The organism is Massilia soli, assembly GCF_016809835.1.
Taxonomy (GTDB): Bacteria; Pseudomonadota; Gammaproteobacteria; order Burkholderiales; family Burkholderiaceae_D; genus Telluria_A; species Telluria_A soli.
This window is the reverse complement of sequence record NZ_JAFBIL020000004.1, coordinates 395,591-451,739: the sequence shown is the minus strand read 5'-3', so window position 1 is coordinate 451,739 and position 56,149 is coordinate 395,591. Positions and strand designations below refer to the sequence as shown.

The window sequence follows — 56,149 nt, the reverse complement described above, 5'->3', positions numbered from 1 at the left end:
TCGAGCATTTCCTGGGTATTCTCGCCGATCAACAGCTTGTGCAGCGCCTGCAGGTTCGGCAGGCCGTCGAGCATCAGGATGCGGTCGATCAGCTTGTCCGCATGCTTCATCTCGCCGATCGACTCGTCGTACTCCTTCTTGCCGAGCTTCTCGAAACCCCAGTGGCGGTACATGCGCGCGTGCAGGAAGTACTGATTCACGGCGGTCAGCTCATTGGTGAGCTGCGCGTTGAGCAGACGGATGATGTTTGGATCGCCCTTCATGGGATGCTTTCGAAAGTGGTAGGGATCCCACCATCATAGCAAACCGACAGGTTCCGGGCAAAAGACGTGTGATCAGCCGAGCTGGAAGTTGAGCGGGACAATGACGAACACGGCCACCGGGCGGCCATCTTCGAGGTGGGGTTTGAACAGCGCGCGCAGGGCGGCCTGGCGGCCCGCCTCGTCGAGGCGCGAGGAACCGGACGAATGCTGCACCAGCACCTGGTCGGGCCTGCCTTTTTCGTCGACCAGCACGCGCAGCACCACCTTGCCCTGTTCGCCCATGCGGCGCGACTGCGACGGATATACCGGCTGCGGCGCCTGGATATATTCGACGCCGGTCGAAATCGTTTTCGGGCCTGCCGGCGGAGCCGGCGCCGGCGCCACGGCAACGGCCACGCGGGTCGGTTCGGCAGCGGGCGCCACTGGCTGCGGCGCCGCTTGCGGCAGGCTGATGGCGTCCGGGTTGCGCGCCACTTCAATGGTTGGCACCACCGGCATGACCGGCGGCGGCAGCTGCGCCGGCGTGACGACTTTGGGCGCGGCGGGAGGTGTCGGGGCAGGCGGCTCAGGCTCGAAGGCCACGAAGGTCACGTCGACCACCCGGGGCAGTGCGGCATCGGCGACGCGGGCCAGCAGGCCGCTGGAAACGAGGTAGAACAGCAGGGCGTGGACCGCGACAACCACGGCGACCGGGCCGAACCTGGCGCGCAGCCTTCCGATGAGCGGCGCTGCGCCGCTGAAGTCGGGGCCGGCCGGCCAGGCGATGGCGTTCATCGGAAGCTCACGCGGCCTGGGTGGCGCGGAACGACAGTTCGGTAATGCGGGTGGTGCTTTCGACGTGTGCGTTGAGCACTTCTTCAGCATAGCCTTCGCACTTGCCGCAGCAAGTGGCGACGCCGAGGGTCTCACGCAGCTCGGCCATGGACGACAGGCCAAGGTCGACCGCCTGGCGGATTTCGCGGTCGGAGATGTTGTTGCAGACGCAGACGATCATGAATGTACCCAGTCCTGTATGAAGAAGTCGACAATATTGCCGTTTTCTCTAATGCGAATCATTCGCATTACGGTTCGTATTCTACTGCGTTTTGAAATGCATGCAAGCGATTTGTTGGGAAACGGTCGGCGCGCCAGCCGTTTTTTGATGTAGACAGGCCTGCAAATGGTAATAATTCGCATTTAGGTTTATGATGTCGCTGTACGACACGCCGTTCGGGCCCGAGATGGCCGACAACCTGAAAGCAGCGACATGACACTTGCACCTACCCTGACCACCCTCGACGCCCTTATGGCCGGGCAGAGCGGCACCGTCATCCACCTCGTGCCGAGCGAACGCCGCGAAGGCGAGGACGGCATCGACGTGTCGCGCCGCCTGATGGAGCTGGGTTTCGTCCCGGGCGAGCGGATCCGGATGCTCAAGCGCCTGCCGGGCGGCGACCCGGTCGCGGTCCGGGTTGGCGAGTCGACCTTCGCACTGCGCCGCTTTGAAGCCGCGCTGGTCTCGATCCAGCCGGAGTAAGCGATGGGAGCAGTTGATACACCGGTGCGGGCAGTACCGCTGATCGCCCTGCTGGGCAACCCGAACTGCGGCAAGACCGCCTTGTTCAACCGCCTCACCGGCGCGCGCCAGAAGGTCGCCAATTACGCCGGCGTGACCATCGAACGCAAGGAAGGCAGCTTCACCTCGCCCGCCGGGCGCGCCTTCCGCGTGCTCGACCTGCCGGGCGCCTATAGCCTGTCGGCCACCACGCCCGACGAAGCGATCACCCGCGATGTCGTGGCCGGCCTGCGCGAAGGCGAACAAGCGCCTGACGCGATCGTCTGTGTCGTCAACGCCACCAACCTGCGCCTGAACCTGCGCCTGGTCCTCGAGATCAAGCGCCTCGGCATGCCGATGGTGCTGGCGCTGAACATGGTCGACATGGCCAAAAAGCGCGGCATCGCGATCGACACGGCAAAGCTCGAGCGCGAGCTCGGCATGCCGGTCGTCGAAACGGTCGCGGTCCACGCGGGTGGCGAACAGGCGCTGCTGCAAGCGCTCGACCGCATGCCGGAACAGGCGCACGTCGCCGCGCTGCCGCTGTCGGCCATCGACGCAGTCTCGGTCGAAGACACCCAGCGCGAAGTGCGCCGCATCCTCGGCGCCACCACCAGCTATGCCAACGACACCGGCAACCTGAGCGAAAAAATCGACAACGTCGTGCTGCACCCGTTTATCGGCCCGGTGCTGCTGGCCGTGATCATGTTCCTGGTGTTCCAGGCCGTGTTCAGCTGGGCCGCGGTTCCGATGGAGATGATCACCGGCGGCGTCGAGGCGCTCGGCCAGATGGCGACGGCGAACATGTCCGAAGGCCCGCTGCGCAGCCTGCTGGTCGAAGGCATCTTCGGCGGCGTCGGCAGCGTGCTGGTGTTCCTGCCGCAGATCCTGATCCTGTTCTTCTTTATCCTGGTGCTGGAAGACTGCGGCTACCTGCCGCGCGCGGCGTTTTTGCTGGACCGCGTGATGGGCGGCGTCGGCCTGTCGGGCCGCGCCTTCATCCCGCTGCTGTCCAGCTTTGCCTGCGCGATCCCGGGCGTGATGGCCGCGCGCACGATCCAGAACCCACGCGACCGCCTGGTGACGATCATGATCGCGCCGCTGATGACATGCTCGGCGCGCCTGCCGGTGTACGCACTGGTGATCGCCGCGTTCATCCCGAACCGCGAAGTGGCCGGCTTCATGAATCTGCAAGGGCTGGTGCTGTTCGCGCTGTACTTCGCCGGCATCGTCGGCGCGATGGCCGTGGCCTGGATCTTCAAGCGCATCCTGGGCGGCAGCCGCCACAACCCGCTGATGCTGGAGCTGCCAAGCTACCACTGGCCGCACCTGCGGAACCTGGCGATCAGCCTGTGGGAACGCGCCAAGATCTTCCTGACCCGCGTCGGCACGCTGATCCTGACCCTGATGATCCTGATCTGGTTCCTGTCGACCTTCCCGGGCGCTCCGGAAGGCGCGACCCAGCCGCCTATCTATTACAGCGTAGCCGGCATGCTGGGCCGCGCGCTGGCGGTGGTGTTCGAGCCGATCGGCTTCGGCTGGCAGATCTGCATCGCGCTGGTGCCGGGCATGGCCGCGCGCGAAGTCGCCGTCGGTGCGCTGGGCACCGTGTACGCGCTGTCGCAAACCGGCGACGAGCTGGCCACCACGCTGACGCCGCTGATCGCGCAGTCGTGGAGCCTGGCGACCGCGCTGTCGCTGCTGGCCTGGTACGTGTTCGCGCCGCAGTGCCTGTCGACGCTGACGGTCGTCAAGCGCGAGACCAACAGCATGCGCTGGCCTTTGATCATGGCCGGCTACATGTTCGCGCTGGCTTACGCCGCGTCGTTCATCACCTACCGCACGGCGCTGGCGCTGGGAGGCTGACGTGCTGGAATACGTCATCGTCGGGTTGATCGTTGCGGCCGCCGCGTTTTACACGGTGCGCAAATACATGCCGGCTGCGTGGCGAAAAAGGCTCTCCTACCGCGTCGGCGGCAGCGAGTCGACCCTCGGCCGCATGCTCAACCCGGACCCGGGCTGCGGCAGCGGCTGCAATACCTGCAAGGCCTGCGCCGACCCTGTTCCGGCGCCAGACGACGCCAGGCGCGTCATCAAGATCCACAGGCCCTAGGCCAGTCCCAGCTTTTCGATCAGCCTGCGCGCGTCGAACGGCGCGCGCACCTTGATGTCGTTGTCGAAGTAGCAGAACACGTCGCGGCTTTTGCGCGCCGGCGGCGCTTTCGACGACACCAGGTGCGCGTCCGCAGGCTGCGAGCCGCCGGACCACGCCCGTATCCGCGCCGCCCAGCGCTCCAGCGCTTCCTCGGTGTAGCCGCTCGCGTACAGCTCCTTGTCGCCGTGCAGGCGCAGGTACATGAAGTCGGCGGTCACGTCTTCGATGTAAGGCCACTTGCCGGCGGTATCGGCCACCACCACCGCCACCTTGTACTTGCGCAGCAGCGCGATGAAGGCTTCGTCGATGAAGCTCTCGTGGCGGACCTCGATTGCGTGGCGCAGCTTGCGCTTCTTGTCCACGTCCAGCGCCACCTTGCCCTTCATGCGCGGTTCGTAGCGGCTGGCCAGTTCCAGGCCCTCATCGGTATCATGCGGCAGAATGCTGAGGAAGTGCTCCATCGGCTCGGGATCGAATTTGAAGTTGGGCGGGAACTGCCACAGGAAGGGGCCGAGCTTTTCATGCAGGTTGAAAACACCCGACGCCAGTACATTCGCCACCGGGCCGTCGATATCCTTCAGCCGCAACATGTGCGTGATGAAGCGGTTGCCCTTGACGCTGAACATGAAGCCGGGGGGCGTCGCCTGGTACCAGGCGGCGTAGCTTTCAGGACGCTGCAGCGAGTAGAACGAGCCGTTGATCTCGATGGTCGGCAGCGCGCGCGAGGCGAATTCGAGCTCGCGCGCCTGCACGAGGTCTTCCGGATAGAAGACCCCGCGCCACGGCTCATATCGCCAGCCAGAAATTCCGATGCGGATCGCGCCCATGTCCGCCAGCATAGGCGCGGCGCATGCGCGGCGCCGTTCGCTGACGAACCATCCGCGTCATTGCGCGTCGCGGCTGTAGGCGCGTGATACTTTCCCGTCGGAATTGATCAGCAGGTGCCAGTCGCGCTGGCCGTGCTCGTGCTGCACGCGGTACACATCGAATCCATTGCCGTCGACAGCAAGGAATGCCACCGCCCTGGCCCGGCCGTAAGCGGCGAGTTCCTTCGACGTGTGCGCAAACATGCGCTGCGCCTGCTTGGCGAGCTGGGGAGTCATCTCGTCGGTCCTGAGCTTCCCGGCAACAGCAAGGTCGATATTGCGCTTCAACAAGGCTTCGCCGTCCGGCCGCCTTGGCGCGGTGCGCACGATATTCTGGTTGATCTTCATCGATGCCGCGGCAATGCCGTCCTGCTCCAGTTTGGGCGCCGCGTATTGTGCGCCCAGCGAATGAAGCACCAGTCCGGTCACTGCGCCGCGCGCGTCGCGCTCGAAGGCCAGCTGCGCGTCGATATCGCGCGAGAAGAAGGCGTCCTGGCGCTCGGCATACTGTTCGATTGGCGGGTTGCCGGTCATTTGCGTCCACAGGCGCCGGCCGTCGCGCCTGACTTCCATCAGGATGAATTCGTCGACCTGGTAGGTGCCTTCGTAATCGACCAGCCGCGAGGCCGGCAGGTCGACCTGCTGGCGCGGCGCGAGCGATGCGACGCTGGCGGCCGGCGGCGCCACCTGGGCCGCGATCGCCGCCATCGACAGGGCGACCCCGCCCAGCACCACGCCCACGGCGCGGCCTTTGCGGCCCGGCGCGCGCAGCATCAGGCGGATGCGCTGCTCCAGCAGGGAACGCGATTCGGCCATTGCCGCCGCCGCGCCAAGATAGCCCGACTGGCGCTGGCCCACATCGACCAGTACTTCGCCATAGGCGCGCACGTCATGCCCGCCAAGCAGCACGCGGGCGTCGCAATCGACTTCGATGGCGTGGCGCAGGCGCCGCACCATCCACCACAGCGGCAGGTTCCATGGCATCAAGGCCAGCACGGCGATCGCGAACGCAAGCAGCTGCGGGTCGCGCGCGTCGACGTGGGATTTTTCATGGGCGATGACCAGCGACTGCTGAAGTGGCGACGCCTGCAACAGCCACTCGGGAACGACGATGCGCGGCCGTACCAGGCCGACCACGGCTGGCCCGGCGTCCGGCGCCACCAGCACAATGGCGCCGGCCACCGCGCGCTGCGCCCAGCGCCGCTTGCGCAGCTGCAGGGCGATGGCGCCGGCCGCCAGCGCGATTACGATCGCCAATGAAGCGGCGGCCCAGGCGCGCTGCAGCAGGTCGTCAATCCGCATGCCGCCATCGATGCCAGCCATTGGCGTGGCAATCCAGGTCGACGGCGACAGGGCGGGCAGTGTCGCTTCGCGCAGCGCGACCGGCGCGCTCGCGGCGCCCGGGGCAAGGCTCGCGGGAACCTGGATCGACACTGTCGAAATCGCCAATGGCAGCAGCGGCGCGGCGACTATCGCCAGTGCCCAGATCCAGCGCGTGGATACGCGGCGCAGTCGCGCCGACCCTTCGGCCGCAAGCGCGGCGCCAGCCAGCAGCAGCGTCACCATCACGGTGTAGGCAAGCCAGGCGATCATGGTTTGTCCTTGGCGCTGTCGGCCAGCAGCTTGCGCATGCGGGCGATTTCGTCGGCGCCGAGCTTGCGGTCCGAAACAAGGTGGGCGAACAGCAGTTCGGCCGAGCCCTTGAACAGCTTGCTGGTCAGGTGGGCGAGGGCGCTCTTGCGCGCTTCCTGCTGCGCGATCGCCGCAAAGTAGCGGTGGCCGCGGCCTTCCTCGGTGTGGCCGACGTAGCCCTTGGCCTCCAAGGTACGCAGCACCGTCAGCACGGTCGTATACGCCAGCTCGTCGGCAAGCTGCGCGCGCACCTCGGCCACCACGGACGGCCCCGAATCCCACAGCACCTGCATCACGCCGGCCTCGCGGTCGGTAAAGGTAATGTCCATCGCCACTCCTTCTACTATAAGTTTAGTAGATCGTATTCGCGGTGTCTGGCTTTGTCAACTATAAGTCTAGTAGCAGAGCGGTTCGCGTGCCTGGCGTACTGCCATTACAATGGGCGTATTCGCCAACATGGGGCAGCACAGCATGATCATCGTCCACCACCTGAACAACTCGCGCTCGCAGCGCATCCTCTGGCTGCTGGAAGAACTCGGCCTCCAATACGAGATCAAGAAATACCAGCGCGATCGCAAGACCATGATGGCGCCGCCCGAGCTGCGCGCGGTGCACCCGCTGGGCAAGTCGCCGGTGGTCACCGATGGCGATATCGTGGTGGCTGAATCGGGCGCCATCATCGAATACATGCTCGAGCGCCAGGGCGGCAGCCAGCTGGTACCGGCGCCGGGCAGCGCCGACAAGCTGCGCTACAACTACTTCCTGCATTACGCCGAAGGCTCGGCGATGCCGCCGCTGCTGATGAAGCTCGTGTTCGACCGCATCGAAACGGCGCCGATGCCGTTCTTCGTCAAGCCGGTCGCGCGCTCGATCGCCCAGAAGGTGAAGGGCAGTTTCATCCTGCCGCAGATCCAGCAGCACCTCGCCTTCCTCGAAGCCGAACTTGGCAAGAGCACCTGGTTCGCCGGCGAAGAATTTACCGCTGCCGACATCCAGCTCAGCTTCGTGATCGAAGCGGCGGCGTCGCGCGGCGGCCTCGATGCCAGGTATCCGAAGCTGAACGACTACCTGCAGCGCATCCACGCGCGTCCGGCCTACCAGCGCGCGCTCGAGCGCGGCGGACCTTTCACGATCGCGAAGTAAGGCGCGATGGGCAAGCTGCTTGCGATCGACGGGCTCAATATCGTCCGGCGGGTCTACGAAGCCAGTCCCGAACCGGACTCGCGGGAAAAGGCCGACATCGCGCTTCGCCACGCGCTGTCGTCGTTCCGCAACCTGCTCAATGCGCACGAACCGACGCACGTCCTGGCGGCGTTTGATTTTGGCGGCGCCACCTGGCGCCACGCGCTGTATCCGCGCTACCGCGAAAACCGGGAGCCGATGCCGTCGTGCCTGCGCGAAGCGCTGCCGGGCTTCCACGACAAACTGGCGCAGGCCGGCCTGCACGTGTTGATGCTGCCCGATGTCGAGGCCGACGACGTGATCGGCACCGGCGTGCTGCGCTGGCTGGAGGAAGGCCGCGGCGACGCCATCATCGCCACCACCGACAAGGACCTGCACGGGCTGATCGCGCAAGGCGCCCTGGTATGGGACCACTTCAAGGGCGAGTGGCACGACGACGCCTGGGTGCGCAACAAATTCGGCGTCGCGCCGGAACTGCTGGCAGACCTGCTGGCGCTGATGGGCGACGTGACCGACGGCGTACCGGGCGTATCGAAGGTCGGCATGAAAACCGCCGCCAAGCTGCTCAACGCCTACGGCAACCTGGATGCCGTGATGGCTGGCGCGGGCATACTCAAGACGCCGCTCGGCGAGCGCCTGCGCGCCGAGCGCGAGATACTGTATTTGTCGCGCCAGCTGGTGCAGCTCAAGACCGATGTGCGCCTCGGTGTCAGCTGGAAGATGCTGGCCTACCAAACATTCTAGGAACAAGGACGAGACGACATGCTGAAGGCAGTCATTGTGGACTCAAGCGCGATCTCGCGTGGCTTGCTCAATACCGTGCTTACCGACGGCAGCTATGAAGTTGTCGGGCATACGCACACCAGCACGCAGGGGTACGCGCTGCTGCAGAAACATCATCCACATATTTTTTGCATCGCTCTCGAGCAGATGGAAGACGGGAACAACATCGTCGAGCAGGTCAGGGCTTCCATGCCGAAGACGATGATCTTCCTGGTGTCCGGCGCGCTCGATGCTGGAACGATTCAGTCCGCACTGGCGCGCGGCGTTCACGGGTTTATCGTCAAGCCGTTCAAGGCGGACGCGGTGCTGAAGACGATCCGCAGCACCGTGATCGCGATCGTGAAAAAGAACAGCCAGCCATAGCGACTCGAAGACCTGCCGAGCCAAGTGAGGTCTCTATCGAGCGGCGAAAGTGCCCCATGCGACGGCAATTGATCTGCGGCAACGATGGCAGGGGCGGCGCCGCTTAGGATTGGGCTGTCGAGACCAACGAGGATAACGTGATGGGCAAAAGAGCGCTTGCCACCGTCGCAGCTGTTCCACTCCTAGTGCTTGGCTACTGCAACTTGCCGGAAAATTCGTGCTCCGCTAGCTGGCGTGACGTCGAAGGCAAGGACTTGGTCGCTCCTATTGACGCTTGCCGGCACGAGCCTGAGACGCGCACGGTTGGTGGTCAGGCATTTTCCCGCATCGGCGACTATGTCTACCGCGTGGACAGGTGGGAGAGGCGCCAACCCGGCGGGCCGGTGTGCATGATCGGCGTCGCCTGCTTTCCCCTGTACGAAAGGCCTCGCAATGAAACGCATTTGCTGCTGGTCAGGCTCGAAGGTCCGGTGGATCTTGCGCGATTACGCTCCTACCTTGACGACCGCATTCTCAGCGACGGCAGCGCAGTATTCGACTCCCTGCAGCGGGTCCCCCCGCTTAGCCCAACGCTGAATCTAGCGAAGCTACGCGCCGCCTTGCCAGGGGCGTTGGAGCCCCTACATGTGACAGACGGCAGGTGGGTGATTTACGGTGGCCGAATACTGCACGGCGCAGACCCATCGACGCTCGAAGCGGTCCTGATCGCATTCATCGCGCCGAACGATCACGCCCGAGCCCTTCGTCCCATAGTACGTGACCGGCACGCCGTGTTCTACGGCAGCCAGCGGATCGATGGAGCTGACCCGGTGACGTTCATGCTTTTTCACTATGCCAGCGACCGCCTGCACCCTGGCGGTAACCTGCCTGACACCGGCTGGATCGGTCTTGACGGTAGGAACGGCTGGTACCTGTCGGATAACGCCGCCGAGCCGCTCGGACTTAGCACGCAACGTCACCGCGCCTTGCTCCGGGAATTGGCGCAGTTGCGGCGCCAGAATCAGCTCGAACCCCTTGGCCCGGCGGCGGTAGACTGACGCTACGGGCGCGAGCTGTCAATTATTCCGCCGCCCAGGCACACATCGCCGTCGTACAGCACCGCCGACTGCCCCGGCGTCACCGCCCATTGCGGATCGGTGAAGTTGAGCGCAAACCTGTCCAGCCCATGCGGCAGCACCTGGCAAGCCACATCGGCCTGGCGATAGCGCGTCTTTGCCGACAACATGCGTGCCGAAGGCGGTTCGCCCGCGATCCAGCTGGCCTGCGCGGTTTCCAGCGACGCCGACAGCAGCCATGGATGGTCATGCCCCTGCACGATCCACAGCGTATTGGTCTCGATGTCCTTGCGCGCGACGAACCACGGCTCGCTGGTGCCGTCGTCGTTTTTGTATTTCTTCATGCCGCCCACGCCGATGCCCTTGCGCTGGCCCAGCGTGTAGAACGACAGCCCCACGTGCTCGCCCACCACGGTGCCGTCGTCGGTCTTCATCGGGCCCGGCTTGTACGACAGGTAGCGGTTCAGGAAGTCGCGGAACGGGCGCTCGCCGATGAAGCAGATGCCGGTCGAGTCCTTCTTGGCCGCGTTCGGCAAGGCCAGGCGCTCGGCGATCTTGCGCACTTCGGTCTTCGGGATTTCGCCCAGCGGGAACAGGGTCTTCGACAACTGCGCCTGGTTCAGGCGGTGCAGGAAGTAGCTCTGGTCCTTGGTCGCGTCGACCGCCTTGAGCAGCTCGAAGCGCCCGGCGTTTTCGCGCACGCGCGCGTAGTGCCCGGTCGCGATCAGGTCGGCGCCCAGGTGCATCGCGTGGTCGAGGAAGGCCTTGAACTTGATCTCGGCGTTGCACAGCACGTCCGGATTCGGCGTGCGTCCGGCCTGGTACTCGCGCAGGAACTCGGCGAACACGCGATCCTTGTATTCGGCGGCGAAGTTGACGGCTTCGATGTCGATGCCGACCACGTCGGCCACGCTGGCCGCATCGATCCAGTCCTGGCGCGACGAGCAGAACTCGGAGTCGTCGTCGTCTTCCCAGTTTTTCATGAACAGGCCGATAACTTCATAGCCCTGTTCCTTCAGCATCCACGCCGCGACCGAGGAGTCGACTCCGCCCGACATGCCGATCACGACTTTTTTCTTGCTCATTTCAGGTGACGTCCGTTTTTAGTGAAAGCCCGCCCTCGAATACCGAGGAGTGGGTGTGCAGCAGGTCCAGCGAGGTGCGCTTGCCGGCCAGGTAATCGTCGACGCAAGTGAGCACGATCGGGCTGCGGTGGCGTTCCTGGCAGGCCGCGATTTCGTCGCGCGTCATCCACATGGTACGCAAAATGCCGTGGTCGAGCGGCTGGTCGTACTCCTTGCCCGCGGTGCCGCAGAAGGTAAAACGCAGGTAGGTCACGTCGGTGCCGCGCCGCTTGGAGCTGTAGCGCGACATGTACATGCCCACCAGCGCGCTCGGGAAGAACTCGTGCGCAGTCTCCTCCATCACCTCGCGGGTGACCGCCTGCTCCAGCGTCTCGAGCGGGTCGAGATGGCCGGCAGGCTGGTTGAGACGCACGCCTTCACTGGTCTCTTCTTCAATCAGCAAAAAACGGCCGTCGCGCTCAATGATCGCGGCGACGGTAACTGACGGTCTCCAGGTGTGTGGCATGTGCGCCCCTCAAATTTGAAGCCGACATTCTACCTTGGCGCCGGATCAGTTGCTCATGCGCACCCGAGATATGCGATTTGCATGGGGAGGCGGGTTGATCTGATACAAGTTTTGGATGGATTGTGCTGGCTGCGAACCACGTGCTGCAGGAAAATCGCGGATTGCCCTTTGATCAAGATTGCGACATTGAGTAATGACAATTTCCGTGTACTATCTTATCAATCAATTCATACCAAGGAGGCATTCATGAGGATAGGCATACCCGCTGAAACGCGGGCTGGGGAAACCCGTGTCGCTGCAACTCCCGAGACGGTGAAGAAGCTCGCGGCCAGCCATCAGGTCGTGGTCCAGTCTGGCGCCGGCGTGGCCGCTTCCGTGATCGATGACGCCTACCTGGCTGCCGGCGCCGCCATCGGCACGGCAGCGGATGCTTTCGGCTGCGACGTGGTCCTCAAGGTGCGCGCACCGGACGCCGAAGAACGCGCGCTGATGACGCCGGGCGCGGTCCTGATCGGCATGCTCAATCCTTTCGACGCCGACAACATCGCCGCAATGGCCGCCTCCAACCTCACCGCCTTCTCGCTCGAAGCGGTCCCGCGCATCACGCGCGCCCAGTCGATGGACGTGCTGTCCTCGCAAGCCAATATCGCCGGCTACAAGGCGGTGATGGTCGCCGCGAATACTTACCAGCGCTTCATGCCAATGCTGATGACCGCCGCGGGCACCGTGAAAGCGGCGCGCGTGCTGATCATGGGCGTCGGCGTGGCCGGCCTGCAGGCGATTGCCACCGCCAAGCGCCTCGGCGCCGTGATCGAGGCGTCGGACGTGCGCCCGCCGGTCAAGGAGCAGGTCGAGTCGCTGGGCGCCAAGTTCATCGACGTGCCGTTCCTGACCGACGAAGAAAAGGAAATCGCCAAAGGCGCCGGCGGCTACGCGCGCGCCATGCCGGCCGACTGGATGCGCCGCCAGGCCGAACTGGTGCACGAGCGCGCCAAGCTGGCCGACATCATCATCACCACCGCGCTGATCCCGGGGCGCCCGGCGCCGGTGCTCATCTCCGAAGAAACCGTCAAGGCCATGAAGCCTGGCTCGGTGATCGTCGACCTTGCGGTGTCGCAGGGCGGCAACTGCCCGCTGTCGGAGCTGAACAAGACCGTCGTCAAGCATGGCGTGTCGATCGTCGGCGAGCCTGATCTGGCCACGCTGGTCGCGGCCGACGCGTCCGCGCTGTATGCGCGCAATGTGCTCGATTTCCTCAAGCTGGTGATAGACAAGGACCAGAACCTGGTCATCGACCGCGAAGACGAAATCCTGAAAGCCACGCTGGTGTGCGCCGGCGGCGACGTGCTGCGTAAATAACAAGTACAGGAGCATTCCATGGAAATCAGCCACACCATCATCAACCTGATCATCTTCGTGCTGGCCATCTACGTCGGCTACCACGTCGTCTGGACCGTGACGCCGGCGCTGCATACGCCGCTGATGGCGGTCACCAACGCGATCTCCGCGATCATCATCGTCGGCGCCATGCTGGCCGCCGCCCTCACCGAAGGCATGCTGGGGCAGGTGGCCGGCACGGTCGCGGTGGCGCTGGCCGCCGTCAATGTGTTCGGCGGCTTCCTGGTCACCCAGCGCATGCTCGAGATGTTCAAGAAAAAAGAGCCGAAGGCCAAAGCGGGAGACAAGGCATGAACTTCATCAGCATGAACCTGGTGACGCTGCTGTACCTGGTGGCGTCGGTCTGCTTCATCCAGGCGCTCAAGGGCCTGTCCTCGCCGTCCTCCGCGCGCGCCGGTAACGCCTTCGGCATGGCCGGCATGGCGATTGCCACCGTCACCACCGTGGCGCTGATCCTCAAGCTCAAGACCGAAATGGCCACCGGCGCGATGGGCTACGGCCTGGTGATCGCTGGCCTGGTGGTGGGCGGCGGCATCGGCGCGTTCGCGGCCAAAAAGGTCGAGATGACCAAGATGCCGGAACTGGTGGCGGCGATGCACTCGCTGATCGGCCTGGCCGCTGTCTGCATCGCGGTGGCCGTGGTGTCGGAGCCGTGGGTGTTCCAGATCACCCAGCGCGGGGTCGCACTGCCCTTCGGTAACCGCCTCGAGCTGTTCATCGGTACCTTCGTTGGCGCCGTCACCTTCTCCGGATCGGTGATCGCGTTCGGCAAGCTGTCGGGCAAATACAAGTTCCGCCTGTTCCAGGGCGCGCCGGTCAGCTTCCCGGGCCAGCACATGTTCAACCTCGTCATCGCCATCGCGATCGTCGTGCTGGGCCTGATGTTCTGCTTCTCCGAATCGGCCGAACCTGCGTGGACGCCGTTCGTCATCATGGCGATCCTGTCGTTCGTCCTTGGTGTGCTGATCATCATTCCGATCGGCGGGGCCGACATGCCGGTGGTGGTGTCGATGCTGAACAGCTATTCCGGCTGGGCGGCGGCGGGCATCGGCTTCTCGCTCAATAACTCGATGCTGATCATCGCCGGTTCGCTGGTGGGCTCGTCGGGCGCGATCCTCTCTTACATCATGTGCAAGGCGATGAACCGCTCGTTCTTCAACGTGATCCTGGGCGGCTTCGGCGGCGAGGCTGCCGAAACCGGCGGCGCGGCGCAGGAACAGCGCCCGGTCAAATCAGGTTCGGCTGACGACGCCGCCTTCATCATGAGCAACGCGGAATCGGTCATCATCGTGCCGGGCTACGGCCTGGCGGTGGCGCGCGCGCAGCATGCGCTGAAAGAGCTGGTCGAGAAGCTGACCCACCAGGGCGTGTCGGTGAAGTATGCGATCCACCCGGTGGCGGGACGCATGCCGGGCCACATGAACGTGCTGCTGGCCGAAGCCGAGGTGCCGTACGACCAGGTGTTCGAAATGGAGGACATCAACGGCGAATTCGGCCAGACCGACGTGGTGCTGGTGCTGGGTGCAAACGACGTGGTGAACCCGGCCGCCAAGGATCCGAAGTCGCCGATCGCCGGCATGCCGATTCTCGAGGCGTACAAGGCCAAGAGCATCATCGTCAACAAGCGTTCGATGGCGTCCGGCTACGCGGGCCTCGACAACGACCTGTTCTACCAGCCAAACACGATGATGGTGTTCGGCGATGCGAAGAAGGTGCTCGAATCGATGGTCAAGGCAGTCGAATAACGCTAGATCGATTCAACCCGATTGCGCCCGCCATTCTTGGCGTTGTACAGCGCGCAATCGGCGGTGGCGAGGCCGTCGTCCAGCTGTTCGGCTGGCGATATCTGCGTCAGGCCGATGCTGATGGTCGCGTGCACCAGGCGGCCGTCGTCGGTCTCGATCGGGCTGGCAGCCACTGACTCGCGGATGCGCTGCGCGATGCCAACCGCCGCATCTGCATGGGTGTCTGGGAACAGCAGGCCGAATTCCTCTCCACCGATGCGCGCGACGAAGTCGGACGCGCGCGCGGCCTCGGTCATGCGCTGTGCGACCGCGCGCAATACCGTGTCGCCGGCCGGGTGGCCGTTCTCGTCGTTGATTTTCTTGAAGTGATCAATGTCGGCGATGCCGACGACCACCGGTGCGCCGCTGCGCCGCGCCCGTACCAGCATATGGTCGCCTTCCGCCGCGAAGGCGCGCCGGTTGGCGATGCCGGTGAGCGGGTCGGTCATCGCTTCCTGTTCCAGTCGCGCCAGCAGCGCGGCGTTCTGGGCTTCCATTGTGCGGCGCGGGCGCAGATCCTCGATGAAGGCGCCGAAGTAGCGCCGGCCTTCATGCTGGCCGATGTCGATCGCCTTCATTTCAATCGGTATCACAATACCGTTGCGGTCACGGATGGCGAACTCGCGCACCTTGCCCAGCACTGCCGACGGGGCCTCGCCGCGCGTAAAGGTGCGCACGAAACCGGTATGGCAGCTGGCCATCGCTCCCGGCAGCAGCGCGTCCAGCGATTTTCCCACCAGCTCCTCGCCGCTGTAGCCTGACAGGTTCTGCATCGACTGGTTGGCGTAGCGGACGATGCAGTCTTCGTCGATGATCAGCACGGCGTCGAGCGATTCGTCGACCAGTGAGCACATCAGGGACGAAGGCAAGGCGGGTTGCATTGTGCGCCTAGCGGTGGCCGAACATCATGGTTTCGGCCAGCAGCGTGCGCGCCGGCCGGACGGTGTCGATCACGCCCAGGCCGAGGCCGAGCAGTGCCTGCGCCGGGCCCCGGTTGGCGAATGCCCGCGCCATGGTATCGGTGAGGCCAACCACCAGGCTTCGGTCGCCTTTGCGTTCGACCGCGAAGCGTGCCAGCGCAGCCGGTGTCGAGTCGCGCGCCAGCATGCGCGCCAGCACCGCGGCGTCGCGCAGGCCCAGGTTCAGGCCCTGGCCAGCCACTGGGTGCAAGGTCTGCGCGGCGTTGCCGATGGCAACCGTGCGCGCTGTAGAAGGTGCGTCGGCATTCAGGCCGAGCGGGTAACAGACGCGGCGCGTGGCACCGACAAAGCGCCCGAGCCGCGTACCGAACTCCTGGCCCAGCTGGGACAAAAATTCCGCATCGTCAAATGCCAGCAGCGCTTCCGCGCGCTGCGGACTGACGCACCATACAAGCGCGTACTGCTGGCCGTCGACGCCGTCTTGCGGCAGCAACGCCAGCGGACCTTCGGCGGTGAAGCGCTCGTAAGCGCGATGCGCGATCGGCGCGTTGGTGCTGACGCGCGCGATCACGGCGGTCTGGCCGTAGTCGCGCTGGCGCGCGCGCGCTTCCTGCGCGCCGAACACGCCGCCTTCGGCCTGCACGGCCAGCGCGGCGCCGACCTCGCGGCCATCGTCGAGGCGCAGCACGACACCGGCATCGTTCTCGTCAATGCCTGACACCCGCGCAGGGCGGGTAATTGCGATGCCGAGGCTTTCGCACAGCGCCGCCAGCACGCCGGCCAGGTCGCCGTAGCGCGCCACGTAGCCGAGCGCCGGTACCTGATGGTCGTCACGATCGATCATGCTGCGGCCGAAGTGGCCGCGCCGCGACACATGGATTTCGTGGATCGGCGTCGCGGGCAACGGCCAGGCGCCGATCGCCTCGAGCAGCTGGCGGCTGCCGTACGACAGCGCGATCGAGCGTGGATCTGCCAGCGCCAGCGCGAGCGGCTTGGCGTCGAGCAGGCCGACTGTGTGCGGCGCCATGCCGCGCTTGACCAGCAGGGCGGCCAGTGCCATGCCGACCGGGCCTGCGCCGCAGATCGCGACATCGAACTTGGTGTCTGTTGCTTCAATCATCCGTGTTGCATCACTTTTTCGATATCGGCCACCAGCTTGGGGGCGGCGGCGCTGAGGATCTTGTAGCCGGCATCGGTAACGACCACGTCGTCTTCGATGCGGATGCCGATGTTCCAGAACTGCTCCGGTACGCCCGGCGCCGGGCGCACGTAGATGCCCGGCTCCACCGTCAGCGCCATCCCTGGCTGCAGCATGCGCGATGGCCGCTCGTCCTGCGTCACGTCGCGGTAAGCGCCCGCATCGTGGACGTCGAGCCCCAGCCAGTGTCCGGTGCCGTGCATGTAGAACTGCGCGAAGGCGCGTTCGCCGATCACCTCGTCGGCGTTGCCGAATTTTGCCTTGTCGAGCAGGCCGAAGTCCAGCATGCCCTGCGCCAGCACCTTGAGCGCGGCGTCATGGATTGCGCTGTAGCGCTGCCCCGGCACAATCGCGGCCAGCGCGGCCGATTGCGCCGCCAGCACCAGTTCATAGAGCTGCTTTTGCGGTTCGCTGAAGCGCCCGTTGACGGGCCAGGTACGCGTGATGTCCGATGCATAGCTGTCGAATTCGCAACCGGCGTCGATCAGCACCAGGTCGCCGTCGCGCGCCTGCGCGTTGTTGGCGCCGTAGTGCAGGACGCAGGCGTTGGCGCCGGAGGCCACGATCGACGGGTAGGCAGGCGACTGCGCGCCGCTGCGGCGAAACTCGTGCAGCAGTTCGGCTTCGATTTCGTATTCGAACATGCCGGGGCGGGCGATGCGCATCGCGCGCTCGTGTGCGCGGCCGGAGATGTCGGCGGCGCGCTGCATCAGCGCCTGTTCGTGGTCGTCCTTGAACAGCCGCATCTCATCGAGCAGCGCCAGCAGGTCGTGCACGCTGGCGGGCGCGGTGACGCCGGTGCGCGACTGGCTGCGCACCTTGTCGAGCCAGCCCTTGATGCGCGCGTCGAACGCGGCGCTGTGCGCCACCGGGCAGTACAGCGCTGGCGCGTTGGCCAGCAGCTTGGGCAGCTCGCTGTCGATGTCGTCGATCGGGTACGCTTCGTCGAAGCCGAAGGCCGCGCGCGCCGCCTCGGGGCCGTAGCGGAAACCGTCCCAGATTTCGCGCTCGGCGTTTTTCTGCCTGCAGAACAGGATCGAGCGGGCAGGCTTGCCGCCGTGCGCGGCCGCCAGCACCACCACGCTTTCCGGCTCCGCGAAGCCAGTCAGGTAGTAGAAGTAGCTGTCGTGGCGGTAGGGGTAGTCGCTGTCGGCGTTGCGCGGCACTTCCGGCGCGGTGGCCAGGACTGCCACCGCGCCGGCAGGCATCTGCTCGCAGACACGTGCTCGCCGCGCAGCATGGTGTTTCACGCGCTTGCCTTCTTCGCCAGCGGCGCGTTGAGTTCTTCCAGCTGGCCCACGGTGCCAACGTTGACCCACTCGCCCATGTAGATCTCGCCGCCAGCCAGCCCGCGGTCCGCGTAGTCGCGCATCAGGTTGCCCAAGCGTGCCTTCTCGCCTGGCTTGATGTGCGCGAACATCTCCGGGCGATAGACGCCGATGTTCGCGAAGTTCCACTTCGGCGTGCCTTCATTGGCCACCGAGTACATGGTCAGGGCGAAGTCGCCTTCGAGGTTGTGCCACGGGTTCGGCGTCAGGTACAGCCAGCACGCGTCGCGCTCTTCAACCGGATATGGATTGCCCAGCGCGTCCTTCTCGGCCAACACGTCCTTGACGTGCGCGAAGTCGAAGTAGGGGCAGTAGATATCGCCCGACACCGCGACGAATGGCTCGTCGCCCAGCAGGTGCAGCGCGTTGGCGATGCCGCCCGCCGTCTCGAGCGCGGTTTCTTCGCGCGAGTAGACGATGCGCGCGCCGAACTTGCTGCCGTCGCCCAGTTCTTCCTCGATCATGTGGCCGAGGTGGGCGTGGTTGATGACGATCTCGGTGATCCCGGCGCGCACCAGGTTGAGCACGTGCCAGGTAATGAGGGGGCGGCCGCGGACCTTGAGCAGCGGTTTCGGGCAGGTGTCGGTCAGCGGACGCATACGCTCGCCGCGACCGGCGGCAAAAATCATGGCTTTCATCGATGCCTTGCTATCAGAAGGTGTAGCCGACCTGCGGCGCCTTGTCCTCGAACGCGTCGAGCAGGCGCACCAGCGGTTTGAGCACAGTGTAGCGGTTGGCGGTCTTGCGCACGTAGTCTGTCACGGTTGGCAAATCGCCCATGTAGATCGATTTGCCATCGCGGTAGTTCAGGCGGCAGAAGATGCCGAGGATTTTCAGGTGGCGCTGCAGGGCCATGAACTCGAAGTCGCGGTAGAACGCGTCGATGTCCGGATTGACCGGCAGGCCGACCTGCTTGGCGCGCTGCCAGTAGCGCACGACCCAGTCCAGCACCACTTCTTCGTCCCACTGGATGTAGGCGTCGCGCAGCAGCGAGCCGAGGTCGTAGGTCACAGGGCCGAACACGGCGTCCTGGAAATCGAGCACGCCCGGGTTGCCCTGGTCGAGGAACATCAGGTTGCGCGAATGGAAATCACGGTGCATGAACACCTGGGGCTGCGCCAGCACATTGGCGATGATCGCTTCGAACACGCCGGCCAGCTGGGCGCTTTGCTCCGGTGTCATCTCGATGCCGAGGTGTTTGCCGACGAACCATTCCGGGAACAGGTTCAGCTCGCGCTCGATGAAGGCGCGGTCGTAGTTGGCCAGCACGTCGGGCCGGGAATGCAGCTGGAACTGGATCAGCGCGTCGACCGCGTCCGAATACATGAACGGGGCATTGTCGACGTCGAGGCGCTGCAGGTAGGTGGTGGTGCCGAGGTCCGACAGCAGCAGGAAGCCGCTGGCGACATCCTGGGCGACGATGGCCGGCACGGTGACGCCGGCTTCAAGCAGCAGGCCTTGTACATGGATAAACGCCGGCACGTTCTCGCGCTCGGGCGGGGCATCCATCGCGATCAGGGTGTTGCCAAGTTTTTCACGTAATTCCGGAATGACATCGATCCGGAAGTAGCGGCGGAAGCTGGCGTCGGACGAGGCGGGGCGCTTGGTGTCGACCTGCACCAGGTTGAGCGTGCCGAGCCAGGCGGAAAGCTGTTCCAGGCGGGCGTCTGGCTTGAGTGCGGGAGTATTTGATGACAATAAAGACATGAAGCAGCCTGTGGAATCCGGTTGAGTGAGACAATCCCATATAATAAGGGATTAAACTCAAAAAAGCGCCTCTCATGGTGTTTGAACGCATCTTTTCATGAGCTTGTTTCCGGCTCCGCCTCCCTCGCAACGTTGGGTATTCGCCCTGACGGCGATCGTCACCGCCACCGCGGTGCCTGCGCACGCCCAAAGCGTCGCCCCCCAATCGAACGCTGAAGAGTCCAATGCCCCCGTGATCGTGGAGGCCGAAGAGATCACCGGACGCCCTGACCGCGAAGTCAACCTCAACCGCGATGTCGAACTGATACGCGGCCAGACCCGCATGACCGCCGACAGCGCCTGCTACCAGCAGGTCGAAGATCGGGTGTCGGCGCAAGGCAATGTCTTCATGCAGCGCTTCGGCGACCGCTACACCGGCGATTCGCTGCAGCTGAACCTCAGTTCGGGCAAGGGCTACCTGCTCAACCCGACCTACAAGCTGCAGGCCAATAATGCGCAGGGCGGCGCGGCGCGGCTCGACTTCATCAGCCAGGAAGAAGCGGTCGTTACCAACGCCACCTACAGCACCTGCGAAGGCCTGAACCCGGACTGGTATTTGAAGGCCAACACGCTGCGCCTCGATGCGGGCCGCGATGTCGGCGTCGCCAGCGGTACCGTGGTGTACTTCAAGGGCGTGCCGATCCTGGGCACCCCGGCGCTGTCGTTCTCGCTATCGGGCGCGCGCCGCTCCGGCTGGCTGCCGCCAAGCGTCGGCTTCGGCTCCAAGGGCGCCGCCGAGGTGATGGTGCCTTACTATTTCAACATCGCGCCGAACCGCGACCTGACCGTGTACCCGCGCCTGATGCTCGACCGCGGCCTGCAGCTGGGCGCCACCGGCCGCTACATCGGCGAGACCGGCGCTGGCTGGTACGGCGGCGAGACCCACCTTGAGTTCCTGCTCAACGACAAGGAAACCAGGACCGACCGCTGGCTGGTCAACTCGAACCACTCGCAGGCGCTGGCCAGGGGACTGTCGTTCGGCTGGAACATCCGCGCCGCGTCCGACGACGAATATCCGAGCGACTTTTCGAAGTCGATTTCGACCAGCGCCGAACGCCAGCTGCTGCGCGAAGTGCGCACCGATTACGTCAGCCAGTACTGGAGCCTGACGGCGCGCGCGCAGAACTACCAGATCCTGCAGGACCCGGCCGCCGCCACCGACCCGAGCCTCACGGTGGTGCGCCCCTACGACCGCCTGCCGCAGATTAACTTCCACGCCGGCCGCTACGACGTCAACGGTTTCGACTGGGCGCTGGACGCCGAACTGGTGCGTTTCTCGCATCCTGATTTCCAGACCGGCAACCGCGCCGTCGCGATCCCGCAGGTCAGCTATCCGTTCATCCGCCCGGGCTATTTCGTCACGCCGAAGCTGATGGTCCATAGCAGCAAATACGATGTCGACACCGTCGGCGGCAGCGCGCGCACCCTGACGCGCACCTTGCCGACCTTCTCGCTCGACAGTGGCCTGATCTACGAACGCGATGCGACCCTGCTTGGCAAGAGCATGACCCAAACGCTGGAGCCGCGCCTGTTCTACGTCTACACGCCGTACAAGGACCAGAGCGAATTCCCGCTGTTCGACACCGCCGAAGCGGGCTTCAGCTTCGCCCAGATCTTCAGCGAGAACCGCTTCATCGGCGCCGACAGGGTGGCCGACGCCAACCAGGTGACGGCGGCGATCACCTCGCGCTTCATCGAAGAAAACGGCGCCGAGCGCCTGCGCCTGGCGATCGGCCAGCGCTTCTACCTGAGCGACCAGCGCGTGCAGCTCGACCCGAGCCAGCTGCGCAAGGACAGCCGCTCCGACCTGCTGGTGGCGGCGTCCGGGCGCATCGACGATAACTGGACCTTCGACAGCGCAGTACAATACGACGCCAGCGCCAAGCAGACCTTCAGTTCGAACTACGGCCTGCAATGGCGCCCGGGCGACAAGAAAGTGATCAACGCCGAGTACCGCTACCTGCGCGAAACGTTCAAGAACGTCGACCTGTCGTCGCAATGGCCGCTGTCGATGCGCTGGTATGGCGTGGGCCGGGTAAGTTATTCTGTCAAGGATCACAAGGTCCTTGAGAGCCTGCTCGGGCTGGAGTATCGTGCGGACTGCTGGGTGTTCCGGATGGGCGCGCAGCGCTTCGTGACCACCTTGCGCAATACCTCGACGCCGATCTTCTTCCAGCTTGAGCTGAACGGCCTGTCGAAGCTTGGCTTCGGCAATCCGCTTGAATCGTTCTACAAGAGTATCCCCGGCTACAGCAGGCTAAACCCTGGCTACGGCCGCTAAGCAGCACAACGATTTTTTCATTCACCTGAACATGAGTGCTTCCCAGATTATGCGTAAAGCCAGTATGCACCAACTCAAGATCGCAGCTGTCCTGCTGTGCGCCCTGTCCGCCGGCCAGGTAGCGGCGCAAGCCACCACGCCGGCGGCCGCGCCTGCGGCCAAGCCGTCGTCCGGCTTCTTGCCGCCGGCGTCGAGCTCGGCCAACGTGATCGATTCGATCGCGGTCGTGGTCAACGACGAGGTCATCACCAAGAACGAAGTGGCCAAGCGGGTCGAATCGGTGGTGCAGCGCATGCGCGCGGCGAACGCGCAGATTCCTGACCAGGCCGACCTGCAGCGCCAGGTGATCGAATCGATGATCGTCGAGCGCGCCCAGGTCCAGCTGGCCAAGGAGATGGGCGTGCGCGTCGACGACGCCCAGCTCGACCGCGCCATCGGCGGCATCGCCGAGCAGCAGAAGATGAACGTGCAGCAGCTGCGCGACGCGCTCGAAAAGGAAGGCACCACCTTCGTCGCCTTCCGTGAAGAGATCCGCAACGAGATGATGCTGCAGCGCCTGCGCCAGCACGAAGTCGACAACAAGGTCCAGGTATCGGACGCCGAAGTCGACACCTTCATCGCCGCGCGCAAGGCCGCGGCAGCTGAACGCGTCGAAATGAACCTGGCGCAGATCCGGGTACGCATTCCGGAAAACGCATCGCCCGAGCAGATCGCCGCGCGTCGCGCGCGCGCCGAAGAAATCGCGCGCCAGCTGCGCACCGGCGCCGACTTCGCCAAGATCGCCGCGACCTATTCGGACTCCGGCGACGCGCTCAAGGGCGGCGAAATCGGCTGGCTCGACGCGCAGCGCCTGCCGGAAGCTTTCGCCAGGGCGCTGGCGCCGCTCAAGCCGGGCCAGGTTACCCCGATCATCAAGTCGGCGACCGCATTCCACATCCTCAAGCTGGTCGACAAGCGCACCCCGACCGAAGCTGCCGGCGAGGCTGTCGTGCAGCAGACCCGCGCACGCCACATCCTGCTCAAGGTCACCCCGACCATGACCGCGGACGACGCCAAGCGCAAGCTGGTCGAACTCAAGGAGCGCCTCGACAACAAGGCCGCCAAGTTCGAGGAACTGGCGCGACTGTTCTCCAACGACGGCTCGGCCAGCAAGGGCGGCGACCTCGGTTGGCTGTACCCGGGCGATGTCGTGCCTGAATTCGAGAACGTCATGAACGACCTGAAGCCGGGTGAACTCAGCGGCGTGGTGGAAACGCCGTACGGCTTCCACCTGATCGAAGTCCTGGAGCGCAAGAGCGACGACAAGTCGAAAGAGCGCGAGCGCAACGCGGCACGCCAGGCGATCCGCGAACAGAAAGTATCCGAAGCGGCCGAAGAGTGGGCGCGCCAGGTGCGCGACCGCGCCTACGTCGAGTTCCGCGACGAGCAGTAAGCATGATTCTTAGGCCGGCGCTCGCCGTCACCACAGGCGAGCCTGCGGGCATCGGCCCTGAAATCTCGATCCGTGCCGCATGGGACATGCGGCACGACGCCAATTGCGTCCTGATCGGCGACGCCGCCTTCCTGGCGATGACCGCCAGCTACATCGACCCTTCCATCAAGCTGGCGGCACTGTCGGTGCAGGCGCTGCGCAACAGCGGCCTGCCGCAGTTTGGCGCCGGGCGCATCGCCGTCATCGATGTGCCGCTCGACGCGCATGTGGTGCCGGGAACGCTGGACGCCGCCAACGGCCGCGCCGTGCTGGCCACGCTCGACCTCGCGGTCGAAGGCGTGCTGGCAGGCTGGTTCGACGGCATCGTCACAGCGCCGCTGCAAAAGTCGACCATCAACGACGCCGGCGTCGCGTTCTCCGGCCACACCGAATACCTCGCCGAAAAGACAGCGACCCCAAAGGTCGTGATGATGCTGGCCGGCGTGCCGGGCGAAGGCCAGCCGCCGCTGCGGGTGGCGCTGGCCACCACCCATTTGCCGCTCAAGGACGTATCGGCGGCGATTACCCAGGACGGCCTGGCGCAGGTGCTCGATATCATCGACAGCGACCTGAAAACCAAGTTCGGCATCAAGTCGCCGCGCATACTGGCGGCAGGGCTGAACCCGCACGCGGGCGAGGGCGGCTACCTGGGGCGCGAAGAAATCGACACCATTGCGCCGGCCATCGACGCGGCGCGCGCTCGCGGCATCGACTGCAGCGGCCCGTATCCTGCCGATACGCTATTCCAGCCGCGCTACCTGAAGGACGCCGACTGCGTGCTGGCGATGTACCACGACCAGGGGCTCCCGGTGCTGAAGTACGCCACCTTCGGGCGCGGCGTCAACATCACGCTCGGGCTGCCGCTGGTGCGCACCTCGGTCGATCACGGCACCGCGCTCGACATCGCGGCGCAAGGCTTGGGCCTGGCCGACTGCGGCAGCATGATCGAAGCGATCCGCAGCGCGCTGCACATGGCCCGCGCACGCCGCGCAGGCAATCACTAACACGAAAAGAAATCCATGAAACACATCGCACGCAAGCGCTTCGGCCAGAATTTTTTGACCGACAAATTCGTCCTCGACGCCATCATTGAAGCGATTGACCCGGTCAGCGGGCAGGCGATGGTTGAAATCGGGCCGGGACTGGCTGCGATGACGGCGCTGATCCTCAAGCGCATGGACCACATGCACGTGGTTGAACTGGACCGCGACCTGGTGGTGCGCCTCGAGAAGGCATTCCCGCGCGAGAAGCTGACGATTCATTCGGGCGACGCGCTCAAGTTCGATTTCGGCCAGATCCCGGTACCGGAAGGCCAGAAGCTGCGCGTGGTGGGCAACCTGCCATACAACATTTCGAGCCCGCTGCTGTTCCACCTGGCCGACTTCGCGCACCTGATCGAAGACCAGCACTTCATGCTGCAGAAGGAAGTCGTCGAGCGCATGGTCGCGGAACCGGGCAGCAAGGTGTATGGGCGCCTGTCGGTGATGCTGCAGTGGCGCTACGATATGTCGCTGCTGTTCATCGTGCCGCCGACCGCGTTCGACCCGCCGCCAAAGGTGGAGTCGGCGATCGTGCGCATGATCCCGACCAGGCGCAAACTGGAATGCGACGGCAAGACGCTCGAAGCGGTGGTGACCAAGGCGTTCTCGCAGCGCCGCAAGGTGATCCGCAACTGCGTTGCCGGGATGTTCACCGAAGCGCAGCTGGTGGAGGCGGGGATCGATCCGTCGACCAGGCCGGAGACGGTCAGCCTGGAGCAGTATGTCGCGCTGGCGAATTCGCTGAAAAAGCCGGAATAACACAACCTGTCATCCACCGTCGTTCCCGCGCCAGCGGGAATCCATGGCTCGCCAAATTCGGACGCGCAGCATGGATTCCCGCATGCGCGGGAACGACGGTTTAGCTGCCGATCCTGCCGCCGTCGTTCTTGGTGATCACGATCGTCGCCGAGCGCGGACGCTTGCCGGCGCCATAACCCGCATTGCTCGGCCACTGGCTGGTGTACTTGCTCGGATCGCCCAGGTTCGCTTGCGAGGTGTTCTCGCCCGGATGCTGGATGTTGACGAACATCGTCTTCCCGTCCGGCGTTTCGGCGATGCCGGTAATCTCCGATCCCACAGGACCGACCAGGAAGCGCTTGAGCGTGTCCGGCGCCGCCTTCTTGCCGATGAACGTATCGACCGCCAAGGTGGCGCCCGAGGCTTGTGGATAGCTCAGCGTGACCTTGCCGCCGTCGCCGACCTGTCCAGGCATCGCCGCCAGCATCATGCAATTGGTGACATCGGTGTAGGCGCCGTCGTCGGTCTGGATCCAGCAGATGCCGGTGTACGGGCTGAACGCCAGGCCGTCCGGGCTGGAGAAGTCCTGCTCGGCCGTCAGGTTCGACAGGTTGACCTTGCCCGAATCGGCCGTTGCTTCCGCGCCGAACAGGTACACATCCCACGTGAACGCCGTTGCCGTTGATGCGCCGGCGCCTTCCTTGAAGCGCACGATATGGCCGTTCGGGTTGCCGTTCTGCGCCGAGGTGCCTTTCATGTCGGTGTAGGCGCGCGGGTTGGCGCTGTCCGGCGTCAGCTGCGACGAGCCGCTCGGGTTGACGTTGCGGTTCGAATTGTTCGTCAGGGTGTAGTAGATCTCGCCGTTCTTCGGGTTGACCGAGCACCATTCCGGACGGTCCATCTTGGTCGCGCCGACAGCGTCTGCCGCCAGGCGCGCGTTGACCACGATGTCGGCCTGGTCGGCGAACTTGTACGTCGCCAGGGCGGCGATGGCGGCGTTGGCGAGCGACAGTTCGATCCACTGGCCGCTGCCGTCGGCATTGAGCTTGGCGACATACAGCTTGCCGTTGTCGAGGTACTTGTCGCCGGTGGCCATGCGGTCGGCCGGGGTGGCGTCGGCCGCCGACCATGCGGCGCTCGACACCCACTTGTAAATGTATTCGTTACGCGAGTCGTCACCCATGTAGACCGCCAGCGGCTGTCCGGCCGCCGGCACCGAGAACGCCGCGCTTTCGTGGGCGAAGCGGCCAAGGCCGGTGCGCTTGCGGGCCGCCCGTGCCTTGTCGTACGGGTCGATTTCGACGATGTAGCCCATGCCGTTCATCTCGTTGCGATAGTCGTCGCTGCCGTTGGCCGAGGTGCCGAGTTTGCTGTTGTTCCAGCGTGCGTACTTGTCGTCGCTGCCGCCGGTTTCCCAGCCGTGGCGCGAGGCGGCGCCCTGGCTGCGGCCGTAGCGCTTGAGCGAGGCGACGCTCTTGTCGTTGCCGCGCGCCGCATCGTCGGCGGCGCCGCGCGCGAAGTAGCCGGACCAGTTCTCTTCGCCGGTCAGGAAGGTGCCCCATGGGGTTTTGCCGGTGCCGCAGTTGTTCAGGGTGCCGCGGGTGCGCACGCCGGTTGGCGAGAATTTCGTCACCATCAGCGCGTTGCCGCGCGCAGGGCCCGACAACTCAATGTCCGACAGTGCGGTCAGGCGGCGGTTGAACGACGACTCCTTCACGTATTGCCAGGCGCTGCCGGTCTTTTTGACCTCGACCACGGCCACGCCGTGCAGCGCCACTTCCTTGTCGACTTCGGCGGCCGGGCGCGGCAGGGTGGTGGTGCCGCCATTGGCGTGAAGGAAGAACGACGACAGCTGCTGGTCGGTGGTGGCTTCATGGTTGATCGCCAGCAGGCCGCGGTCCGAACTGCCTGCCGCCACCGTGCCGGTCGCCGACAGGCCGAAGAACTCCATGCCGTCGTGGTGGTCGCCGGCGCGCTGCTCGAAGTCGTTGTCGGTGCCGTCGTTCTTGAAGGCCGGGGTGGCGGCCGAGAGCGGATCGCCGAGGGCGTACAGCACGGAGGCTGTGTAACCGGCCGGCACCACGACGACGTCGGCCAGGCTCTTCGAGACGGCGCTAAACGACAGCAGCTTTTCCGGCGGCGGCGCCGGGGTGACTGGGGTGACCGGGGCGACAGGTTCAACTGGACCGTTGTCGCTACCGCATGCGGACAAGCCCGTAGCGCCCAGGACCGCTGTTGCGGCCGACGCGAAGCTGCCACGCAGCAGGCTCCGGCGGCTCAGCCGTGCATTGAGGATCGTGTTGAAATGTTCGTTTGGCGAATCGTTGCAGTCAACATCGTCGGCATCGACGTGGCAAAACAGATCATTCGGCTTGTTCATGCTGGGTCCTTGGCGTTGTAGGTTAATCAAGCCAAACGATTCTATCGACCGCAAATGACCACGCCGTGACGCTGGAATGACCGCCGTGTGACACGCGTTGCCCCCCCCCAAACGGCGGGTAACGAAATTTCGGACAAAAAAAAGCCCGCTGTTGAAGGCGGGCTTAAATCCAATTCTTTTCTGAGGAGAGTTGGAGGAGACAGGTGCAATTATGCTGCAGCACGGAATATATGGCTAATTTATCTTTCCAATATCCGATATGCGCAAATTACATATCTCATCCGCCGATCGACGCGGTGCAGTTGACCAGGATGTTTTCGACCGGGGCGTCGCCCATCAGGCCCACGCCGTTGGTCACGCTGCAGGTCTGGCCGGTTGGTTGCGCCAGGATCGTCACGCCATAGCTCTGATCGAAGGCAACACGGTTGGCGAACACGAATACGGTCGCGTCCTTGACCACGTTGATGGTGCCGCCGGTGGTGCCATTGGTCAGTACCAGGCCTTCGGCGGCCAGCCCCGTAATTTTGCCGCCAACGCTAAATGCATTGACGATGCACTGCACTGGCACATTGATCGCCGCGGTGCGGCCGGCCGTGCCTTCGTTGTAGCGAGGATCGGCTTCGCAGGTCTGGTGAGGCGGATTGGTCTTGACCAGCACCTTGTAGGCGTCGCCATACTCAAGCGAGCCAGGGAAGCTGAAACTGGTCGTGCCGACCGCGATCGGCAGGTCGACCCCATTGTTGGTCAGCACGAGGCCAGGATAGGCCTGGCCGGCAACAGTGCCATTAATGCCAAAGGTGGCGGTGCCGCCGCATGCTGCCAGTCCGGCCGCCAGCGCGAGTGCCAGCGCTGGGCGCAGGAAAGATGACTTCATTGAATTCTCCAGTAAGGTATGTTTGCCGGTACCCGCGCTTAGCCGCAGGTGACCACGACGCTGGTCACGGGGCCGCTGCCCATCCGCCCGGTGCCGTTGGCGACGCTGCAGGTGCCGCTGGCTGGCTGCTTGAGGATGGTGATGCCGTATGGCTGGCCGTCGGGAACCTGGCCGCTCACTGCGACCGGTGGCACGGCGTTGTTGTATTTGGTCATCTTGAAGCTGGTCGCGCCGGCCGGGATGATCTGCTGCGCGCTGCCGTTGATCAATACCAGGCCTTCCGAGTTGAGGCCGCTGATGGTGCCGCCCAGGTCATAGCTCGCGGTGATGCAGCGGATCTCGACCGAGTACACGCTGTAGGCGCCGGACTTGCCCTTGCCATTGACCACGTCGCAGGTGGTGCTGGCCGGTAAGGTCTTGATCGTCACGTTGAAGTCGCTGTCGCTGCTGATCAGTTGCTGGAAAACGAAGTTTGATGCGCCAGCCGTGATCGCCAGGTCCGGACCGCCGTTGTTCTGAATCACCAGGCCATCCTTGAGCAGGCCGTATACATTACCGCCGAGCACGAGGTTGTCGTCACCGCCGCCGCAAGACGCCAGGCCCAGCATGCACGCCAGCGCGATGCTGGAACGCAGGTACAAACTTTTCATAAATTCTCCAAAAACGGTCAGATACGGGCGGGCATCAAGCCGGCGCCATGGGGTGGTGATATTGTTTGCTCGTCATTTTAGTGCATTTGCCATCCAGAAGGCTGATTCCCCTTTGTATCCGGGTGTAACTAGCAGTGGTGGCGCGGCGTTTGATTTTTAAGGCTGGCGTGGCTATGCTTGCTGTATGAATCCCCTGATCCGCCGCGCCTGGCCGAAGGCCATCCTGTTCGACCTCGACGATACGCTGTGGCCGATATCCCCTGTCATCGTGCAGGCCGAGCAAACCCTGCATGCCTGGCTGCAAGAGCACGCGCCGCGCGTGGCCGAGCGTTTTTCGATCGAGAACCTGCGCCAGGCAAGGCTGGCGCTGCTGGCAAAGCAGCCCGAGTTCAGCCTGAACCTCGGCGAGCTGCGCCGTGCCGGCCTGAAGTCGGCCTTCGAGGAAACCGGCGAGGATCTCGACAAGGTCGAGCTGGCGATGGTCAAGTTTTTCGCCGCGCGCAATGCGGTGGTGCCTTACGACGATGTGGTGCCCGGCCTGCTGCGCCTGAAGGCGCGCGTCGCCATCGGGTCTATTTCGAACGGCAATGCCGACCTGGCGGCGATCGGGCTGTCGCATCACTTCAAGGTCTCGGTGGCCGCGCACGAGCTTGGCTACGCGAAACCGGACGCGGCGATTTTCCACGAGGCCTGCCGGCTGCTGGGCGTGGCGCCGCAGGATGCCGTGTATGTCGGCGACGATGTGCTGCTCGACGTCCGGGGCGCGCAGCAGGCCGGCTTGCGCGCAGTCTGGATGAACCGCAGCGGCAGCGCGTCGCACCTGGAGCACGGCGTGGTGCCCGATGCGATCTGTTCCAGCTTCGACCAGCTGATCGACTGGCTCAGGCGCGAGCATGGCGATACTTGAAGCCGCCGCGCCCGATGGATTAGCGCACACCGGCGCCTGACGAAAGTGCATAATAGGCGTGTCCATAGTCAGCGCTTTTGCAAGAACCCCCATGCAACTCGATAATCGTGCCCAAACCCTGCTGAAAGCCCTGGTCGAGCGTTATATCGCCGACGGCCAGCCGGTCGGCTCGCGCGCGCTGTCGAAAATATCCGGCCTCGACCTGTCGCCCGCGACGATCCGCAACATCATGTCGGACCTCGAAGAGATGGGCTATGTGTCGAGCCCGCATACCTCGGCAGGCCGGATTCCGACCCCGCGCGGCTACCGTATTTTTGTCGATACCTTGCTGACCGTGCAGCATCTCGACGAGCATTCCGTCGAATCGCGCATGCATTTCCCGGCCCAGCAGCCGCAGAAAATCATCGCCAACGCCGCGCAGATGCTGTCGTCGCTGTCGACCTTCGCCGGCGTGGTGATGAGCCCGCGGCGCGAATCGGTATTCCAGCAGATCGAATTCTTGCGCCTGTCCGAAAAGCGCATCCTGCTGGTCATCGTCGATCCGCGCGGCGACGTCCAGAACCGCATGCTGCTGACCGATGTCGACTACTCGCCGTCGCAACTGGTGCAGTCGGCCAATTACATCAACCAGAATTTCGCCGGCCTGTCGTTCGACCAGGTGCGCTCGCGCCTGACGGGCGAGCTGAACCAGCTGCGCGACGACATGGGCCGCCTGATGCAAGCGGCGGTCGAGGTGGGCAGCGAGGCGATGGCGGAATCGGAAGACATGGTCATTTCGGGCGAACGCAACCTGCTGGGCGTGTCGGACCTGTCGTCGAACATGAATTCGCTGCGCCAGATGTTCGACATGTTCGAGCAGAAGACCGGCCTGATGCAGCTGCTCGACGTGTCGAGCAAGGCCACCGGCGTGCAGATCTTCATTGGCGGCGAGTCGAAGCTGGTGCCGATGGACGAGATGAGCGTGGTCACCGCGCCATACGAAGTGAACGGAAAGATCGTCGGTACGCTGGGAGTGATCGGGCCGACGCGCATGGCTTACGAGCGCGTCATCCCGATTGTCGACATTACCGCCAAGCTGCTGTCAAACGCGCTCAGCAATCAGTAAGGCCGCGCCGCGTTAGTGGCGGTGCGGGCAGGCTGGCTTGATGCAGTTGCCGTAGATGGCCAGCGCGTGCTCGGCGATCTTGAAGCCGCGTTCGGCGGCAACGTTGTTCTGGCGCGATTCGATTTCTTCGTCGAAAAATTCTTCCACCCTGCCGCAATCGAGGCAGACCAGGTGATCGTGGTGCGAACCGGCGTTGAGCTCGAAAATGGCCTTGCCGGTCTCAAAATGGTTGCGGTTGAGCAGGCCTGCCTGCTCGAACTGCGTCAGCACCCGGTAGACCGTCGCCAGGCCCACATCCATGTTCTCCGAGAGCAGGATCTTGTAGACGTCCTCGGCGGTCAGGTGCCTGACCTCGCTGTTCTGGAAGATTTCAAGGATTTTCAGGCGCGGCAGGGTGGCTTTCAGGCCGCTGGCCTTCAGGTCGGTTGGGTTCGAACTCATGTTTGTTACTCGCTAAATGGCTTAGTGCTTTATCATATAGCGTTTTATACGGGGGTGCCTAGCTCCTGTTTCACGTATCGAGGTCACTTATGCGCGTCAATAATGCTGTTTCGTACCGTTTTTCCGTTCGCGCCCCGCTCGTGGCGGCACTCGTGTGCGCCAGCCTGACCCTGTCCGGTTGCGCAGTCTGGCGCGACCTGACCGGCCCTGCCGCCCCGGTTGACGCGGCCAAGGCCAGCGGCAGCGCCGATGCGGCCAGCGCCGGCGCCCAGACCACCCAGTCGAGCCGTCTGCAGAAATTCCTGTGGGTGTTCTCGCCGTATCGCCCGGACATCCAGCAAGGTAACTTCGTATCGCAGGAAATGCTGTCCCAGCTCAAGGTTGGCCAGACCCGCGAGCAGGTCATGTTCATCCTCGGCACCCCGCTGCTGACCGATATGTTCCACGCCGACCGCTGGGACTACCCGTTCTACCTCGCCCGTGGCGATGGCGAGCTGACCACCAGCCGCGTGACCATCTACTTCAAGGACAACAAGATCGAGAAGTTTGACGGCGGCAACCTGCCGACCGAGCGCGAATACATCGAGCGCATCGCCGGCAAGGCCAAGAAGAAGCCGGACGCCGACGTGAAGAAAAAAGAAGAAGCCGGCTCGATGAGCATCCAGGTCAAACAATAAGCAGGCGCGATGAACGAGTTGAAGATTGCAGTTGCAGGCGCCAGCGGGCGCATGGGCCGGATGCTGGTGGAGGCGATTGCCGCCGCGCCCGACACGGTACTGGCCGGCGCGCTGGACGTCGCCGGTTCGCCGGCGGTCGGCACCGACGCCGCCGCGTTCTCGGGCCAGCCGGCTGGTGTCGCGATCGAGTCGGACCTGGCGGCAGGCCTGGCCGACGCCGCCTACCTGATCGACTTCACCCGTCCTGAAGGCACCCTCAAGCACCTCGAGTACTGCGCCGCCCACGGCATCAAGGTGATCATCGGCACCACCGGATTCGACGACGCCGGCAAGGCGGCCATTCGCGCGGCGGCCGAAAAGACCGCCATCGTGTTCGCGCCCAACATGAGCGTGGGCGTGAATGTCACGCTCAAGCTGCTTGAGATGGCGGCAAAGAGCCTGTCCGAAGGCTACGACATCGAGATCGTCGAAGCGCACCACCGCCACAAGGTGGACGCGCCGTCCGGCACTGCGCTGAAGATGGGCGAAGTGATTGCCGACGCGCTGGGCCGCGACCTGAAGGACTGCGCCGTTTACGGCCGCGAAGGCGTGACCGGCGAGCGAGATCCATCGACCATCGGCTTCGCCACCATCCGCGGCGGCGATATCGTGGGCGACCATACCGTGCTGTTTGCCGGGATTGGCGAGCGCATCGAGATCAGCCACAAATCGAGCAGCCGCGTGACTTACGCCCACGGCGCATTGCGCGCCGCGCGCTTCCTGGCCGACAAGGCCACCGGCCTGTACGACATGCAGGACGTGCTGGCGCTGCCGCGCTGATTCAGCGCGATGACGCCGCCCGTCGATAATCCGTTCAGCCTGGCCCGATATTGGGAGCAGGGCGACGCCATCGGCCACGGCGTCGCCTACCTGCTGCTGGCGATGTCGCTGGTAAGCTGGTTCTGCATCCTCGCCAAGGCCTACAGCACCTGGCGCGTTCGGCGTGCCGCCGGCGCGGTTGACGCATTCTGGGCCGCGCCGACGCTCGACGACGGCATCCTGCTGCTCACATTGGCCGACCGCGAAGGCGTGTACTCGCCGCTGCCGGTGCAGGGCCGCGCGCACGCCAGCGCCGGCGCCACGCTGGCCGGGGAAATGAGCCGCGACGAACAGATCATCCGCATCCTGCGCCAGCAGATCACCCGCGCCACCCACCGCGTCGAAGGCGGCCTGACCTTGCTCGCATCGATCGGCGCCACCGCGCCTTTCGTCGGCCTGCTCGGCACCGTCTGGGGCATCTATCACGCGCTGGCCAATGTCTCGGCCAGCGGCACCGTGCAAATCGATAAAGTGGCAGGTCCGGTAGGCGAAGCCTTGATCATGACCGGCTTCGGGCTGGTGGTGGCGATACCCGCCGTCCTGGCCTACAACGCCTTCAACCGCTTCAATCGCGTCACGCTCGCCGAGCTTGACGGCTTCGCGCACGATCTGCAGTCCTACTTCACCGGCAGGTAGGCCAGCATGGCGTTCGGTTCCTTCAATCCGCAGCGGCAGCCGTCGATGATGAGCGACATTAACGTCACGCCGATGGTGGACGTGATGCTGGTACTGCTCATCATCTTCATCATCACCGCGCCGATGCTGACGCAGTCGGTCAAGCTGGATTTGCCGCAGGCGCAGGCCGAGGCGAGCGTGCAGCCGCTTGAGGCGGTCAGCATCGCCATCGACGCCCAAGGCGTCATTTACTGGAACGACGACGCGGTAGGCGAAGCGGGGCTCGGCGAGCTGATGATGGAAGCTGCGCTGATGGACCCGCAGCCGGAACTCCAGCTGCGCGCCGACAGGAACACCCGATATGAAGTGGTCGCCCAGGTGATGGCGGCCGCGCAGTCGAAGGGGTTGACGAAGCTTGGTTTCGTCACCGACCCCGTCAAGGAGAAAAAATAATGGCAAGCGTAGAACTCAACGGCGCGGTAATCGACAGCGAACAAGCCTTTCACGCCGAATGCCGGCGCGCGTTCGGCTTTCCCGATTCATACAGCGACAGCATGGATGCCTGGGTGGATTGCCTGAGCTACCTGCGCGACGAAGACGGCATGACGAAGTTCAAGCTCTTCCCGAACGAAAAGCTGGAGATCGTGGTGAAGGACGCGGCCGCGATGCGCGCCAAAGTGCCCGAGCTGCTGGAAGAGCTGGCATTCTGCGTCGGCGGCATCAACGAGCGTTATGAAGATTACGGCGAGAAGCCGGCGCTGGCGCTGGTACTGCGCGATTAGCCAGCCAAGGTTTGCGTAGGGCGGAAGAGCGCGAAGCGCGTCATCCGCCGAATCAGGCCAGCCGCGAGACCGCCGATTTACCGCACCGCCTTCAAATCAAAATGCGGGTTGTAAATCAGCCCCAGCAGATTCCCAAACGGATCCGCCAGCTCGACCACCCGAATCGCATCGCCCACATCCTGAATGGCCGAATGCACGGTCGCGCCCAGTCCGACAATCCGCGCCGCCTCGGCCTCGATATCATCCACGCCCCAGTATACGATTGCGCCATGCGTCCCTGGCTGGCCATCCGGCACCAGTCCTAATTCGAAGCCGCCGATTTCAAAGCCGACATAGAACGGCTGGTCAAAATAAGGGGCTTTGCCGAATACCTCAGTGAACCATGCCTTGGCCTTCGTGAGGTCGCCAACCGGGTAGATGGTGGTGCGCATTCCGTGAATCATGGCCGGTCTCCAAAATCAGAAAACCTCTATCCTAATTCGAGAAAGCAATTAAGAAAAGAATATCTTTCCGACAATAGCGAGGTTCGTGACGACGACCGTCGCTAACATCCAATGCAGTCTCGTGATTTCCCCGCCCGGCGAAGCCTCGACCCGTGCGATTTCCCCGCGCAGCGATGCCTGCAGTGTGTCGGTTCGGGCGTGAACCTCTGTGCTGGAGCAAGTCAATCCGCGCAGTCAGGCGGGCTTCCATATTCTGCATTTCGGTTCGAATCTGACTTGTCTTCTCCTCTAGTTGCTTTGCAAACACTACGTTGCTGAGCACCTCGCCAAGCGCAGACGCATGAACGGTTGCCTGGTCTTTAGACACTCCGGCGTCTTCCAGCCGTTTTGCGTATTTGACGCAGTCGTATTCGGCCATGGCAGAAGTTGGACAGCGCAACGCGGCCCTAGTTCACCCCACCAGGCCGCCGCCCCGCCGCAGGCAATGCCGAACCAGTATAATGTCCTGTTCATATCCACCAACTTCTAGCCTAGCCACGCTTGGCCGCACACCACCATGCAAGATAAATATAGTCCCGCCGACGTCGAACAAGCCGCCCAAGCCCACTGGAAGGCGATCGACGCCTACAAGGCGGTCGAGAACGACCCGCGTTTCCCGAAGGGCAAGTACTACGCTTGCTCGATGCTGCCTTACCCGTCCGGTAAGCTGCACATGGGTCACGTGCGCAACTATACGATCAATGACGTGATGTACCGCTACCTGCGCATGAACGGCTACAACGTGCTGATGCCGATGGGCTGGGACGCGTTCGGCATGCCGGCCGAGAATGCGGCGATGGCCAACAACGTGCCGCCGGCGCAGTGGACCTACGCGAACATCGCGCACATGAAAGAGCAGATGTCGTCGATGGGCCTGGCGATCGACTGGTCGCGCGAAATGACCGCCTGCAAACCCGAATACTACAAGTGGAACCAGTGGATGTTCCTGAAGATGCTCGAGAAGGGCATCATCTACCAGAAGACCGGCACCGTGAACTGGGATCCGGTCGACCAGACCGTGCTGGCCAACGAGCAGGTGGTTGACGGGCGCGGCTGGCGCTCGGGCGCCTTGATCGAAAAGCGCGAGATCCCGATGTACTACGCGCGCATCACCGACTACGCCGATGAACTGCTGGAATACGTCGACAACAAGCTGCCAGGCTGGCCTGAGCGCGTGCGCGTCATGCAGGCCAACTGGATCGGCAAATCGACCGGCGTGCGCTTCGCCTTCCCGCACCAGATCAAGGGCGACGACGGCGGCTTGATCAACGACGGCAAGCTGTATGTCTTCACCACCCGTGCCGACACCATCATGGGCGTGACCTTCTGCGCCGTGGCGCCGGAACACGCGCTGGCGCAGCAGGCCGCAAAGAACAACCCCGCGCTGGCCGCCTTTATCGCCGAGTGCAAGCTGGGCTCCGTGATCGAAGCGGACATGGCGACGATGGAAAAGAAGGGCATGCCGACCGGCCTGTTCGTCACCCACCCGGTCAGCGGCGAGCAGGTCGAAGTCTGGGTCGGCAACTACGTGTTGATTACCTACGGCGATGGCGCCGTGATGGGCGTGCCTGCGCACGACGAGCGCGATTTCGCATTCGCTCAGAAATACGACCTGCCGATCAAGCAGGTGGTGGCGGTCGAAGGCAAGGACTATTCGCTCGACGCATGGCAGGAATGGTACGGCGACAAAGAGAACGGCAAGCTGATCAACTCGGGCAAGTACGATGGCCTCGACTACGTCGCCGCCGTCAACGCGGTCGCCGGCGACCTCGCGGGGCAAGGCCTGGGCGAGAAGAAGACCACGTTCCGCCTGCGCGACTGGGGAATCTCGCGCCAGCGCTACTGGGGCACCCCGATCCCGATGATCCACTGCGGCGACTGCGGCATCGTGCCGGTCCCCGAGAAGGACCTGCCTGTCGTGCTGCCGGAAGACTGCGTCCCGGACGGCACCGGCAACCCGCTGAACAAGCATGAAGCCTTCCTCAAGTGCGACTGCCCGAAGTGCGGCAAGCCTGCGCGCCGCGAGACCGACACCATGGATACCTTCGTCGATTCGTCGTGGTACTACATGCGCTACGCCTCGCCAGGTACGACCGAAACCATGGTCGATGCCCGCAATGACTACTGGATGCCGATGGACCAGTACATCGGCGGCATCGAGCACGCCGTCATGCACCTGCTGTACGCGCGCTTCTGGACCAAGGTGATGCGCGACTTCGGCCTGGTCAAGTTCGACGAGCCGTTCGTCAACCTGCTCACGCAAGGCATGGTGCTCAACGAGACCTATTATCGCGAAGACCCATCCGGCAAGAAGACCTGGTACAACCCGGTCGACATCGACCTGACGCTTGACGACAAGGGCCGTCCACAAGGCGCCAAGCTCAAGACCGACGGCGCCGACGTACAGATCGGCGGCACCGAGAAGATGTCGAAGTCGAAGAACAACGGCATCGACCCGGCAGCGCAGATCGAGCAGTACGGCGCCGACACGGCGCGCCTGTTCACGATGTTCGCGTCGCCGCCCGAGCAGACGCTCGAATGGTCGGACAGCGGCGTCGAAGGCGCCAGCCGCTTCCTGCGCCGGGTCTGGGCGTTCGCATACGCCCAGTCGGGCCGGGTCGCCAGCGGCATCGCCAACCCGCAAGCGGAAGGCGCCAGTGAAGCACACAAGACCCTGCGCCGCGAACTGCACAAGATCCTTCAGCAGGCCGACTATGACCTCAAGCGCATCCAGTACAACACGGTGGTCTCGGCCTGCATGAAGATGCTCAATACGCTCGAGTCAAGCAAGCTGGAAGACGGCGCCGGCACCGATGCGGTGATCGCCGAAGGCCTGTCGATCTTCCTGCGCGTGCTGAACCCGGTCGCGCCGCACATCACCCACGCGCTGTGGGAAGAACTCGGCTACGCCAAGGTTCACGGCGACATCCTCAATGCGCAGTGGCCGCAGGTCGACCCTGCCGCGCTGGAGCAGGCCGAGATCGAGATGATGATCCAGGTGAACGGCAAGCTGCGTGGTTCGGTGAAGGTGCCGAAAGACGCGGACAAGGCGGCGATCGAAGCGCTGGCGCTGGCATCGGAAACCGCGCAGAAGTTTGTCGAGACGCCGCCAAAGAAGGTGATCGTCGTTCCCGGCAAGTTGATCAGCATTGTGGTCTAAGCGATGACCGCCCTGCGCCTTGCGCTGCCGCGCGCCGTCGCCCTGATCGTCCTTGCGGCGGCGCTGTCCGCCTGCGGGTTCCACCTGCGCGGGTCGGACGGCCGCTTCAATATGCCGTTCCAGAGCATCTACCTGGCCTTCCCCGAGACTTCGCCGCTCGGTATTGAGCTCAAGCGCAACCTGCGCGGCGGCGATACCAAGGTGGTGACGGAGCCGGAGCAGGCGCAGGCGCGCTTCGACGTGCTCTCAGAATCGCGCGGCAAGGCGATCCTGTCGCTCAACAGCCAGGGCCGGGTGCGCGAATACCTGCTGACCTACACCCTGGTGTTCCGCGTGCGCGACACCGCCGGCGCCGAGCTGCTTGGCCCGACCGAGATCAGCCTGAAACGCTCGATCACCTTCAACGAGACCGAAGTGCTGGCCAAGGAAAGCGAAGAAGCGCTGCTGTACCGCGACATGCAGACCGACCTGGTGCAGCAGATCCTGCGCCGCCTGGCCGCGATCAAGCCGGCCTGAGGACAAACGATGCAATTGAGGGTCGACGCGCTCGAAGGACACCTGGCCAAGTCGCTCGCGCCGCTGTATGTGATCAGCAGCGACGAGCACCTTCTGGCGCTGGAAGCTGCCGACAAGATCCGCAAGGCCGCGCGCGCCAATGGCTACTCGGAGCGCGACGTGCTGACGGTGGAACGCACCTTCAAGTGGGGCGAACTGCTGGCGGCGAACAACGCGATGTCGCTGTTCGGCGATAAGAAGCTGATCGAACTGCGCATCCCGACCGGCAAGCCGGGCAAGGACGGCGGGGCGGCGCTGCAAAGCTATGCCAAGGACCTGAACCCCGACAACCTGACCCTGATCACCCTGCCGAAGCTGGACTGGCAGACCGCCAAGGCGGCGTGGGTAGGAAGCTTGCAGCAAGCCGCGGTGTACATCGAGATACCGACGATCGAACGCGCGCAACTGCCTGGCTGGATCGGCACGCGGCTGGCAGCGCAAGGCCAGAGCGCCGATCGTCAGGGGCTGGATTTCATCGCCGACCGGGTCGAAGGCAACCTGCTGGCGGCGCACCAGGAGATCCAGAAGCTCGGGCTGCTGCATGAACCGGGCAAGCTGACCTTCGAGCAGATTCACGACGCGGTGCTGAATGTGGCGCGCTATGACGTGTTCAAGCTCAGCGAAGCGATGCTGTCGGGCGATGCGGCGCGGCTGGCGCGCATGCTGGAAGGGCTCAAGGGCGAAGGCGAGGCGCTGCCGCTGGTCTTATGGGCCGTCGCCGAAGAAATCCGCACGCTGTTAAAATTGAAATCCGGGATGGCGCAGGGCAGGCCGCTCGGCGTGCTGCTCAAGGAGTACCGTATCTGGGGGCCGAAGGAGCGCATGATGGAACCGGCGCTGCGGCGCATCAGCCTTGCGACGCTGGAAGCGGCGATGCGCGAAGCGGCGCAGGTCGACAAGATGGTCAAGGGACTGCGCGCCAAGGCATTTGCGGGCGACGCGTGGGATGCGATGCTGCAGCTGGCTTTGAAGGTGGCCAGGGGCTGAGCGAAAACGGCGGATGCGCACTGCGTGCTTATCCGCCCTGCGAAGCCCACGACCGTAGGGCGGATAAGCGCAAAGCGCGCATCCGCCGAATAGCTGCACACAGAAACCGCACACTATGAACATCACCGACTACATGCAAACCACCGGCCGCCAGGCCCGCGCCGCATCGCGCGCGATGGCCAGGGCCGACACCGCAACCCGCAACCGCGCCTTGCTGCTGATCGCCGACGCCATCGTGCGCGATAGCGCCCTGCTGCGCACCGCCAACCAGCTCGACCTCGACGCCGCCAAAGCGGCCGGCCTCGATCCCGCCATGATCGACCGCCTGACCCTGTCCGAGGCGGCGATCGCCACGATGGTCGAAGGCCTGCGCCAGATCGTCGCGCTGCCCGATCCGGTTGGCGAAATCTCGAACATGAAGGTGCGCCCGAGCGGCATCCAGGTGGGCCAGATGCGCGTGCCGCTCGGCGTCATCGGCATCATCTACGAAGCGCGCCCGAACGTCACTGTCGACGCGGCTGGCCTGTGCATCAAGAGCGGCAACGCCACGATCCTGCGCGGCGGGTCCGAGGCCATCAACTGCAACCGCGCGCTGGCGAAGATCGTCGCCGAAGGCTTGTCGGGCGCAGGCCTGCCCGCGCACGGCGTGCAAATCATCGACACCACCGACCGCGCCGCGGTGGGTGCATTGATCACGATGCCGGAGTACGTGGACGTGATCGTCCCGCGCGGCGGCAAAGGCCTGATCGCGCGCCTGATGGCCGAGGCGACGGTACCGATGATCAAGCACCTCGACGGCATTTGCCACGTCTACATCGACGCCAAGGCCGACATTGAGAAGGCGGTGCCAGTGGCGTTCAACGCCAAGTGCCACCGCTACGGCACTTGCAACACGATGGAGACGCTGCTGGTCGAGCGCAGCATCGCCCCGGCCGTGCTGCCGAGGCTTGCCGAGCTCTATGCATCCCGGCAGGTCGAGCTGCGCGCCGATCCCGAATCGTTCGCGCTGCTGGCCGGCTACCCGCACCTGGCGGCAGCGGCAGAAGAAGACTGGAAGACCGAATACCTGGCGCCGATCCTGGCCGTCAAGGTGGTCGGTGGCATCGACGAGGCGATGGATCATATCGCCGCCTATTCGTCGAAGCACACCGAATCGATCATCACCGAAGACTACAGCGCGGCGATGCGCTTCCTGCGCGAAGTCGATTCGGCGTCGGTGATGGTGAACGCATCGACGCGCTTCGCCGACGGCTTCGAATATGGCCTGGGCGCGGAAATCGGCATCTCCAACGACAAGCTGCATGCACGCGGCCCGGTTGGACTGGAAGGACTCACTTCCCTCAAGTACGTCGTGTTCGGACACGGCGAAGTACGTAACTAGATAAAGACTGGATTTTTATGCTCTGGATTAAAGCACTGCACATCGTTTTCGTGATCTCGTGGTTCGCCGGCCTGTTCTACTTGCCGCGCATTTTCGTGAACCTGGCGATGGAAAGCGAGACTGTGGCACATGCGCGCCTGCTGCTGATGGCGCGCAAGCTGTATCGCTTCACCACGATCCTGATGATTCCGGCGCTGGTGTTCGGCGTCTGGCTGTGGCTTGGCTACGGCTTCCGGGGCGGCTGGATGCACGCGAAGCTGGCGCTGGTGGTGCTGGCGATCGGCTACCATCATGCGTGCGGATCGCTGCTCAAGAAGTTCGAGAACGCCGCCAACAAGCGCAGCCACACCTGGTACCGCTGGTTTAACGAAGTCCCTGTCGTACTGCTGCTGGCGATTGTCATCCTGGTAGTGGTCAAGCCATTTTGATGAGGTGATGGAATGAGCAAAACTGTCGAGTATTTCCTGTCGCCGCAGTCGCCGTGGTGCTACCTGGGCCATCAGCGCCTGGTCGATATCGTGCGCGAGACCGGCGCCCAGGTCGAGCTGAAGCCTTTCGACCTCGGCAAGGTATTCAGCGTGTCGGGCGGGCTGCCGCTGGCCAAGCGCGCGCCGCAGCGCCAGACCTACCGCCTGGTGGAGCTGGAGCGCTGGGCGAAGCACCTCGGCTTGCCGATGAATACCCAGCCGCAGTTCTTTCCGGTGTCGCCCGATGCGGCGTCTACCCTGATCATCGCCGCGCGTACCAGCCTTGGCGCCGACGCGGCGCTTGCGCTGTCGGGCGCGATCATGCGCGCGCTGTGGGCGGAAGAGAAGAACATCGCCGACGAGGACACGCTGGCGCAGATCGCCAACCTGTGCGGCTTCGACGGCCGCATGCTGCTCAAGTCGGCCCAGACGCCGGGCGTGCAGGAACAGTATGAACGCAATACCGAAGAAGCCATCGCGGCCAACGTCTTCGGCGTGCCCTGGTACGTCGTCGATGGCGAGGGTTACTGGGGGCAGGATCGCCTTGACTTCGTCAGGCGCGCGCTGGAATAAGCGACGCAGCACTGCGGTTTCGTCGTTCGCGCTAGAGCCTCGGCGGCCCTGCGGGAATCCTTAGCGCCCGTTCAGGGATGCTATAGGTTCCCGCCTGCGCGGGAACGACGGGCGTGCAAAAGAATTTTTTATAACGGATAAAGGGTACACCATGGCTTCATATTTTTGCCCATGCCCGCGCGGCATGGAAGCGGCGCTGGCCGAGGAACTGGGCGATATCGCCCAGCAAAGCACCACCATGAAGGTGCATAACCAGGTACCAGGCGGTGTGCACTGTTCGGGCGACCTGACTGACTCCTACCGCATCAACCTGCATTCGCGCATCGCTTCGCGCGTGTTGATGCGCATGGGGCATTCGAGCTACTCGAACGAAAACGATATCTATGACCTGGTGCTGGCGCAGCCGTGGGAAGACTGGTTCGATGTCGACCACACCATCCGGGTCGACGTCACCGCGGTCAAGTCGCCGCTGCGCAGCCTCGAATTCACCACGCTGAAGATCAAGGACGCCGTGTGCGACCGCTTCCGCGACCAGTTCAACAAGCGCCCGTCGGTCAACACCCGCGAGCCGGACATGCGCATCGTCGGCTTCCTCGACCAGCGCAACTTCACGATTTACCTCGACACCTCGGGCGAGGCGCTATTCAAGCGCGGCTGGCGCGAAGAGACCGGCGACGCGCCGTTGCGCGAGAACCTGGCCGCCGGCATGCTGCGCGTGTCGGGCTGGAAGCCGGGCACGGTGCTGTTCGATCCGATGTGCGGGTCGGGCACCATCCTGATCGAAGCGGCCCAGCAGGTGCAGGGAATCCCGTCGGGCGCGCGCCGCAAGTTCGCGTTCGAGAAGTTCCATACTTTCGACCCGGCTCCATGGCAGGCGATGAAGAGCGCCATCAAGGCCAATCCGCTGCCGGAATCGCCGACCATCTTCGGTTCCGACATTTCGGGCGACATGGTGGCGATGACGCGCCATAACCTGAAAATGGCCGGCATCATGTTCGACGTGCCGCTCAAGCAGATCGAAGCGCAGGAAGTCAAGCCGCCGACCGAACAGCCAGGCATCCTGCTGACCAACCCGCCGTACGGCGAGCGTATCGGCGTGCGCGGCGACAGCACCATTCCGGCCGACGAGATGGCCGTCGGCTTCTACTCCGCGCTTGGCACCACGCTCAAGCAGCGCTTCGCCGGCTGGACCGTGTTCCTGTTTACCGCCGACCTGTCGCTGCCAAAGCTGCTGCGCCTGAAGGAGGCGCGCAAGACGCCGTTCTTCAACGGTGCGCTGGAGTGCCGCCTGTTCAGGTTTGACATGGTGGCCGGCTACAACCGCCGCGAAGAGGCAAAGCCGAAACAAGACTGACATGTTCCCGACACCGCCGCCAGACCTTCCGCCAGATCCGGTCACGCCGGTGCCGCTGCCGCCCGCGCACAAGATTGTGATGCTGGGCGCAACCGGGCTGGCGGTGATGCTGGCCGCGCTGTCGATGCTAGGGCCGTTTTCCATCGACGCCTACCTGCCTGCCTTCCCGAACATCCAGGCGGCGCTGGGCGCCACCCAGATCGAAGTGCAGCAGACGCTGACCGCCTACATGCTGGCATTTGCCGCTATGGTGCTGTGGCATGGCGCGCTGGCCGATACCTTCGGGCGCCGCAACGTGATCCTGGTGTCGCTGGTGGTGTTCGCGGTCGGTACGCTGGGATGCGCATCGGCCCACTCGGTGCATTACCTGTGGGTGTTCCGCATCATGCAGGGCGTGTCGGCGGGCGCCGGGGTGGTGGTCGGACGCGCGATTATCCGCGACCTGTATTCCGATGCGCCGGCGGCGCGCCTGCTGTCGCTGGTGACGATGATTTTCTCGATCGCGCCCGCGATCGCGCCGGTGCTGGGCGGCTGGATCGTCAAGTTCTTCGACTGGCGCACCATCTTCCTGGCGCTGCTCGGCTACACCATCGTGCTGGGCTGGTTCTGCTACAAGCGCCTGCCCGAGACGCTGCCGAAAGAAAAACGCCAGCCGTTCAACCCGGGCTACCTGGCGCAGAACTACTGGGCGATTTTCAGCTCGCCGCTGTTCCACATGAAGGCAGGCGTGGTCGCGCTTAACTTCGCCGGCATGTTCCTGTACATCGCGGCGGCGCCCGTGATGGTGCCTGAGCACCTGAAGCTCGGGCCGGACCAGTTTGCGTGGCTGTTCATCCCGACCGTCAGCGGCTTGTTCCTTGGCTCGCTTGCGGCCAACCGCATGGCCGGCAAATCGCACTTCGGCCGCCAGGTCGCGCTGGGGTTCTGCTTCATGCTGTCGGCCGCCGGCGCCAACGTGCTGTATCACGTGTTCATGCCGCCCGCGGTGCCATGGTCGGTGGCGCCGATGTTCTTCTATACCTTCGGCAGCTCGCTGATGGCGCCTGCCGTCACCTTGCTGGCGCTTGACATGTTCCCGCATATCCGCGGCACTGTCGCCTCCTGCCAGTCGTTCGCGGTGACGCTGCTTGGCGCGCTGGTGGCCGGCGTGATCGCGCCGTTCCTGTCGCATTCGGTGCTGTGGCTCGCCAGCGGGCAGCTGGCGTTTGCCGTTTTTTCGCTCGCACTCTGGACCGCATCGAGGCACTACCGGCGCCTGCGTCCGGCCTAGTTAAACGGTATGCCAGCGGGGCCCGCTGGCCGATGCGACGGTCGAAGCCAGGGCGGGGTCGCATCGCTTCATCGCCGCCGGGTTCAGGTCCGAAATGATCAAATAAACTCTGTTACTGTGGTTTTTGCAGTTTTGGTTGTTCACGGCCCTGCTATTTAAAGTCCCAACGTGAATGCATCGTTGTTTGCCATGGCGGACCGTGGCAAACTAGCGACTTATTTCCGAAAGTAATGTTCTTCCAGTCAACTTTCGTGTATATATGCTAAGATAAGTTTTTTTAAGAATGGAACATCGGCCTAAAACCTGCCTTGTTCTATAAAACTAAAAATAGACGTTGTGGCAGCTTCGCCCTTTAGCGCCACCCCGAATCCATCGACAATTGGCGGGCTGTTCCCTGAGACATGCATCAATCAGACCACGATATTCGTAACCGCTTGCTGATTGCCCGTCTGCCGGCTATGCCGCAGATACTAATCAAGTTGATCGAGCACCTGCAAGCCGATGATCTGGGCATGCAGGAGCTCGCTGCATTGATCGCCAAGGATGCGGGGATGACGGCCAAGATCCTGGCCGTCTCGAACAGCTCCGCCTATCACCGCAACGGCCGCAGCGTGGGACTTGAGCAGTCGCTCGTCACCCTCGGCACCGACATGATCAAGACGCTGGTCATCAGCGAATCGGTTTTCCAGACCTTCAATAACTTCCCGCACTCGGGCACCACCGACCTGCGCGCGTTCTGGAAAAGCTCGCTGACGGCGGCGGTCATCGCGCGCGAGCTGGCCAAGAAAATGGACTACCCCCAGGTCGAAGAAGCCTACCTGGCCGGCCTGCTGCATAACGTCGGACGGCTGGCGCTGCTGGCGACCGCGCCCAAGGAATATGCATTCAATTTCTGCGCGCGCGACGACGAAGATTTGTGCGCGGTCGAACAGCGCACGCTGCAAATTACCCACTCGGAAGCGGGCGCCTGGCTGATCGAGCGCTGGCACCTCGACTCCTTCCTGGCCGATTCGGTGCTGTACCACCACGAGCCAAGCAGCCGCCTGGCGCAAGCCCATCCATTGATCCGCATCGTACGCGTGGCGCACCTGCTGTCCACGCGCGACATCGACCACGACGAAGTGCTCGGCGCGCTGGGCTTGTGCGGCCTGGACGAGGACGATGTCGGCCGCCTGCTGACGCTGGCCGCGCGCCAGGTCGACAAATCGGCCGCCCATCTCGGCATCGACCTGAGCGGGGCCGACGATATCGATCAGCCGCCGGCCTACGCGCCGCCGGTCATGCAGGACCCGGTCCAGCAGCGCCTGTCCGAAGAAGTGCGCAACCTGGTGCTGGTCTCCGAAGTAGGCCAGACCTTCGCGCGCCAACAAGGCGAATCCGGGCTGCTTGAATCGATGACGCGCTCGGCGCGCATCCTGTTCGACTTCGATAACACCGTCATCCTGCTTGAGAACCCGACCGGCCACGCGCTGGTGGGCATGCCGACCGGCGAACAGCAGCGCATCGCCGAGTTCTCGATCCCGCTTGAAAAAGGCAATGCGGTTGCCGACGCCGCGATCGACCGGCGCCTGGCTTTCCTGAGCCGCGAACAGCCCTCGCTCGGCCTGGCCGAAGAACAGCTGTTCCGCATGCTCGGCACCGACAGCCTGGTGTGCGTGCCGCTGGTATCGGGTTCGCGCTGCCTCGGCGTGATGATCGGCGGCCTGGCCGCGTGGCAGGTGCCGGGCTGCCAGAAGCGTGAACGCTTCATGCAGTCGTTCGGCACGCAGGCCGCCACGGCGCTCGAGACCGCGCTGGCCGAACGCGGTTACGCGCGCCGCCAGATCGCCCACGTGGCCGAAGAATATCGCGAGGCCTCGCGCCGCGTGGTCCACGAAGTCAACAATCCGCTCTCGATCATCAAGAACTACCTGTCGGTCCTGGACGACAAGCTGGCCAAGCGCGAGCCGGTGGTCGGCGAGATGTCGATCCTGAACGAAGAAATCGACCGCGTGGGCCAGCTGATCAACGGACTGGCGGACCTGAAGCCGGCGCCGGTGAACCGCACCACCGACGCGGCCAAGGTTGTCGAAGACGTGCTGCGCCTTTTCCGCGCCACCGATTTCATTCCGGCCGGTGTGCACATGAGTGTCGACATGCACGGGGCGCCTTCCGAGATCGACGGCGACGCCGACATCCTCAAGCAGATTCTCGTGAACCTCGTGAAGAACGCCGTCGAAGCGCTCGGCGGCAGGGGGCGTATTGACATCTCCAATCGCGGTAATGTAAATCTTGAACGAAAGCTGTACCTTGAGCTGGTTGTCAGCGATACTGGGCCCGGCATGTCGCAAGAGGTGCTGGCTAACCTGTTCTCACCCGTGCGCAGCACCAAGGAAGGCCCGCACCATGGCCTCGGCCTGTCGATCGTTCACGGGCTGGTCAAGCAGCTCGGCGGATTGATCAGCTGCCGCAGCGGCAGCGGTGGAACCACATTTGAAATCCTGCTGCCCGCGCGCAGCAGTGCGAACATGATCGCCAGCGCGCCAGCGCGGGCGGTAGACTCAGTTTAAGGCCATGATGAACGCGAACACTGCCGGCGCTACGGCAATGAACCAGGCAGGCGAGCCAACCCAGATCTCCAAGTCGGAGTCGGCGGCACTTCCGCGTATTCTGCTGGTTGATGACGAACCAAGGCTTCTGTCATCGCTGTACGAACTGCTGCGCGGGCGCGACTACAATCTCGTCACCGCCACCTGCGGCAGCGAAGCGCTGGCGCACCTGTCGAAGATGCGCTTCGACCTGGTGCTGCTTGACCTGCGCCTGCCGGACGTCAGCGGGCATCAGATCATGGACTTCATCAACGACAAGGGCATCGACGCCGATGTCATCGTGATGAGCGGCGAGGTCGGCATCGACGCGGCCATCGGCGCGCTTAAGCGCGGCGCCTACGATTACCTGCGCAAGCCGTACAGCCGCGAAGAACTGCTCAAGACCGTGGCCAACGCGCTGCAGCGGCGCCGCCTCGAGACCGCCAACCGCCGCATCGCCTCGCAGCTTGAAACCTCCGAAAAGCTGTACCGCTACCTGGTCGACAGCTCGCCCGACATCATCTACACGCTGAACCACGAAGGCAAATTCACCTTCATCAACGATCGCGCCTACCAGCTGCTTGGTTTCTCGCGCGATGAACTGATCGGCAAGCACTACTCGATCCTGGTGCACGAAGAAGACCTCGAGCGCGCGCGCTATGTCTTCAACGAGCGCCGCGTCGACGAACGCGCATCGCGCAACGTCGAACTGCGCCTGAAGTGCCACAGCGGCGGCGGCCAGGACCGCACCTTCAACAATACCCTGATGACGATCTCGCTCAATTCCGTCGGCATGCACGTGCCCGACCAGGAAGTGAAGAAGCTCGAATTCTTCGGCACCTACGGCGTGGCGCGCGACATCACCGACCGCAAGCGCGCCGAGGAAGTCATTTCGTACCAGGCCTACCACGACATCCTGACCGACCTGCCGAACCGCATGCTGTTCAAGGACCGGCTGGGCCTGGCCGTGATCCAGGCCAAGCGCAAGCTGACCGAACTGGCTGTCATGTTCATCGACCTTGACCGCTTCAAGCTGGTCAACGACACCCTTGGCCACGTCAAGGGCGACGAACTGCTGCAGCAGGTAGCGCTGCGCCTGAAGGAATGCCTGCGCCGCGGCGACACGCTGGCGCGCCAGGGCGGCGACGAATTCACCATCGTGCTGCCGGAGCTGCGCGACCGCGAAGACGCCAAGCTAATCGCCGACAAATTCCTCGAATGCCTGCAAATGCCGTTCAACCTGGACGGCCACGAAGTGCACATCTCGGCCAGTATCGGCATCGCGATTTACCCGGGCGATGGCGAGTCGATCGACGAGCTGCTGCGCCATGCCGACATCGCCATGTACCAGGTCAAGGCGCTTGGCAAGAACGGCCACAGCTTCTATCACAACTCGATGCTGGACGTGTCGCACCAAAAGATCGCGCTGGAACAGAGCCTGCGCAAGGCGCTCGAACAGAACGAGCTGGAGATGTACTACCAGCCGCAGATGGACGTGATCACGGGCCGCATCGTCGGCGCTGAAGGCCTGATGCGCTGGAACCATCCGCAGCGCGGCCTGCTGACCGCCGGCGAGTTCCTGCCGTTCGCCGAAGAGAATGGCCTGATGCTGCCGATCTCCGACTGGATGATCGGCGCGCTGTGCCGCGACATGCTGCTCTGGAATGCCGCCGGCGGCGAGAACATCCGCCTGTCGCTGAACCTGTCGCCGCAATACCTCGACCGCGGCGACTTCTTCGAGAAGATGCGCGGCGCGCTGGTGCGCTACGGGATATCGCCAGCCCAGATCGAGTGCGAGATCACCGAGAACATCTGTATCCGCAATCCGCAATACGCGATCGAACAGCTCAACAAACTGTGCCAGCTGGGCGTGTCGGTGGCGATCGACGACTTCGGCACCGGCTACTCGTCGCTGTCGTACCTGCATCGCTTCCCGATCCACACGATCAAGATCGACCAGTCCTTCGTCAAGGAAATCCACGAAGAGAACGGCCACTATCCGGTGATCCTGGCGATCATCTCGATTGCGCGCGGACTGGGCCTGCACCTGATCGCCGAAGGCGTCGAGACCGACATCCAGGCGCGCTACCTGAAAGCCAACGGCTGCCTGACGATGCAGGGCTACCTGTTCCACCGTCCGATTTCGCTGCCAAACTTCATTACGGTGCTGCAGGCGCAGGACGCGCGCGACGACGCTGCGCAGACGACACCTGCGGCCATCCAGGCCTGACGCCGGTGCAGAACGCGAGCGTGCGCCAGCCTGACGCCGCCCGTGGGCACACGGCCGAATACCTGCGCGTGAAAGCGCTGGCGGAAAGGGGCGTCGCCAATGCACAGCACAGCCTCGGCTTCATGTACGTGAACGGCCAGAACGTCGCCCAGGATTTCGCGCTGGCGGTGGAGTGGTATCGCAAGGCCGCCAACTCCGGCCTCGAACATGCGCAATACAATCTCGGCGTGATGTACCAGAAGGGCCAGGGCGTGGAGCAGGATTACACCCAGGCGGCGATCTGGTACGAGCGCGCCGCCGTGCAGGGCTATGCCGCCGCGCAGTACAACCTGGGCTGGCTGTATGCAAAAGGGCAGGGCATCGGCCACGACGTCGAGCAGGCCATGCACTGGTTCAGCAAGGCCGCCGAGCAGGGCGACGCCGGCGCGCAGAACAACCTCGGCATGATGTACGAGACCGGCAAGGGCGTTCCGCAAGACTTCAAGCAAGCGATTTTCTGGTACCGCAAGGCCGCCGAGCAGGGCTATGCGCGCGCCCAGTTCAACCTGGCGCTACGCTACGATAATGCGCAGGGCGTGCCGCTCGACCGGCCGCAGGCGATCCTGTGGTTCCGCAAGGCGGCCGAGCAGGGTTACGCGCCGGCCCAGTTCAACCTCGGCCTGCGTTTCGACAAGGGCCAGGGCGTGCCGCAGAACAGCCAGAAGGCGATCAGCTGGTACCGCCGCGCCGCCGACCAAGGCCATGCCAGTTCGCAGTTCAACCTGGCGCTGATGTACGACAGTGGCCATGGCGTGCCGCGCGATGAAGCGCTGGCATTGGAGTGGTACCTGAAGGCGGCAAACCAGGGCCACGCGGGCGCGCAGGACAATATCGGCCTGCGCTACGAGCATGGGCAGGGCGTCGGCCAGGACTTCGAACAGGCGCAGGCCTGGTACCGCAAGGCGGCCGAGCAGGGCTTCGCCAGCGCCCAGTATCACCTAGGGCTGCTCTACGATGCCGGCAGCGGCCTCGAGCGCGACACGCTCGAGGCGATCGGCTGGTTCCGCAAGGCGGCCGAACAAAGCCACGTGCGCGCCCAGTTCGAGCTTGGCCTGCGCTTTGAAGGCGGCATCGACGTGCCGCGCGATTACGTGCGCGCGATGGCATGGTACCGGCGCGCCGCCGATCACGATTACGCCCCCGCCCAGTTCATGGTCGGCGCGCTGTTCGACAGCGACGACGCCGGCATGCTCGATAGCCGCGAAGCCTACAGCTGGTACCGCAAGGCGGCCGAACAGGGCTACGCACGCGCGCAGTTCGCGCTCGGGCTGCGCCACGACAGCGGGCAAGGCGTCCAGCGCGACTATGAAGCCGCTTATTTCTGGTACCTGCAGGCTGCGCGCCAGGGACACGCCCGCGCCCAGTTCAACCTCGGCCTGATGCACGCGTCGGGCCACGGCGCGGTTCCCGACCTGGTGCAGGCGCTGACCTGGCTGCAGCAGGCCGAGCAGGCAGGGGTCGCCGCCGCCACCAGATACGTCAAGGCCACCGCCGCGAAAATGAATCCCGCCCAGCTGGCGCAGGCCCAGTGCCTGGCCGTGGGCGGCGACGTGGCGGCTTAACCCTCCTTATACCAATCATGCCAAAACTTTGCCTGTCGCTGCTGTGCCTGAGCCTGCTCGCCGGTGCTGCATCGGCCCAGTCCGAACCTGAGCAAGAACCGGTCGCCGAAAGAATCCTGGTGGTCGGACAACGGCCGGGGCCTGGCCTATGGAAAATCAGCAAGGGCGACAACACGCTGTGGGTATTTGCCACGTATTCGCCGCTGCCCGAAAGGATGGAATGGCGTTCGCATGAGGTCGAAGCGAAGCTGTCGCAGTCACAGGAGTTCCTGCCGCTGCCGTCGACCGGCATCCGGGTCGGTTACAGCGCGGTGACCGCAGTGCCGTTCATGGTCGGTTTCAAGAACAATCCGGATGGCGCCCGGCTCCAGGACGTACTGCCAGCCGACGTGTATGCGCGCTGGCTTCCGCTGAAGGCGAAGTACATTGGCGATAACGACGGCATTGAGCGCGAGCGGCCGATCTTTGCTTCGGATGAACTGTTCAGCAAAGGCCTGGCGCACGCTGGATTGTCGGGGAACAATGGCATCGACAAGAAGCTGTTCGAGATTGCAAAGAAACACCAGGTCAAGATCAACTGGACCGGAATGTCTGTCAGCATCGCTTCCCCGGTCAAGGCAATCCGCGCGTTCAAGAAATCGACGCTGAACGATGTGGCGTGTTTTACCCGCGCCATCGAACGCCTGGAAACCGACCTCGATGCCATGCGCGTGCGCGCCAACGCCTGGGCGATTGGTGACATTGCCGTCATCCAGAGCCTGACATTTGCCGACCGCGACGAGGCCTGTTCCGAAGCGATCATGAACAGCGTCATCGCCGACATCCAGCCCGAGATCCGCACCCTCAAGGCGCAGGTACGCGAAAAATGGCTTGCGGCTGCGGAGAAATCGCTGTCGACCAACAAGTCCACCTTCGCCATGCTCAGTATGAAGGACGTACTCGATCCGAATGGGCTGGTCGCAGCCATGGCGGCGCGCGGCTATGCGGTGGAGAAGCCGGAGTAAACAGCGGGACAGGCGCAGGCAGCGACCCGCAATTCGTGCGCGCCCGAACAGTGAGCAGCCCGTCCACTATGCTAATATACTGTACATATATACAGTTAATGGCGCATGATGGAACTGACGGACAAACTGGAAATTTTGGCCGATGCGGCCAAGTACGATGCGTCCTGCGCCAGCAGCGGCGCGCCCAAGCGCTCGTCCGAAGGCAAGGACGGCTTCGGCGCCACCAGCGGCATGGGCATTTGCCACAGCTATACGCCAGACGGGCGCTGCGTCTCGCTGCTCAAGATCCTGCTCACCAACTTCTGCGTCTACGATTGCCAGTACTGCGTCAACCGCCGCACGTCCAACGTGCCCCGCGCGCGCTTCTCCGTGGCGGAAGTCGTCAAGCTGACCACCGATTTTTACCTGCGTAATTACATCGATGGGCTGTTCCTCAGCTCCGGCATCATCCAGTCGGCCGACTACACGATGGAGCAGCTGGTGGCCATCGCACGCGAGCTGCGCGAAGTGCATCAGTTCCGTGGCTACATCCACCTCAAAACCATTCCGGACGCCGACCCGGCGCTGATCGCGGCTGCCGGTCTGTATGCCGACCGCCTCAGCGTCAATATCGAATTGCCGACCGAGGCCGCGGTCGAACGCCTGGCGCCGGAAAAGAGCGTGCACACCATCAAGCTGGCGATGGGTTCGATCCGCCGCAAGCTCGACGAGAAGGCCGAGGAGCCGAGGTCGCCGAAGTTCGCGCCGGCAGGGCAGAGCACGCAGATGATCGTCGGCGCCGACGCCAGCGACGACCAGACCATCCTGTCCACCGCCGAAACGCTGTACGGCAGCTACAAGCTCAAGCGCGTGTATTACTCCGCGTTCAGCCCGATCCCGCAAAGCCCGGGCAGCGTGCCGCTGGCGCCGCCGCCGATGCAGCGCGAACACCGGCTGTACCAGGCCGATTTTTTACTGCGCAGCTATGGCTTCCAGGCCAATGAGCTGCTGCCGGCAGCCGGCAACCTGGCGCTCGACATCGACCCCAAGCTGGCGTGGGCGCTGGCGCACCGCGAGCATTTCCCGCTCGACCTGAACATGGCCGAAGAAAGCATGATCTCGCGCGTGCCCGGTATCGGATTGCGCAACGCGCGCCGGCTGGTCGAGCTGCGGCGCCTGCGCCGTATCCGCTATGCCGACCTGGTGCGGCTGCGCTGCAGCATGAAAAAAATCGCCCCGTTCATCGTCGCGGCCGATTACAAGCCTGCGCAGGGCGCCGCCGCATCGGAAGTGCTGCGCCGGTCAATGGCCGAGCAGCCAAGGCAGCTGGACCTATGGACGGAACTCCAGGCCGCGTAAGCGCGGCGGCCGCGGTGGCGGCCGGCCAACCGGTGCTGGTCAACTCCTTCGGCCAGTGGCGCGATGCGGCGCGCGACCTGCTGGCGCACAAGGTCGAACCGCACGCGGTTCAATGGGTCACCAGCAAGGATGACGCCGACCTGTTTTCGAACCCGGTCGCGTGCCTTGACGACGACGAGGAACCGGCGGGCACGGGCCAGGCCGGCGAGGCGCCGCACGGCGATGCGGCCAGCACGGTCAGGGTCTCGCGCGAGCTGATGGACATGCTGCAAACCGCGGCCTGCTGCCGCGTGCCGAACCGCTGGGCATTCCTGTACCTGGTGCTGTGGCGCTGGAGCCAGGGCGAAAAGGACGTGATCTCGGCAGCCGACCAGGACGGCGCGAAACTGCATTCAATGGTCAAGGCGGTGCACCGCGAAGAACACGACATGCACGCCTACATCCGGTTCCGCGAACGTCGCGAAGATGCTGGCCCGCCGCGATTTGTGGCCTGGTTCGAGCCGAGCCACGATGTGCTGCCGCAAGTTGCACGCCACTTCGCCAGCCGCATGGGCCGGGTGAGCTGGATGATCGCCACCCCCGATGCCAGTGTCATGTGGGACGGCGCCAACCTGCACACCACCGGCCCGCTGATGCGCGGCCCGGAAGACATCGATGACGCCGGCGAAGCCTTGTGGCTGACCTATTACCGCAGCATCTTCAACCCGGCACGGCTCAACGCCGACCTGCTGCATTCGCATATCCCCTCACGTTTCTGGAAAAACTTGCCGGAAGGCGCGATCGTTCCGGAGATGGTGACGCAGGCGGCCGCCGGCGCGCGCAAGGTCGGCCAGACCCACAGCGTGGGGCAGCGCGCCGGCACCGCGATCCCGATTGCCGCCAGCAAGGCGCAGCCGCAGCGCGACGCGCCGACGTCGCTCGACCAGTGCCGCCGCTGCGACTTGTGGAAGAACGCCACCCAGGCGGTCGATGGCGCCGGGCCGAAGCGCGCCCGCATCATGCTGGTCGGCGAACAGCCCGGCGACCAGGAAGACCTGGCCGGCGAACCGTTTGTCGGCCCGGCCGGCAAGCTCCTCGACCTTGCGATGGCGGATGCGGAACTCGACCGGCGCAAGGTGTATCTCACCAATGCCGTCAAACACTTTAAATGGGAACCGCGCGGCAAGCGCCGCCTCCACAAAACCCCGGCGCAGCGCGAGGTCGAGGCGTGCAGCTACTGGCTCGAACGCGAACTGAGGCTGGTTGGCCCCGACGTCATCGTCGCCATGGGCAGTACCGCGCTCAAGGCGGTCACGGGCGACGCCCATGCGACGCTGAAGGACGCGATGGCCGAGCCGTTCATGCACGAGGGCAGGTGGATCGTCGCCATCTATCATCCAAGTTACGTGCTGCGGGTTCCCGGTGACGACGCCAAGGCCCAGGCCTTCGCGGCGATGGTGGCCGGATTCCGGCAGGCCGTGGCCCTGTTGTCCGCTGCCCCGCCGGCCGCCTGATACCGCGATTCGTATTTCGCATCCCTGGACTCGTGCTTCGTCACCTTTCTCTTTTTTGACCGCCAGCACTACCCTAGACTTCCCTCATTGCCTTATATTAAAGGCCACAGGGGAGCGGCATGCTGAAACGAATCGCGCGGTGGTGGACGGACTGGGAACAGGAACAAATTAATGTACTCGACGATCCGAGGGTCGCCGATACGTTGGCGCCGGGATATCGCCGCTATGCCGCCCAGAAGATCGGGGAATTGTCACAAATCGAGCGCCAGCAGCTGCGCGACTTTTCCGTCACCTTCCGCGGCCGCCGTCTGTGGATTGCGCTGGCCAAGCTGATGCTCGCTTTCAGCGCCGCTGGTCTGCTGGTGCATGTGCTGTTTCCATCCCCAAGATCGTTGCCGTACATTGTGATCATGGCCAACCTGATCGGATTCACGGTCGCGATGACCCTGATCTCGGTCTGGTTCAACTACCGCAAGATTGCAAGCAACAAACCGCGGGTCCTTCTGCGCATTGTCCTGTGGGCGATGGCCGGTATCGTGGCCGGTGCGGTCCTCTCGTATGCGGATGGCGACAAGTCGCTCGATGTCATTCTCGGCGATCTCCCGCGCAGGCTTGTACTGGCAACGCTCGGCGCGATGATGCTGGTCGGTGTTCCGCTGGTTATCATTGGTGCTTTCCAAAACCGCCATTACGAAGCCCTGACACTGCAGTTACAGCTTGAAGCTGAACGCGAGCGGATGGCGCGCGAGTTGAGCGAATCGCAGCTGCGCCTGCTGCGCGCGCAGATCGAACCGCATTTTCTGTTTAATACGCTCGGCGCCGTGCAGCAGCTGGCCGAACACCGCGCACCCGAGGCCGCCAGCCTGACGGCCAACCTGATCGCCTTCCTGCGCGCCAGCCTGACCGAGATGCGCAGCGATCAAGCGCGCTTGAGCGAGGAGTTCAAGCTGGCCGACGCCTACCTGCAAGTCATGCAGCCGCGCCTTGGCGCCCGCCTGCGCTACAGGCTGGACCTGCCCGAGGCGCTGGAAGCGGTCAGCATGCCAAGCATGATCCTGCTCACGCTGGTCG

Annotated in this window: 55 protein-coding genes (2 of these 55 cut by a window edge); 36 read left to right on the top strand and 19 right to left on the bottom strand. The window is 64.1% G+C overall.

The features are described 5' to 3' along the window. From bfr to I4X03_RS12295, 3 genes are all read right to left on the bottom strand, one after another. Positions 1–263 carry the 5' portion of a bacterioferritin gene (gene bfr / locus I4X03_RS12305; RefSeq protein ID WP_223468510.1) on the bottom strand. It extends 208 nt beyond the left edge of the window, so only the first 263 of its 471 coding nucleotides appear in the window; the start codon lies at positions 261–263; the stop codon falls past the left edge of the window. 72 nt (positions 264–335) lie between these two features. Next, entirely contained in the window at positions 336–1,037 is a 702-nt protein-coding gene (locus I4X03_RS12300; RefSeq protein ID WP_223468509.1) for an energy transducer TonB, read from the bottom strand. A gap of 7 nt (positions 1,038–1,044) precedes the next feature. Then, positions 1,045–1,257, bottom strand: a complete 213-nt coding sequence (locus I4X03_RS12295) for a (2Fe-2S)-binding protein (RefSeq protein ID WP_223468508.1) — start codon at positions 1,255–1,257, stop codon at positions 1,045–1,047. Positions 1,258–1,509: 252 nt separating this feature from the next. Between I4X03_RS12295 and I4X03_RS12290 the strand changes: the two genes are divergently transcribed. From I4X03_RS12290 to I4X03_RS12280, 3 genes are read left to right on the top strand one after another with little or no spacing between them, the layout of a single operon-like run. Further along, positions 1,510–1,779 (top strand): FeoA family protein, encoded by a 270-nt coding sequence (locus I4X03_RS12290; protein WP_223468507.1) that lies wholly within the window; start codon positions 1,510–1,512, stop codon positions 1,777–1,779. 3 nt (positions 1,780–1,782) lie between these two features. After that, positions 1,783–3,663, top strand: a complete 1,881-nt coding sequence (gene feoB, locus I4X03_RS12285; protein ID WP_223468506.1) for a ferrous iron transporter B — start codon at positions 1,783–1,785, stop codon at positions 3,661–3,663. Between the two features lies 1 nt (position 3,664). After that, positions 3,665–3,910, top strand: coding sequence for a DUF6587 family protein (locus I4X03_RS12280; RefSeq protein WP_223468505.1), 246 nt, complete (start codon positions 3,665–3,667; stop codon positions 3,908–3,910). Here I4X03_RS12280 and I4X03_RS12275 read toward each other — a convergent pair. Genes I4X03_RS12275 through I4X03_RS12265 form a run of 3 tightly spaced genes read right to left on the bottom strand, consistent with a single transcriptional unit; the run spans position 3,907 to position 6,779 of the window. After that, positions 3,907–4,779: a DUF72 domain-containing protein gene (locus I4X03_RS12275; protein WP_223468587.1), complete on the bottom strand. Its 873-nt coding sequence runs from the start codon at positions 4,777–4,779 to the stop codon at positions 3,907–3,909. The two genes, I4X03_RS12280 and I4X03_RS12275, sit on opposite strands and share 4 nt — an antisense overlap. 57 nt (positions 4,780–4,836) lie before the next feature. Continuing rightward, positions 4,837–6,411 carry a M56 family metallopeptidase gene (locus I4X03_RS12270; protein ID WP_223468504.1) on the bottom strand — a complete coding sequence of 525 codons (1,575 nt, stop codon included), beginning with the start codon at positions 6,409–6,411 and terminating at the stop codon, positions 4,837–4,839. Then, a complete protein-coding gene (locus tag I4X03_RS12265; RefSeq protein ID WP_223468503.1) occupies positions 6,408–6,779 on the bottom strand; it encodes a BlaI/MecI/CopY family transcriptional regulator in 372 nt (123 codons plus the stop codon). The genes I4X03_RS12270 and I4X03_RS12265 overlap by 4 nt, the downstream gene beginning before the upstream one ends. Before the next feature lie 142 nt (positions 6,780–6,921). On the opposite strand from I4X03_RS12265, the gene I4X03_RS12260 reads away from it, so the two are divergent. The 4 genes from I4X03_RS12260 (at position 6,922) to I4X03_RS12245 (ending at position 9,815) form a co-directional block, all read left to right on the top strand. Then, on the top strand, positions 6,922–7,593 hold the full coding sequence (locus I4X03_RS12260; RefSeq protein ID WP_223468586.1) for a glutathione S-transferase family protein: 672 nt from the start codon (positions 6,922–6,924) through the stop codon (positions 7,591–7,593). Positions 7,594–7,599: 6 nt separating this feature from the next. Next, complete coding sequence (locus I4X03_RS12255; RefSeq protein WP_223468502.1) at positions 7,600–8,376, top strand: 5'-3' exonuclease; 777 nt, start codon at positions 7,600–7,602, stop codon at positions 8,374–8,376. Positions 8,377–8,394: 18 nt separating this feature from the next. Next, positions 8,395–8,778, top strand: a complete 384-nt coding sequence (locus I4X03_RS12250; protein ID WP_223468501.1) for a response regulator — start codon at positions 8,395–8,397, stop codon at positions 8,776–8,778. Positions 8,779–9,032: 254 nt separating this feature from the next. Further along, entirely contained in the window at positions 9,033–9,815 is a 783-nt protein-coding gene (locus I4X03_RS12245; RefSeq protein ID WP_223468500.1) for a hypothetical protein, read from the top strand. Between the two features lie 2 nt (positions 9,816–9,817). Here I4X03_RS12245 and mnmA read toward each other — a convergent pair whose 3' ends face one another. Together mnmA and I4X03_RS12235 are read right to left on the bottom strand one after the other, a co-directional pair. Then, complete coding sequence (gene mnmA / locus I4X03_RS12240; RefSeq protein WP_223468499.1) at positions 9,818–10,918, bottom strand: tRNA 2-thiouridine(34) synthase MnmA; 1,101 nt, start codon at positions 10,916–10,918, stop codon at positions 9,818–9,820. Between the two features lies 1 nt (position 10,919). After that, complete coding sequence (locus I4X03_RS12235) at positions 10,920–11,423, bottom strand: NUDIX hydrolase (protein ID WP_223468498.1); 504 nt, start codon at positions 11,421–11,423, stop codon at positions 10,920–10,922. Positions 11,424–11,669: 246 nt separating this feature from the next. Between I4X03_RS12235 and I4X03_RS12230 the strand changes: the two genes are divergently transcribed. From I4X03_RS12230 to I4X03_RS12220, 3 genes are read left to right on the top strand one after another with little or no spacing between them, the layout of a single operon-like run. Next, complete coding sequence (locus I4X03_RS12230) at positions 11,670–12,782, top strand: Re/Si-specific NAD(P)(+) transhydrogenase subunit alpha (RefSeq protein WP_223468497.1); 1,113 nt, start codon at positions 11,670–11,672, stop codon at positions 12,780–12,782. An 18-nt stretch (positions 12,783–12,800) separates the two neighbouring features. Next, entirely contained in the window at positions 12,801–13,115 is a 315-nt protein-coding gene (locus I4X03_RS12225; RefSeq protein WP_223468496.1) for an NAD(P) transhydrogenase subunit alpha part 2, read from the top strand. Then, a complete protein-coding gene (locus tag I4X03_RS12220) occupies positions 13,112–14,566 on the top strand; it encodes an NAD(P)(+) transhydrogenase (Re/Si-specific) subunit beta (protein ID WP_223468495.1) in 1,455 nt (484 codons plus the stop codon). Before I4X03_RS12225 ends, I4X03_RS12220 begins: the two co-directional genes overlap by 4 nt. Before the next feature lie 2 nt (positions 14,567–14,568). Here I4X03_RS12220 and I4X03_RS12215 read toward each other — a convergent pair whose 3' ends face one another. From I4X03_RS12215 to I4X03_RS12195, 5 genes are read right to left on the bottom strand one after another with little or no spacing between them, the layout of a single operon-like run. After that, complete coding sequence (locus I4X03_RS12215) at positions 14,569–15,474, bottom strand: sensor domain-containing diguanylate cyclase (protein ID WP_223468494.1); 906 nt, start codon at positions 15,472–15,474, stop codon at positions 14,569–14,571. Between the two features lie 19 nt (positions 15,475–15,493). Continuing rightward, positions 15,494–16,645, bottom strand: coding sequence for an FAD-dependent monooxygenase (locus I4X03_RS12210; RefSeq protein WP_223468493.1), 1,152 nt, complete (start codon positions 16,643–16,645; stop codon positions 15,494–15,496). Then, complete coding sequence (locus I4X03_RS12205; RefSeq protein ID WP_223468492.1) at positions 16,642–17,973, bottom strand: aminopeptidase P N-terminal domain-containing protein; 1,332 nt, start codon at positions 17,971–17,973, stop codon at positions 16,642–16,644. The genes I4X03_RS12210 and I4X03_RS12205 overlap by 4 nt, the downstream gene beginning before the upstream one ends. Continuing rightward, positions 17,970–18,689 (bottom strand): N-acetylmuramate alpha-1-phosphate uridylyltransferase MurU, encoded by a 720-nt coding sequence (murU, locus tag I4X03_RS12200; RefSeq protein WP_223468491.1) that lies wholly within the window; start codon positions 18,687–18,689, stop codon positions 17,970–17,972. Before murU ends, I4X03_RS12205 begins: the two co-directional genes overlap by 4 nt. Positions 18,690–18,702: 13 nt before the next feature. Then, on the bottom strand, positions 18,703–19,758 hold the full coding sequence (locus I4X03_RS12195; protein ID WP_223468490.1) for an aminoglycoside phosphotransferase family protein: 1,056 nt from the start codon (positions 19,756–19,758) through the stop codon (positions 18,703–18,705). A 97-nt stretch (positions 19,759–19,855) separates the two neighbouring features. Between I4X03_RS12195 and I4X03_RS12190 the strand changes: the two genes are divergently transcribed. The 4 genes from I4X03_RS12190 (at position 19,856) to rsmA (ending at position 25,348) form a co-directional block, all read left to right on the top strand. Then, on the top strand, positions 19,856–22,078 hold the full coding sequence (locus tag I4X03_RS12190) for an LPS-assembly protein LptD (protein WP_223468489.1): 2,223 nt from the start codon (positions 19,856–19,858) through the stop codon (positions 22,076–22,078). Positions 22,079–22,142: 64 nt separating this feature from the next. After that, a complete protein-coding gene (locus I4X03_RS12185) occupies positions 22,143–23,510 on the top strand; it encodes a peptidylprolyl isomerase (protein ID WP_223468488.1) in 1,368 nt (455 codons plus the stop codon). A gap of 2 nt (positions 23,511–23,512) precedes the next feature. Further along, positions 23,513–24,553: a 4-hydroxythreonine-4-phosphate dehydrogenase PdxA gene (gene pdxA / locus I4X03_RS12180; RefSeq protein ID WP_223468487.1), complete on the top strand. Its 1,041-nt coding sequence runs from the start codon at positions 23,513–23,515 to the stop codon at positions 24,551–24,553. A 15-nt stretch (positions 24,554–24,568) separates the two neighbouring features. Next, the gene (rsmA, locus tag I4X03_RS12175) at positions 24,569–25,348 is read left to right on the top strand and encodes a 16S rRNA (adenine(1518)-N(6)/adenine(1519)-N(6))-dimethyltransferase RsmA (RefSeq protein WP_223468486.1); all 780 of its coding nucleotides are present in this window, start codon (positions 24,569–24,571) and stop codon (positions 25,346–25,348) included. A 100-nt stretch (positions 25,349–25,448) separates the two neighbouring features. Here the strand turns inward: rsmA and I4X03_RS12170 are convergent, their stop codons facing one another. From I4X03_RS12170 to I4X03_RS12160, 3 genes are all read right to left on the bottom strand, one after another. Continuing rightward, a complete protein-coding gene (locus I4X03_RS12170) occupies positions 25,449–27,707 on the bottom strand; it encodes a PhoX family protein (RefSeq protein WP_223468485.1) in 2,259 nt (752 codons plus the stop codon). Positions 27,708–27,984: 277 nt separating this feature from the next. Then, complete coding sequence (locus I4X03_RS12165; RefSeq protein ID WP_223468484.1) at positions 27,985–28,581, bottom strand: hypothetical protein; 597 nt, start codon at positions 28,579–28,581, stop codon at positions 27,985–27,987. 38 nt (positions 28,582–28,619) lie between these two features. Next, positions 28,620–29,231 (bottom strand): hypothetical protein, encoded by a 612-nt coding sequence (locus I4X03_RS12160; RefSeq protein WP_223468483.1) that lies wholly within the window; start codon positions 29,229–29,231, stop codon positions 28,620–28,622. Between the two features lie 184 nt (positions 29,232–29,415). On the opposite strand from I4X03_RS12160, the gene I4X03_RS12155 reads away from it, so the two are divergent. Beyond that, on the top strand, positions 29,416–30,138 hold the full coding sequence (locus tag I4X03_RS12155) for an HAD family hydrolase (RefSeq protein WP_223468482.1): 723 nt from the start codon (positions 29,416–29,418) through the stop codon (positions 30,136–30,138). Between the two features lie 91 nt (positions 30,139–30,229). Next, a complete protein-coding gene (hrcA, locus tag I4X03_RS12150) occupies positions 30,230–31,243 on the top strand; it encodes a heat-inducible transcriptional repressor HrcA (protein ID WP_223468481.1) in 1,014 nt (337 codons plus the stop codon). Between the two features lie 12 nt (positions 31,244–31,255). Here hrcA and fur read toward each other — a convergent pair whose 3' ends face one another. Further along, entirely contained in the window at positions 31,256–31,684 is a 429-nt protein-coding gene (fur, locus tag I4X03_RS12145; RefSeq protein WP_223468480.1) for a ferric iron uptake transcriptional regulator, read from the bottom strand. A gap of 89 nt (positions 31,685–31,773) precedes the next feature. On the opposite strand from fur, the gene I4X03_RS12140 reads away from it, so the two are divergent. The 5 genes from I4X03_RS12140 to I4X03_RS12120 are packed head-to-tail and all read left to right on the top strand — an operon-like array spanning position 31,774 to position 34,616. Then, positions 31,774–32,361: an outer membrane protein assembly factor BamE gene (locus tag I4X03_RS12140; RefSeq protein ID WP_223468479.1), complete on the top strand. Its 588-nt coding sequence runs from the start codon at positions 31,774–31,776 to the stop codon at positions 32,359–32,361. A gap of 9 nt (positions 32,362–32,370) precedes the next feature. After that, on the top strand, positions 32,371–33,180 hold the full coding sequence (dapB, locus tag I4X03_RS12135; protein ID WP_223468478.1) for a 4-hydroxy-tetrahydrodipicolinate reductase: 810 nt from the start codon (positions 32,371–32,373) through the stop codon (positions 33,178–33,180). A 9-nt stretch (positions 33,181–33,189) separates the two neighbouring features. Beyond that, on the top strand, positions 33,190–33,855 hold the full coding sequence (locus I4X03_RS12130) for a MotA/TolQ/ExbB proton channel family protein (RefSeq protein ID WP_223468477.1): 666 nt from the start codon (positions 33,190–33,192) through the stop codon (positions 33,853–33,855). A gap of 6 nt (positions 33,856–33,861) precedes the next feature. Next, a complete protein-coding gene (locus tag I4X03_RS12125) occupies positions 33,862–34,287 on the top strand; it encodes an ExbD/TolR family protein (protein WP_223468476.1) in 426 nt (141 codons plus the stop codon). Beyond that, positions 34,287–34,616: a barstar family protein gene (locus I4X03_RS12120; protein WP_223468475.1), complete on the top strand. Its 330-nt coding sequence runs from the start codon at positions 34,287–34,289 to the stop codon at positions 34,614–34,616. Before I4X03_RS12125 ends, I4X03_RS12120 begins: the two co-directional genes overlap by 1 nt. Before the next feature lie 77 nt (positions 34,617–34,693). Here I4X03_RS12120 and I4X03_RS12115 read toward each other — a convergent pair whose 3' ends face one another. After that, positions 34,694–35,059 carry a VOC family protein gene (locus I4X03_RS12115; RefSeq protein WP_223468474.1) on the bottom strand — a complete coding sequence of 122 codons (366 nt, stop codon included), beginning with the start codon at positions 35,057–35,059 and terminating at the stop codon, positions 34,694–34,696. A gap of 31 nt (positions 35,060–35,090) precedes the next feature. Next, a complete protein-coding gene (locus I4X03_RS12110; protein WP_223468473.1) occupies positions 35,091–35,477 on the bottom strand; it encodes a hypothetical protein in 387 nt (128 codons plus the stop codon). A 138-nt stretch (positions 35,478–35,615) separates the two neighbouring features. On the opposite strand from I4X03_RS12110, the gene leuS reads away from it, so the two are divergent. From leuS to I4X03_RS12035, 15 genes are all read left to right on the top strand, one after another. Beyond that, positions 35,616–38,258 (top strand): leucine--tRNA ligase, encoded by a 2,643-nt coding sequence (gene leuS / locus I4X03_RS12105; protein ID WP_223468472.1) that lies wholly within the window; start codon positions 35,616–35,618, stop codon positions 38,256–38,258. A 3-nt stretch (positions 38,259–38,261) separates the two neighbouring features. Beyond that, positions 38,262–38,774: an LPS-assembly lipoprotein LptE gene (locus I4X03_RS12100; protein WP_223468471.1), complete on the top strand. Its 513-nt coding sequence runs from the start codon at positions 38,262–38,264 to the stop codon at positions 38,772–38,774. A gap of 9 nt (positions 38,775–38,783) precedes the next feature. Further along, the gene (holA, locus tag I4X03_RS12095) at positions 38,784–39,800 is read left to right on the top strand and encodes a DNA polymerase III subunit delta (protein WP_223468470.1); all 1,017 of its coding nucleotides are present in this window, start codon (positions 38,784–38,786) and stop codon (positions 39,798–39,800) included. A 115-nt stretch (positions 39,801–39,915) separates the two neighbouring features. After that, complete coding sequence (locus I4X03_RS12090) at positions 39,916–41,181, top strand: glutamate-5-semialdehyde dehydrogenase (RefSeq protein ID WP_223468469.1); 1,266 nt, start codon at positions 39,916–39,918, stop codon at positions 41,179–41,181. A 17-nt stretch (positions 41,182–41,198) separates the two neighbouring features. Then, positions 41,199–41,609 (top strand): CopD family protein, encoded by a 411-nt coding sequence (locus I4X03_RS12085; RefSeq protein ID WP_223468468.1) that lies wholly within the window; start codon positions 41,199–41,201, stop codon positions 41,607–41,609. A gap of 12 nt (positions 41,610–41,621) precedes the next feature. Next, positions 41,622–42,221 (top strand): 2-hydroxychromene-2-carboxylate isomerase, encoded by a 600-nt coding sequence (locus tag I4X03_RS12080; protein ID WP_223468467.1) that lies wholly within the window; start codon positions 41,622–41,624, stop codon positions 42,219–42,221. Between the two features lie 151 nt (positions 42,222–42,372). Then, on the top strand, positions 42,373–43,575 hold the full coding sequence (locus tag I4X03_RS12075; protein WP_441295277.1) for a THUMP domain-containing class I SAM-dependent RNA methyltransferase: 1,203 nt from the start codon (positions 42,373–42,375) through the stop codon (positions 43,573–43,575). Between the two features lies 1 nt (position 43,576). Next, complete coding sequence (locus I4X03_RS12070) at positions 43,577–44,845, top strand: multidrug effflux MFS transporter (RefSeq protein ID WP_223468466.1); 1,269 nt, start codon at positions 43,577–43,579, stop codon at positions 44,843–44,845. Positions 44,846–45,246: 401 nt separating this feature from the next. Next, a complete protein-coding gene (locus I4X03_RS12065) occupies positions 45,247–47,394 on the top strand; it encodes an HDOD domain-containing protein (protein ID WP_223468465.1) in 2,148 nt (715 codons plus the stop codon). Between the two features lie 37 nt (positions 47,395–47,431). Next, the gene (locus tag I4X03_RS12060) at positions 47,432–49,642 is read left to right on the top strand and encodes a putative bifunctional diguanylate cyclase/phosphodiesterase (protein WP_223468464.1); all 2,211 of its coding nucleotides are present in this window, start codon (positions 47,432–47,434) and stop codon (positions 49,640–49,642) included. 5 nt (positions 49,643–49,647) lie between these two features. Continuing rightward, entirely contained in the window at positions 49,648–51,243 is a 1,596-nt protein-coding gene (locus I4X03_RS12055; protein ID WP_223468463.1) for an SEL1-like repeat protein, read from the top strand. Between the two features lie 17 nt (positions 51,244–51,260). Further along, positions 51,261–52,247 carry a TraB/GumN family protein gene (locus I4X03_RS12050; protein ID WP_223468462.1) on the top strand — a complete coding sequence of 329 codons (987 nt, stop codon included), beginning with the start codon at positions 51,261–51,263 and terminating at the stop codon, positions 52,245–52,247. A gap of 108 nt (positions 52,248–52,355) precedes the next feature. Next, on the top strand, positions 52,356–53,585 hold the full coding sequence (locus I4X03_RS12045) for a putative DNA modification/repair radical SAM protein (protein ID WP_223468584.1): 1,230 nt from the start codon (positions 52,356–52,358) through the stop codon (positions 53,583–53,585). Then, on the top strand, positions 53,561–55,078 hold the full coding sequence (locus tag I4X03_RS12040) for a UdgX family uracil-DNA binding protein (RefSeq protein ID WP_223468461.1): 1,518 nt from the start codon (positions 53,561–53,563) through the stop codon (positions 55,076–55,078). Before I4X03_RS12045 ends, I4X03_RS12040 begins: the two co-directional genes overlap by 25 nt. 119 nt (positions 55,079–55,197) lie before the next feature. Next, on the top strand, positions 55,198–56,149 hold the 5' portion of the coding sequence (locus I4X03_RS12035) for a sensor histidine kinase (RefSeq protein ID WP_223468460.1). Its footprint extends 278 nt past the window's final position; only the first 952 of its 1,230 coding nucleotides appear in the window; its start codon is at positions 55,198–55,200; its stop codon lies off the right edge, out of view.

Bases quoted from the DNA above. Each gene is read 5' to 3' on its own strand.
- I4X03_RS12300 (WP_223468509.1), bottom strand. From the start codon at position 1,037: ATGAACGCCATCGCCTGGCCGGCCGGCCCCGACTTCAGCGGCGCAGCG.
- I4X03_RS12295 (WP_223468508.1), bottom strand. From the start codon at position 1,257: ATGATCGTCTGCGTCTGCAACAACATCTCCGACCGCGAAATCCGCCAG.
- I4X03_RS12290 (WP_223468507.1), top strand. From the start codon at position 1,510: ATGACACTTGCACCTACCCTGACCACCCTCGACGCCCTTATGGCCGGG.
- feoB (WP_223468506.1), top strand. From the start codon at position 1,783: ATGGGAGCAGTTGATACACCGGTGCGGGCAGTACCGCTGATCGCCCTG.
- I4X03_RS12275 (WP_223468587.1), bottom strand. From the start codon at position 4,779: ATGGGCGCGATCCGCATCGGAATTTCTGGCTGGCGATATGAGCCGTGG.
- I4X03_RS12270 (WP_223468504.1), bottom strand. From the start codon at position 6,411: ATGATCGCCTGGCTTGCCTACACCGTGATGGTGACGCTGCTGCTGGCT.
- I4X03_RS12265 (WP_223468503.1), bottom strand. From the start codon at position 6,779: ATGGACATTACCTTTACCGACCGCGAGGCCGGCGTGATGCAGGTGCTG.
- I4X03_RS12260 (WP_223468586.1), top strand. From the start codon at position 6,922: ATGATCATCGTCCACCACCTGAACAACTCGCGCTCGCAGCGCATCCTC.
- I4X03_RS12255 (WP_223468502.1), top strand. From the start codon at position 7,600: ATGGGCAAGCTGCTTGCGATCGACGGGCTCAATATCGTCCGGCGGGTC.
- I4X03_RS12250 (WP_223468501.1), top strand. From the start codon at position 8,395: ATGCTGAAGGCAGTCATTGTGGACTCAAGCGCGATCTCGCGTGGCTTG.
- mnmA (WP_223468499.1), bottom strand. From the start codon at position 10,918: ATGAGCAAGAAAAAAGTCGTGATCGGCATGTCGGGCGGAGTCGACTCC.
- I4X03_RS12235 (WP_223468498.1), bottom strand. From the start codon at position 11,423: ATGCCACACACCTGGAGACCGTCAGTTACCGTCGCCGCGATCATTGAG.
- I4X03_RS12230 (WP_223468497.1), top strand. From the start codon at position 11,670: ATGAGGATAGGCATACCCGCTGAAACGCGGGCTGGGGAAACCCGTGTC.
- I4X03_RS12225 (WP_223468496.1), top strand. From the start codon at position 12,801: ATGGAAATCAGCCACACCATCATCAACCTGATCATCTTCGTGCTGGCC.
- I4X03_RS12220 (WP_223468495.1), top strand. From the start codon at position 13,112: ATGAACTTCATCAGCATGAACCTGGTGACGCTGCTGTACCTGGTGGCG.
- I4X03_RS12210 (WP_223468493.1), bottom strand. From the start codon at position 16,645: ATGATTGAAGCAACAGACACCAAGTTCGATGTCGCGATCTGCGGCGCA.
- murU (WP_223468491.1), bottom strand. From the start codon at position 18,689: ATGAAAGCCATGATTTTTGCCGCCGGTCGCGGCGAGCGTATGCGTCCG.
- I4X03_RS12195 (WP_223468490.1), bottom strand. From the start codon at position 19,758: ATGTCTTTATTGTCATCAAATACTCCCGCACTCAAGCCAGACGCCCGC.
- I4X03_RS12190 (WP_223468489.1), top strand. From the start codon at position 19,856: ATGAGCTTGTTTCCGGCTCCGCCTCCCTCGCAACGTTGGGTATTCGCC.
- I4X03_RS12185 (WP_223468488.1), top strand. From the start codon at position 22,143: ATGCACCAACTCAAGATCGCAGCTGTCCTGCTGTGCGCCCTGTCCGCC.
- pdxA (WP_223468487.1), top strand. From the start codon at position 23,513: ATGATTCTTAGGCCGGCGCTCGCCGTCACCACAGGCGAGCCTGCGGGC.
- rsmA (WP_223468486.1), top strand. From the start codon at position 24,569: ATGAAACACATCGCACGCAAGCGCTTCGGCCAGAATTTTTTGACCGAC.
- I4X03_RS12170 (WP_223468485.1), bottom strand. From the start codon at position 27,707: ATGAACAAGCCGAATGATCTGTTTTGCCACGTCGATGCCGACGATGTT.
- I4X03_RS12165 (WP_223468484.1), bottom strand. From the start codon at position 28,581: ATGAAGTCATCTTTCCTGCGCCCAGCGCTGGCACTCGCGCTGGCGGCC.
- I4X03_RS12160 (WP_223468483.1), bottom strand. From the start codon at position 29,231: ATGAAAAGTTTGTACCTGCGTTCCAGCATCGCGCTGGCGTGCATGCTG.
- I4X03_RS12155 (WP_223468482.1), top strand. From the start codon at position 29,416: ATGAATCCCCTGATCCGCCGCGCCTGGCCGAAGGCCATCCTGTTCGAC.
- hrcA (WP_223468481.1), top strand. From the start codon at position 30,230: ATGCAACTCGATAATCGTGCCCAAACCCTGCTGAAAGCCCTGGTCGAG.
- fur (WP_223468480.1), bottom strand. From the start codon at position 31,684: ATGAGTTCGAACCCAACCGACCTGAAGGCCAGCGGCCTGAAAGCCACC.
- I4X03_RS12140 (WP_223468479.1), top strand. From the start codon at position 31,774: ATGCGCGTCAATAATGCTGTTTCGTACCGTTTTTCCGTTCGCGCCCCG.
- dapB (WP_223468478.1), top strand. From the start codon at position 32,371: ATGAACGAGTTGAAGATTGCAGTTGCAGGCGCCAGCGGGCGCATGGGC.
- I4X03_RS12130 (WP_223468477.1), top strand. From the start codon at position 33,190: ATGACGCCGCCCGTCGATAATCCGTTCAGCCTGGCCCGATATTGGGAG.
- I4X03_RS12125 (WP_223468476.1), top strand. From the start codon at position 33,862: ATGGCGTTCGGTTCCTTCAATCCGCAGCGGCAGCCGTCGATGATGAGC.
- I4X03_RS12120 (WP_223468475.1), top strand. From the start codon at position 34,287: ATGGCAAGCGTAGAACTCAACGGCGCGGTAATCGACAGCGAACAAGCC.
- I4X03_RS12115 (WP_223468474.1), bottom strand. From the start codon at position 35,059: ATGATTCACGGAATGCGCACCACCATCTACCCGGTTGGCGACCTCACG.
- I4X03_RS12110 (WP_223468473.1), bottom strand. From the start codon at position 35,477: ATGGCCGAATACGACTGCGTCAAATACGCAAAACGGCTGGAAGACGCC.
- leuS (WP_223468472.1), top strand. From the start codon at position 35,616: ATGCAAGATAAATATAGTCCCGCCGACGTCGAACAAGCCGCCCAAGCC.
- I4X03_RS12100 (WP_223468471.1), top strand. From the start codon at position 38,262: ATGACCGCCCTGCGCCTTGCGCTGCCGCGCGCCGTCGCCCTGATCGTC.
- holA (WP_223468470.1), top strand. From the start codon at position 38,784: ATGCAATTGAGGGTCGACGCGCTCGAAGGACACCTGGCCAAGTCGCTC.
- I4X03_RS12090 (WP_223468469.1), top strand. From the start codon at position 39,916: ATGAACATCACCGACTACATGCAAACCACCGGCCGCCAGGCCCGCGCC.
- I4X03_RS12085 (WP_223468468.1), top strand. From the start codon at position 41,199: ATGCTCTGGATTAAAGCACTGCACATCGTTTTCGTGATCTCGTGGTTC.
- I4X03_RS12080 (WP_223468467.1), top strand. From the start codon at position 41,622: ATGAGCAAAACTGTCGAGTATTTCCTGTCGCCGCAGTCGCCGTGGTGC.
- I4X03_RS12075 (WP_441295277.1), top strand. From the start codon at position 42,373: ATGGCTTCATATTTTTGCCCATGCCCGCGCGGCATGGAAGCGGCGCTG.
- I4X03_RS12070 (WP_223468466.1), top strand. From the start codon at position 43,577: ATGTTCCCGACACCGCCGCCAGACCTTCCGCCAGATCCGGTCACGCCG.
- I4X03_RS12065 (WP_223468465.1), top strand. From the start codon at position 45,247: ATGCATCAATCAGACCACGATATTCGTAACCGCTTGCTGATTGCCCGT.
- I4X03_RS12060 (WP_223468464.1), top strand. From the start codon at position 47,432: ATGAACCAGGCAGGCGAGCCAACCCAGATCTCCAAGTCGGAGTCGGCG.
- I4X03_RS12050 (WP_223468462.1), top strand. From the start codon at position 51,261: ATGCCAAAACTTTGCCTGTCGCTGCTGTGCCTGAGCCTGCTCGCCGGT.
- I4X03_RS12045 (WP_223468584.1), top strand. From the start codon at position 52,356: ATGGAACTGACGGACAAACTGGAAATTTTGGCCGATGCGGCCAAGTAC.
- I4X03_RS12040 (WP_223468461.1), top strand. From the start codon at position 53,561: ATGGACGGAACTCCAGGCCGCGTAAGCGCGGCGGCCGCGGTGGCGGCC.